Source organism: Streptomyces triculaminicus (assembly GCF_017349075.1).
Classification (GTDB): Bacteria; Actinomycetota; Actinomycetes; order Streptomycetales; family Streptomycetaceae; genus Streptomyces; species Streptomyces triculaminicus.
Map to the genome: position 1 here is coordinate 1,770,991 of NZ_JAFMOF010000002.1, position 57,671 is coordinate 1,828,661.

Annotated in this window: 40 protein-coding genes and 1 pseudogene (1 of these 41 running past the window's edge); 29 read left to right on the top strand and 12 right to left on the bottom strand. The window is 71.9% G+C overall.

From position 1 onward, the window contains the following. Positions 1-192, bottom strand: the 5' end (the start) of a protein-coding gene (locus tag J1792_RS18150) for a LysR family transcriptional regulator (protein ID WP_086567165.1). It extends 744 nt beyond the left edge of the window; the window shows 192 of its 936 coding nt (coding positions 1-192); the start codon lies at positions 190-192; its stop codon lies beyond the left edge, outside the window. A 135-nt stretch (positions 193-327) separates the two neighbouring features. Between J1792_RS18150 and J1792_RS18155 the strand changes: the two genes are divergently transcribed. Beyond that, complete coding sequence (locus J1792_RS18155) at positions 328-1,590, top strand: MFS transporter (RefSeq protein WP_086567163.1); 1,263 nt, start codon at positions 328-330, stop codon at positions 1,588-1,590. Between the two features lie 159 nt (positions 1,591-1,749). Here J1792_RS18155 and J1792_RS18160 read toward each other — a convergent pair whose 3' ends face one another. Further along, positions 1,750-2,370: a hypothetical protein gene (locus tag J1792_RS18160; protein WP_207247705.1), complete on the bottom strand. Its 621-nt coding sequence runs from the start codon at positions 2,368-2,370 to the stop codon at positions 1,750-1,752. 362 nt (positions 2,371-2,732) lie between these two features. Here J1792_RS18160 and J1792_RS18165 point away from each other — a divergent pair, with 362 nt between their 5' ends. Next, positions 2,733-3,962 carry a GNAT family N-acetyltransferase gene (locus J1792_RS18165; protein ID WP_207247706.1) on the top strand — a complete coding sequence of 410 codons (1,230 nt, stop codon included), beginning with the start codon at positions 2,733-2,735 and terminating at the stop codon, positions 3,960-3,962. A gap of 299 nt (positions 3,963-4,261) precedes the next feature. Here the strand turns inward: J1792_RS18165 and J1792_RS18170 are convergent, their stop codons facing one another. The 3 genes from J1792_RS18170 to J1792_RS18180 all read right to left on the bottom strand — a co-directional run bounded on the left by J1792_RS18170 (position 4,262) and on the right by J1792_RS18180 (position 8,426). Continuing rightward, positions 4,262-5,281 (bottom strand): tryptophan dimethylallyltransferase family protein, encoded by a 1,020-nt coding sequence (locus J1792_RS18170; protein ID WP_207247707.1) that lies wholly within the window; start codon positions 5,279-5,281, stop codon positions 4,262-4,264. 209 nt (positions 5,282-5,490) lie between these two features. After that, the gene (locus tag J1792_RS18175) at positions 5,491-6,930 is read right to left on the bottom strand and encodes a pyridoxal phosphate-dependent decarboxylase family protein (protein ID WP_086567203.1); all 1,440 of its coding nucleotides are present in this window, start codon (positions 6,928-6,930) and stop codon (positions 5,491-5,493) included. Between the two features lie 221 nt (positions 6,931-7,151). Then, the gene (locus tag J1792_RS18180; protein ID WP_207247708.1) at positions 7,152-8,426 is read right to left on the bottom strand and encodes an MFS transporter; all 1,275 of its coding nucleotides are present in this window, start codon (positions 8,424-8,426) and stop codon (positions 7,152-7,154) included. Between the two features lie 167 nt (positions 8,427-8,593). Between J1792_RS18180 and J1792_RS18185 the strand changes: the two genes are divergently transcribed. The 8 genes and pseudogenes from J1792_RS18185 to J1792_RS34255 all read left to right on the top strand — a co-directional run. Beyond that, a complete protein-coding gene (locus tag J1792_RS18185; RefSeq protein ID WP_086567157.1) occupies positions 8,594-9,628 on the top strand; it encodes an ABC transporter substrate-binding protein in 1,035 nt (344 codons plus the stop codon). Further along, positions 9,618-10,724, top strand: coding sequence for a FecCD family ABC transporter permease (locus J1792_RS18190; RefSeq protein ID WP_242645964.1), 1,107 nt, complete (start codon positions 9,618-9,620; stop codon positions 10,722-10,724). Before J1792_RS18185 ends, J1792_RS18190 begins: the two co-directional genes overlap by 11 nt. Continuing rightward, positions 10,721-11,530 carry an ABC transporter ATP-binding protein gene (locus J1792_RS18195; protein WP_207247709.1) on the top strand — a complete coding sequence of 270 codons (810 nt, stop codon included), beginning with the start codon at positions 10,721-10,723 and terminating at the stop codon, positions 11,528-11,530. The genes J1792_RS18190 and J1792_RS18195 overlap by 4 nt, the downstream gene beginning before the upstream one ends. 83 nt (positions 11,531-11,613) lie before the next feature. Next, on the top strand, positions 11,614-12,399 hold the full coding sequence (locus J1792_RS18200; protein ID WP_242646278.1) for a Rossmann-like domain-containing protein: 786 nt from the start codon (positions 11,614-11,616) through the stop codon (positions 12,397-12,399). After that, complete coding sequence (locus J1792_RS18205) at positions 12,396-13,445, top strand: GHMP family kinase ATP-binding protein (protein WP_086567151.1); 1,050 nt, start codon at positions 12,396-12,398, stop codon at positions 13,443-13,445. Before J1792_RS18200 ends, J1792_RS18205 begins: the two co-directional genes overlap by 4 nt. Beyond that, positions 13,366-14,391, top strand: a complete 1,026-nt coding sequence (locus tag J1792_RS18210) for a pyridoxal-phosphate dependent enzyme (protein ID WP_086567150.1) — start codon at positions 13,366-13,368, stop codon at positions 14,389-14,391. The genes J1792_RS18205 and J1792_RS18210 overlap by 80 nt, the downstream gene beginning before the upstream one ends. An 82-nt stretch (positions 14,392-14,473) precedes the next feature. Further along, entirely contained in the window at positions 14,474-15,694 is a 1,221-nt protein-coding gene (locus J1792_RS18215; RefSeq protein WP_086567148.1) for a lipase family protein, read from the top strand. A gap of 823 nt (positions 15,695-16,517) precedes the next feature. After that, positions 16,518-16,955, top strand: a pseudogene (locus tag J1792_RS34255) (peptidoglycan-binding domain-containing protein); the annotation flags it as partial. Here the strand turns inward: J1792_RS34255 and J1792_RS18220 are convergent. Then, complete coding sequence (locus J1792_RS18220; protein ID WP_505391853.1) at positions 16,883-18,553, bottom strand: isocitrate lyase/phosphoenolpyruvate mutase family protein; 1,671 nt, start codon at positions 18,551-18,553, stop codon at positions 16,883-16,885. The pseudogene J1792_RS34255 and the gene J1792_RS18220 overlap by 73 nt on opposite strands. Positions 18,554-18,573: 20 nt before the next feature. On the opposite strand from J1792_RS18220, the gene J1792_RS18225 reads away from it, so the two are divergent. The 4 genes from J1792_RS18225 (at position 18,574) to J1792_RS18240 (ending at position 28,444) form a co-directional block, all read left to right on the top strand. Further along, positions 18,574-19,266: an ArsR/SmtB family transcription factor gene (locus tag J1792_RS18225; protein ID WP_207247710.1), complete on the top strand. Its 693-nt coding sequence runs from the start codon at positions 18,574-18,576 to the stop codon at positions 19,264-19,266. 76 nt (positions 19,267-19,342) lie between these two features. Continuing rightward, the gene (locus tag J1792_RS18230; protein WP_086567142.1) at positions 19,343-19,774 is read left to right on the top strand and encodes a PPOX class F420-dependent oxidoreductase; all 432 of its coding nucleotides are present in this window, start codon (positions 19,343-19,345) and stop codon (positions 19,772-19,774) included. 105 nt (positions 19,775-19,879) lie between these two features. Continuing rightward, positions 19,880-27,922 carry a type I polyketide synthase gene (locus J1792_RS18235; protein ID WP_207247712.1) on the top strand — a complete coding sequence of 2,681 codons (8,043 nt, stop codon included), beginning with the start codon at positions 19,880-19,882 and terminating at the stop codon, positions 27,920-27,922. Positions 27,923-28,123: 201 nt separating this feature from the next. Then, positions 28,124-28,444 carry a hypothetical protein gene (locus tag J1792_RS18240; RefSeq protein ID WP_307843023.1) on the top strand — a complete coding sequence of 107 codons (321 nt, stop codon included), beginning with the start codon at positions 28,124-28,126 and terminating at the stop codon, positions 28,442-28,444. Between the two features lie 155 nt (positions 28,445-28,599). Here the strand turns inward: J1792_RS18240 and J1792_RS18245 are convergent, their stop codons facing one another. The 3 genes from J1792_RS18245 to J1792_RS18255 form a co-directional block, all read right to left on the bottom strand. Next, positions 28,600-29,487 carry a hypothetical protein gene (locus J1792_RS18245; protein WP_207247716.1) on the bottom strand — a complete coding sequence of 296 codons (888 nt, stop codon included), beginning with the start codon at positions 29,485-29,487 and terminating at the stop codon, positions 28,600-28,602. A gap of 302 nt (positions 29,488-29,789) precedes the next feature. Further along, positions 29,790-30,299, bottom strand: a complete 510-nt coding sequence (locus J1792_RS18250) for a hypothetical protein (RefSeq protein WP_229900229.1) — start codon at positions 30,297-30,299, stop codon at positions 29,790-29,792. A 70-nt stretch (positions 30,300-30,369) separates the two neighbouring features. Next, on the bottom strand, positions 30,370-31,845 hold the full coding sequence (locus J1792_RS18255) for an NF041680 family putative transposase (protein ID WP_307843040.1): 1,476 nt from the start codon (positions 31,843-31,845) through the stop codon (positions 30,370-30,372). Between the two features lie 145 nt (positions 31,846-31,990). Between J1792_RS18255 and J1792_RS18260 the strand changes: the two genes are divergently transcribed. From J1792_RS18260 to J1792_RS18325, 15 genes are all read left to right on the top strand, one after another. After that, on the top strand, positions 31,991-32,209 hold the full coding sequence (locus tag J1792_RS18260; RefSeq protein ID WP_086567136.1) for a superinfection immunity protein: 219 nt from the start codon (positions 31,991-31,993) through the stop codon (positions 32,207-32,209). Positions 32,210-32,295: 86 nt separating this feature from the next. After that, on the top strand, positions 32,296-33,078 hold the full coding sequence (locus tag J1792_RS18265; RefSeq protein ID WP_086567134.1) for a GntR family transcriptional regulator: 783 nt from the start codon (positions 32,296-32,298) through the stop codon (positions 33,076-33,078). A 135-nt stretch (positions 33,079-33,213) separates the two neighbouring features. After that, complete coding sequence (locus J1792_RS18270; protein ID WP_207247718.1) at positions 33,214-34,335, top strand: TIGR03364 family FAD-dependent oxidoreductase; 1,122 nt, start codon at positions 33,214-33,216, stop codon at positions 34,333-34,335. 7 nt (positions 34,336-34,342) lie between these two features. Then, positions 34,343-35,044 (top strand): phosphonatase-like hydrolase, encoded by a 702-nt coding sequence (locus tag J1792_RS18275; RefSeq protein WP_207247719.1) that lies wholly within the window; start codon positions 34,343-34,345, stop codon positions 35,042-35,044. Then, a complete protein-coding gene (locus J1792_RS18280) occupies positions 35,041-36,150 on the top strand; it encodes an ABC transporter ATP-binding protein (protein WP_207247721.1) in 1,110 nt (369 codons plus the stop codon). The genes J1792_RS18275 and J1792_RS18280 overlap by 4 nt, the downstream gene beginning before the upstream one ends. Next, complete coding sequence (locus J1792_RS18285) at positions 36,143-37,036, top strand: 2-aminoethylphosphonate ABC transporter permease subunit (protein WP_207247723.1); 894 nt, start codon at positions 36,143-36,145, stop codon at positions 37,034-37,036. Before J1792_RS18280 ends, J1792_RS18285 begins: the two co-directional genes overlap by 8 nt. Next, on the top strand, positions 37,023-37,814 hold the full coding sequence (locus J1792_RS18290; RefSeq protein WP_207247724.1) for an ABC transporter permease: 792 nt from the start codon (positions 37,023-37,025) through the stop codon (positions 37,812-37,814). The genes J1792_RS18285 and J1792_RS18290 overlap by 14 nt, the downstream gene beginning before the upstream one ends. A gap of 38 nt (positions 37,815-37,852) precedes the next feature. After that, a complete protein-coding gene (locus J1792_RS18295; protein ID WP_207247725.1) occupies positions 37,853-38,902 on the top strand; it encodes a 2-aminoethylphosphonate ABC transporter substrate-binding protein in 1,050 nt (349 codons plus the stop codon). Positions 38,903-39,196: 294 nt separating this feature from the next. Next, positions 39,197-46,069 (top strand): type I polyketide synthase, encoded by a 6,873-nt coding sequence (locus J1792_RS18300; RefSeq protein WP_207247726.1) that lies wholly within the window; start codon positions 39,197-39,199, stop codon positions 46,067-46,069. Between the two features lie 2 nt (positions 46,070-46,071). Then, entirely contained in the window at positions 46,072-49,557 is a 3,486-nt protein-coding gene (locus tag J1792_RS35090; protein WP_307843024.1) for a beta-ketoacyl synthase N-terminal-like domain-containing protein, read from the top strand. Continuing rightward, positions 49,488-50,540, top strand: a complete 1,053-nt coding sequence (locus J1792_RS35415; protein ID WP_307843025.1) for a 4'-phosphopantetheinyl transferase superfamily protein — start codon at positions 49,488-49,490, stop codon at positions 50,538-50,540. Before J1792_RS35090 ends, J1792_RS35415 begins: the two co-directional genes overlap by 70 nt. Beyond that, the gene (locus tag J1792_RS18310; RefSeq protein WP_086573558.1) at positions 50,537-50,857 is read left to right on the top strand and encodes an acyl carrier protein; all 321 of its coding nucleotides are present in this window, start codon (positions 50,537-50,539) and stop codon (positions 50,855-50,857) included. Before J1792_RS35415 ends, J1792_RS18310 begins: the two co-directional genes overlap by 4 nt. Then, a complete protein-coding gene (locus tag J1792_RS18315) occupies positions 50,854-51,648 on the top strand; it encodes an alpha/beta fold hydrolase (RefSeq protein WP_242705174.1) in 795 nt (264 codons plus the stop codon). Before J1792_RS18310 ends, J1792_RS18315 begins: the two co-directional genes overlap by 4 nt. Further along, the gene (locus J1792_RS18320) at positions 51,645-52,853 is read left to right on the top strand and encodes a glycosyltransferase (protein WP_207247727.1); all 1,209 of its coding nucleotides are present in this window, start codon (positions 51,645-51,647) and stop codon (positions 52,851-52,853) included. The genes J1792_RS18315 and J1792_RS18320 overlap by 4 nt, the downstream gene beginning before the upstream one ends. Further along, a complete protein-coding gene (locus tag J1792_RS18325; protein WP_086573561.1) occupies positions 52,850-53,914 on the top strand; it encodes a class I SAM-dependent methyltransferase in 1,065 nt (354 codons plus the stop codon). Before J1792_RS18320 ends, J1792_RS18325 begins: the two co-directional genes overlap by 4 nt. 169 nt (positions 53,915-54,083) lie before the next feature. Here J1792_RS18325 and J1792_RS18330 read toward each other — a convergent pair whose 3' ends face one another. The 3 genes from J1792_RS18330 to J1792_RS18340 form a co-directional block, all read right to left on the bottom strand. Next, positions 54,084-54,350: a hypothetical protein gene (locus tag J1792_RS18330; protein ID WP_207247728.1), complete on the bottom strand. Its 267-nt coding sequence runs from the start codon at positions 54,348-54,350 to the stop codon at positions 54,084-54,086. Positions 54,351-54,415: 65 nt separating this feature from the next. Further along, positions 54,416-55,774, bottom strand: coding sequence for a hypothetical protein (locus tag J1792_RS18335; protein WP_207247730.1), 1,359 nt, complete (start codon positions 55,772-55,774; stop codon positions 54,416-54,418). 100 nt (positions 55,775-55,874) lie between these two features. After that, positions 55,875-56,891, bottom strand: a complete 1,017-nt coding sequence (locus tag J1792_RS18340; RefSeq protein ID WP_307843026.1) for a glycosyltransferase family 4 protein — start codon at positions 56,889-56,891, stop codon at positions 55,875-55,877. Positions 56,892-57,671 lie beyond the last annotated feature (780 nt).

The following is a 57,671-nucleotide window of genomic DNA, read 5'->3' on the forward strand; positions in this document are numbered from 1 at the left end:
GAACGCCTGTCCGTCGATGGTGAGCTCGGCGCCGCGCGGCGTGCGGGTGAACAGCCGCACGCCGAGGTTGCGCTCGAGCGCGGCGATGCGCTTGGAGACAGCCTGCTGGGTGACCGCCAGCTCGGCGGCTGCCTCCTGGAACTGCCCCGCGTCGGCGGCGGCGACGAAGGTCCGGACGGTTTCGAGGTCCATGCCGGCACCCTATGGGTACAACCATTGGTTGTGGCTGATGGGCCCTGTAGTTGTTTGATCACCGGGTATGGCGCTCGCTTTGATGGTTCCGATCGCGGATCGGTTGTGTGGGTGAGTGGCGAGGGGGCGTCGGGCATGAGAAGCGGGCACCGGCTGGGGCGGCGGTTCGGGTGGCTCTGGGGAGCGTACGGGACCAGCACGCTCGGCACGTGGCTCGCCTTCGGCGCGTTCCCGCTGATCGCCATCCAGGTGCTGCACGCCGGACCGGCCGAGGTCGCCGCGCTCTCCTCCGTGGGGGCCGCGGTGGGCGCGGCCGTGGCGGTGCCGCTCGGCCCGTGGGTGGAGTTCCGCCGCAAGCGGCCGGTGCTGATCGCGATGGACCTGGTGCGGTTCGCGGCGCTGCTGACGATCCCCGCCGCGTTCGCGCTCGGCGTGCTCACCTTCCTTCAGCTCCTGCTGGTCTCGGTCGTCGTCGCGGCGGCCGACATCACCTTCCGCGCCGCCTCCGGCGCGTACCTCAAGACGCTGCTGCCGGCCGAGGACCTGCTCGTCGCCAACGCCCGATTCGAGTCCACGGCCTGGACGACCACGATCATCGGACCGCCGCTGGGCGGCGCGGCGATCGGGCTCCTCGGTCCGGTGGCGACGGTGGTGGCCGACGCGGCCAGCTACCTGCTCTCGGCCCTGGGCATCCGCGCGACGGGCGGGCACGAGCCGCGGCCCGAGCGCCGGGAGGCCGCGCGCATGAGGGCCGGGGACCTGCTCGACGGCTGGCGGTACATCCTCGCCGACGCGACGCTGCGTCCGCTGTTCTTCAACACCGCCCTGTTCAACGGCCTGGTGATGGCCGCCCAGCCGCTGCTGGCCGTCCTGATGCTCGGCCGGCTCGGGTTCGCACCGTGGCAGTACGGCCTCGCCTTCGCCGCGCCCGCGATCGGCGGGCTGCTCGGTTCGCGGCTGGCCCGACCGCTCGTCACCCGGTTCGGACAATGCCAGGTCCTGATCGTGACCGGGACGCTGCGCGCCTTCTGGCCCGTCGGCCTGGCCTTCATCGGACCGGGCGCCGGAGGGCTGGTGCTGGTGATGGGCGTCGAGCTCGGGCTCATCTTCTGCTGCGGGGTCTTCAACCCCGTCCACGCCACCTACCGCCTCGAACGCACCGCGACCGACCGGGTCGCCCGCACGCTGTCCGCCTGGGCGGTGACGACCAAGGCCACGACCGCGCTCCTGACAGCCGTCTGGGGCGTGCTGGGCAGCTTGCTCGGCCCGCGTACGGCCATCGGCCTGGCCGGCGTGCTCCTGCTGGTGACCCCGCTGCTGCTTCCCCGCCGTGCGGGAGCGCCTCTCTCCGAGCCGGAGGAGGAGCCCGAGCCGGAGTCGGCACCGAGCCGCGCGTGACGGACCTCCACCGCCGGCACCGCGATCGGGCTGCACCGCCCCTTCTGCGGAGCGGTGCACCCTTCTGCGTACAGCTCGCGGATGAGAACCAGGTCGAGCTGTACTTCACCCCGACCTATGCATCCTGGGCCAAACCGACACGGGGGCACCGCCGGTTGCTCACCAGTGCGGGATGACGAAGTTGAATCCGGCGGCGTTGTGCTCGTTGCCCGCGGGGCAGCGGCCCTTGGACGGGTAGCCCCAGAAGAAGAGGCCGTAGCAGTTGGTGCAGAAACGCCAGTACGCCTGGGCGTTCGGGGTCTCGACGACCTCGTGCGGCAGCACGAAGTTGAAGCCCGCGGCGTGGTGCGACCCGCCGACCGGGCACCAGCCGCCGCTGGGGTAGCCGAAGAAGAACATGCCGTAGCAGCGGTCGCAGAAGCGCCAGTTGGCCTGGGCGTTGGGCGTCTCGCCCACGTTGTACGGGATGTCGAAGTCGTAGCCGGCCATGTAGTGCGCCCCGCCGGCCGGGCAGACGCCGTTCTGCGGGTATCCGTAATAGAACATGCCGAAGCACTTGTTGCAGAAACGCCAGTTGCGCTGGCCCTGCTGCCGCGTCGGTCCCTGGCCGGAGACGGGCGCGGCGTACGCCGACGTCACGCCGCCGGTGACCGCACCGGCCGCGGCGACCACCACAAGGCCGGCGGTGGTGCCGAGTGCTCTGGAGAGGAAGAGACGGCGCCCCGGGCGCTCACCGTCGGACTGCCGCGAGGATTCGTCGGAACGTTCGGGAAGGCCCATACCCACCACTTTCCGCGCCGGTGACTGCCGAGTCGCGCATGAAGCGGCCATGACACTAGGGGTGGGCGGGCGGCCTGGGTAGGCGGCTTTCAGCCACCGCGGGTGTCGACGGGTGCCGGCCTATGCCAGGTGCCAGGCTGCGGCAGGGCCCTTCACCCCCGAGCTGACCGCAGACCGCCTGCGCCCGCCCACCGCATGAGGCCCACCGCCGCAACCGCTCCAGCCCCTGCGTCAGCAACCAGGCGACTTCCGACGACTTCACCTGACGCCGTAATTGGTTTGACCTGGTCACGGGGTCAACGCTGCACTGTGGCGGGGCCCCACGAGTCGTGGTGCCGGTATCCCGGGGAGGCAGCGCAGCAATGGAGATCCGTCCTACGACCGACAAGGATCTCGACGTCTTCGTCGACACACTTCATGCCGCGTTCGGGCTCTTCCCGGAAACCCCGGCCGAGGGCGGCGGCGGGCTCTGGTGGTCGGCGCTCGAAACGGACCGCAACCTGCTCGCCATGACCGCGGACGGGCGGCCCGTCGGCACCGCCGGCGCGTACTCCTTCGAGCTCACCCTGCCCGGCGAGATCATCGTCCCGGCCTCCGGGGTGACCGCCGTCGGCGTCCTGCCCTCGCACCGACGCCAGGGCGTGCTCAGCGCGATGATGCGGCATCAGCTCGCCGAGCTGCGAGCCCGAGGAGAGTTCCTCTCCGTGCTGCTGGCCTCCGAGGCCTTGATCTACGGCAGGTTCGGCTATGGACCGGCTACCTACACGCAGCGGCTGACGGTGCCGCGCCACCAGGCCGCCTTCGCCCTTCCCCGGGCTCGCGGAACGGCCGACGCCCCGGCGACCGGATCGGACACGGGCTCCATCGAGCTGCTGCGGCGTGCCGAGTGCGGCGCGATCCTGGAAGAGGTCTACGACCGGTACCGCCGCGCACAGCCCGGCGCGCTGTCCCGCCCGCACCGCTGGTGGGCCTTGGGCGCGGGGCGGCCCCCGGTCTCCCCGGCGCCGCGTTACGTCGCCGTCCACCGGGACGCCGACGGCGTCCCGGACGGGTACGCCAGCTACTCGCTCGAGTCCGGCACCCTGACGGTCGACGAGACCATCGCCACCGACGACGCCGTCTCCGCAGCCCTGGACCGGTTCGTCCTCGGACACGACCTGGTCACTCAGGTCGTCTTCAAGCACCTCCCGCCCGGGCACCCGCTGCGCTGGCAGCTTGCGGACTTCCGTGCCGGCCAGGTGAGCGACGACGACTGGCTCTGGGTGCGGCTGCTGGACGTCCCCCGTGCGCTGACCGCGCGCGGCTGGTTCACCGACGGCGAGCTCGTCCTCGACGTCGACGACCCGTTCCTCGGCGAGCACGGCCGCTACCTGCTGACCGTCCGGGACGGCAAGGCCGACTGCGTCCCCACCGACCGGGAGCCTGACCTGTCCCTGGACGTGCGCGACCTGGGCTCGGTCTACCTTGGCGGCACCGCCCCGAGCACCCTCGTACGTGCCGGCCACATCCGGGCCCACCACCCGGGCGCGGCCGCCCTCGCCGACGCCCTGTTCCGCGCCGACCGCCCCCCGCACTGTCTGCACTGGTTCTGACCGTTTCGCCGCCCACCCCGCATGCCTCGACCGCGAGAGTTGCTGAACGGCCTTGAGCTGGGGGAGCGCCCCGCGCTCGAGGCACGGCCCGGCTGGACGACCATCAAGAACGCGACCGCCACCTGCCGGCCGCATGGTGGCCGCCGCCCTCAACGATGGCGCCGCCGAAGGCGGGAGATGGCACCACAACCCCGGAGCCGCCGCCGGTGCCTCCCGGCCCACTGACGGAGGCGGGGCAGGCACCGCGGTAAGAGGTGATGGCGGGACGAACTCTCAGCGGAGCGCCGGAAACTGGATCGCTAGTTCGGCGAAGCCGTTGCGCCGTGCTGTTGGAACGCGTAGTCCTCGGGGCAAGGGCCCGGGTAGACCGAGAAGCGTAGATATGTTGTGACGTCGCCGCGGCGGCGCCCCGTTCGGTAGCTGACGAGCTCCTGGAGCCCAGTGAACGAGTCCAGTGATTTGGGTGCCAGGGAGTCGACAAGAGTTCGGTAGGGGCCGACGGGTACGCCCTCGTCGAGCAGGACCGCCTCAACCCGGCGGACCACCTCCAGTTCGTCTTCACAGAGGTCCGGCATCCGCAGGTATGTGGTCGCCTCGTCCGCCCGGTCCGCGCCACCCCGGAACGCGAGACACGTCCACGCCGCGTCACCCGCGTCTTTCCTGTGCGGACCGGCGAGTGCGCGGAACACCTTCGCTGCTTGCAGCGGATCGTGGGCCCGTGCCGTCGAGGCGAAAGCATTGACCGTGTCCAGATCCACGACGCGATTGCGCCAATACACCTTGGCTCGTGCCTTGGGCTCGTGGGACAGGTCCAGGGCGAAGAACTCGAGCTCCCTGTCGCTTGGGACCAGTCCTTGCGATTGTGCCGCATTCTCCCACGCGGAATCCATGAGCAGCCGCTCCATGGCTTGCCCGATCACGGCCTCGCGCCTTCGGTGGTCCCACCGGTAGAGGCCGAAGTACGCCTTGAGGGTGAGCCCCTCACCAGGGCGCCAGGCCATCGCGTGCCAAAGGGGTGCGGGCTCGTGGTCGGCGTCACCGAGGAAAATGTCCTCGACACTCAGGTATCGGTCGAGGCTGACGCCGGGCTGGCCTGCAAGTTTCCGCGACACTTCCATGGCTGATTCGCTGGGCCGGGGTGAGCAGAACCCGGCGTCGAAGAGGATCCGGAGCTCCGGCTGGGCTCCTGACCAGTTGATCGAAAATTCGGCCGGGAAACCGTCTGCAGCAACGTACGAGGGCATTCGGCATTCGCGTCCGATGGGCGTGTCGAACCAGTCGGCCAGGACATCGCGGAGGATTTCTTCCGTCTGTCTCAAGCCTTCATGGGGAAGGCGAAGTGCGCTTGCTGCGCTTTCCCATTGACGGCATATGAACTCACCGAAGGACTGATCACCCGCATCGAATACTGCATACCGTGTTGCCATGGATCGTTCAACTTTCCGTGTGTGTCGTGGCACTCCGGGGAAGCCCGCCCCGGGTGATTCGCCGGTATTTCGCGCGCTGTTGTTCTCGATAACGCTCGAGCTCACAACTCGGCGGTCCCGGCGGTGATCACGTCGAGTACTTCGTCCACGTGTTCCCTGTGCGTGCGATGCGCGAGCACACAGATGCGGATCAGCTGCCGGCCCGCGATGGTGGTGCTGTGCACCATCGCACGGCCGTCGGAGTTGATCCTGTCGAGGAGCTGTCGCGTGGCGGCGTCGGCATCACGCCGTGCCGTCGCCCCGGGATGCCTCGGCCGGACTGCGAAAGCGACGGCGGTCAACTCGGGGTGCCAGGGGACATCGAGACGCGGAACGGCGCTCAGTTTGCTGTGGATGTGGCCCGCGAGGTCGAGCTTTTCGTCGAGCGCGTCGCGAAAGGCGGACAGCCCGTGGAGGTGCAGCGGGAGCCACACCCTCACCCCTCGGTTCTCTCTGCTCAGCTCGATTCCCCGTTGCGCATAGTCCGGAAGGGCGTCGGACGTGCCGACGTCCTGCAGGGCGGGGGCGGAACCTTCGTGCGCGGCATGCAGACGTGCCGGTTCCCGGACCACGAGGGCGCCGGTGCCGAACGGCAGGAACAAGGCCTTGTGGGGATCCAGGGTCACGGAGTCCGCCCGCTCGATGCCTGCCGTGCGCTCGCGGCCGCGTGCGGTGAGCCGGAAGAAGCCTCCGTAGGCCGCGTCCACGTGAAACCAGAGGTCCTCGCGATCAGCCAGGGCGCCTGCGTCCGTCAGCGGATCGATGGCTCCGGTGTCCGTGGTCCCCGCTGTTGCGACCAGCAGGAAGGGCCGCAATCCCGCGCTGCGATCGGCACGTATCCGTTCCGCGGCCAAGCCGAGATCCATCTTCAGGTTTTCGGCGACCGGTATCATGCGAACGTTCTGCTGCCGGATCCCGGCGATACGAGCAGCCTTCGCAACGGAGTAGTGCGCCTGTTCGCTGACGTAGATGGTGCCCCGCCCGATGTCCTCTCCCAGCCGGTCATGACGAGCCGTCACCACGGCGGAGAGGTTGGCCATGGATCCGCCGGTGGTGAGGATTCCCGAGCTGCCGGGCGGAAGCCCGCACACGTCCTGCGCCATCCAGCGCAGGACACCTTCCTCCAGGGCGGTCAGGGCGGGTGCCGCAGCGGCAAGGGTGCCGTAGCGGTTGAGGGCCCTGGTGAAGAACTCGGCGAGTGCCGATGAGTAGAGTCCGCCTCCGGGTAACGCGGCCATCAACCGCGGCCCGGCGGATTCGATGGCGCTCTCGGCAGCCGTCCCGAGCTGGTCCATGAGTGACGCGAAGGGGGTGCCGTTCTCCGGCGGCCCCGACAGGAAGGACTCCGCCAGCTTCTCCTCGACCTCGGGAACCGTCCTGTCGTGCGTCGGTCGGGAGTCCAGTGTCGTGAGGAAGGTGGCGACCTGTTGCGTCACCAGGTTCGCCATGTCCACCATCGTGGCTTGGTCGGGTTCCAGCGGCGAGGCGCGATGGATCTTCATGACTAATAGGATCGCCCACATCTCACGCGGTGTGACGGTGACTCCGCCCACCTTCATGGGGCAGCGCTTCCAGCCTGGGCACATGGAGGGCGGGTACCGCGGTGGCTGACCTGCTCATTCACTTCATGACCGACCCTGCGAGGCCCCGGCCGGTGGGGGAGGGCCGGCCGGGGTCGCACTGTCTGGCCGGAGGGCGGGGCGCGCCGTGACCGTCCGGCAGGTCAGTCCGTCGTCGCCGGGGCCGTGCGTGCGAAGTGGCGGGCGGTGGGCACCAGGGCCGCCGCGGCCGGTACGAGGAAGCAGGCGGCGGCGCATACGGCGAGTACGGGTGTGAACCCGAAGGCGTCGATGGCCGGGGCGATCAGGGCGAGGCCGACCGGCGCGAGGCCGTAGGAGACGAGGAAGTCCAGCGAGGAGACGCGCGCCAGCTTGTCCGGGGCGACCTCGCGCTGGGTGGCCGTGAACCAGGGCACGTTGAACAACTCGATGCCGATCCCGGCGACGGCGTACGCGGCGACGACCACGAGCGGGTGCACGGGAAGCATCAGGCTCAGCGGGGCGACGCCGTACGCGGCCAGCCCGGCGAAGGCGGCCCAGCCTTGCGAACGCGGCCGGCAGCGGGCGATGACCAGCGCCCCGCCGAGAGCTCCCACCGTGTACGCGGTCATGGCGGCGGCCAGGACCCACTCGGTGTCGTAACGATCCCGGCTGATCAGGGGCAGTGCGACGCTGGTCGCGGAGTAGCCGAGGGCGATGACGGCGACGAGGGCGGCGAGTCCGGCGAGGAACCAGGGATGGCGGCGTGCCTCGCGTATCCCTTCGAGGAACTCGGCGCGGAAGCCGGCGCGCGGGGCGGGCTCGGCGCCGGCCTGGTTTGCCACGGTGGTGCCCGTAGTGCCCTTGCCCGGGACGAGCGCGGCGACCAGCCAGAGCAGGCCGATGCCGAGCAGGAGCGTCCCGATGTCGAGGAAGGCCGCGAGCAGCGCGGTCAGGGCGGGGCCGGTGAGCGTGGAGCTGCGTACGGCCATGGTCATGGCGGCGTTGGCCTGCTGACGGTGCTCGGGGGCGACGGTCTCGGCGGTGAGCGCCTGGAAGGCCGGTCGGCAGGCGCCCTGTCCGGCGCCCGCGAGGGCGGCGGCGGCCGTCATCAGCACGAGGGAGCGGCCGAGACCGGCGGCGAGGAGGGGCGCGGCGACCGCCGCCGCGAGGGCCGACCAGAGGACGACCGTGCGGCGGGAGTGCCGGTCGGCCAGTACGCCGCCGATGGCGACGGCCACGAGGAAGCCGGCGGTGCGCGCGGCGAGGACCAGGCCGAGGCCGGCGGCGCCGAGGTCGTGGTGCAGTACCGCGAGCCCGAGGACGAAGGGCAGGGCCCAGGTCGCGAGGCCGGAGGCGGTGGTGCCGGTCCACAGGCGCAGGAACGCGGTGCTGCGAAGGACTGAACGCGGGGGAGGGGCAGCGGACTTGGTCGCTGTCGGCGTGTGGGTGGTCGTCACGGTGTGGGTGCTCCTTGAGGGTATGGGGTGAGGTTCGGTGGCCGCACCCGATTTCCTTAATGAAAATGAATACCATTACAGTACCCTCGAGTGCGGCACTCCTGCCCCGGTGCACCACAGCACTCACGCTTTCCCCATCCCTCGCCCCCTCTCGGACCGGAGAAGCCATGCGTCACCCCGCCCGCCTCGGCATCGCCCTGACCATCGCTCTCGCAACCGTGGGCTGTTCCGCGGCAGTCGGCGACAGAACCGAGGAGGACGACAGCCCCGCCGCCCGGGCCTCCGCCAAGGCGGCCTCCGTTACCAGCTGCGGCCGCCGGCTGTCCTTCGCCGAGCCTCCCCACCGGGCCGTCGCCCTGGACCAGACCTCGACCGAGACCCTCCTCGCCCTCGGACTCGAGGACCGGATGGCGGGAACGGCCAACCTCAAGACGAAGATCCCCGCGCAGTACGCGGCCGCGTACGCCAAGGTCCCGGTCATCGCCCCGAAGATCGCCACCGGCGAGCAACTCCGCTCCGCCACACCCGACTTCGTCGTCGCCGGTTCTTCGGACCTCTACACGAAGGACCGCGCCGGCACCCGCGAGGAGCTGGCCGCCCTCAAGGTCCCCACGTTCGTCAGTGCGGTGGACTGCCCGCAGCAGAACCAGGCCGTCACGTCCCCCTTCGAGCAGCTCTTCTCCGACTACGAGAACCTCGGCAAAGTCTTCGGTGCCGAGCAGCGGGCCGGCAAGCTCGTCGCCGACCAGCGCGCCGCGGTCGCCAAAGCAGGGGAGAACGCCTCCAAGGTTCCCCAGGGCGACGACCGGCCGACCGTCGTCTACCTCTATTCCGTCTTCAACGGCATGCCGTACGTGGCGGGCAAGTCCGGCCTGCCCAGCGAGATGAGCCGGATCGTCGGCGCGAAGAACGCCTTCGACGACATCGACGAGGACTGGCCGGAGGTCTCCTGGGAGGAAGTCGCCAAGCGCGACCCCGACTTCATCGTGATCGGCGACCTGTCCGAGCGCGGCCGGCCCGGCGACAGCGCCGCCGAGAAGCGCGCCACGATGACCGAGCACCCGGTGATATCCAAGCTCCCGGCGGTCCACGACAACAAGATCCTCGAGGTGCCGGGCATCGAACTGGACCCGTCCGTGCGCTCCGTGCACGCTCTGGAACTGCTGGCCAAGGGGATGAAGGACCTCGGGTATGTCCGCTGACCCCCTCGCCCCGAAACCAACTGCGGATCTCCTGCTGTCACCCGGATCACCCGGATCACCCGCACCGGCCGGTCGGCCCGGCCGGTCCACGGCCGCCCACACACTCCTCTTCCTCCTCGCCGCACTCGCCCTGGCGGGCTCCATGGCGGCAGCCGTACGCATCGGCACCGCCGACGTGGGCTGGACCGGCCTCGCCCGCGTCCTCGGCACGCGACTCGGCCTGGGCGTCGAGCCGTTGCCCCCACTGCTGGACTCCCTCATCTGGGACCTTCGGCTGCCGCGTGTGCTGATGGCCGCCCTGGTCGGCGCCTCCCTCGCCGTATGCGGCACGGTCCTCCAGGCGGTCACCCGCAACGCGCTCGCCGACCCCTACCTGCTCGGCGTCTCCTCGGGCGCCTCGACGGGAGCCGTCGCCGTGGTCGTCCTCGGAGTGGGCGCGAGCGCCCTCGGGGTCACCGGCGGCGCGCTGGCCGGCGCGCTGTCCTCCTTCGGGCTGCTCCTGCTGCTGTTGCGACGCACCGGCCTGGACTCGGCCCGTATCGTGCTCACCGGTGTGGTCGTCGGCCAGCTCTTCACCGCCTCGACCTCGCTCGTTTTGATGGCCTCGGCGGACGCGGACACCACGCGGGCCGTCACCCACTGGCTGCTGGGCTCGATGGCGCCGGCCCGCTGGGACACCGTCGTGGTGTGCGCGGTCGTCACCCCGCTGGGGCTGGTGACCGCGTGGCTCTGCTCGAACGCCCTCGACGGGCTCGCGTTCGGCACCGACACCGCCGCGTCCCTCGGGATCGGCGTACGGAACACACGGATGCTGCTGCTCGTGGTCACGGCCGCGCTGACCGCGGTGGCGGTGGCCACCGTCGGCGCCATCGGCTTCGTCGGGCTGATCGTCCCCCACGGGGTGCGGTTCCTCGTCGGGCCGCTGCACCGGGTGCTGCTGCCGTACGCGGCGCTGGCGGGGGCGGTGTTCCTGGTGTGGACGGACGCACTGGCGCGGGTCGCCTTCGCGCCCCGCGAGGTGCCCGTGGGCGTGATCACCGCACTGCTCGGCGTGCCGCTCTTCCTTCTCATCCTGCGCAAGAGGGGTGAGCTGTGAGGATCACCGCCGAGGGCTTGAGCTGGTCGGTGGCGGGCACACAGGTCGTACGCGACGTCAGCGCGGACATCGCCCCCGGCGAGACGGTCGGACTGCTCGGCCCCAACGGCTCGGGCAAGTCCTCGCTCCTGCGCTGCCTGGCCGGCCTGCGGGCCCCCGACGCGGGCACGGTCCGCTATGACGGCGAGCCCGTACAGGACTGGAGTGCGCGCCGGATCGCCCGCCATGTCGCCTTCGTCGAACAGGACTCGGCCGCGGACAGCGACCTGCGGGTCGCCGACGTCGTGGGCCTGGGCCGTACCCCCTTCCGGGACCGCTGGCGCGGGCCGGACGCCACCGACCGGGCCGTGGTCGCCGCCGCGCTGGAACGCGTCGGACTCACCGCGCTCGCCGGCCGCTCCTGGAAGGCACTGTCGGGCGGCGAGCGGCAGCGCGCCCACATCGCCCGCGCGCTGGCCCAGCAGCCGTACGCGCTCCTGCTCGACGAGCCCACCAACCACCTCGACGTCAAACACCAACTGGAACTCATGCGGCTGCTGACCGGTACGGACCAGACCGTCCTGGTCGCGCTGCACGACCTGTCGCTCGCCGCCCGTTACTGCGACCGCCTGCTGCTCCTGCACCACGGCCGCCTGATCGCCTGCGGCACCCCCGCCGCCGTCCTGACCACCGAGCGGCTCGCCGAGGTCTTCGAGGTCGACGCCGACCTCACCACCGACACCCTCGGACACCCCGTGGTCACCTACCGCGGCCGCTCGGCGGCGCCCCTGCCCCGGCACCCCGACCCTCCCTTTGAATCTCTCTGAATCCCTGTGAAAAGGAATCCCATGCGCCAGACTCCCCCGCCACCACCCCCGCCCCGACCGTCGACGCACTCGTCGAGGCCGTCCTGGCGGGCGAACACGGCCCCCTTCCCTCCGAACTCGTCGCCACCAGCGTGTTCTGGATCCACCACGGCACCCGCCTCGCCGGCGGCGACACCACCTACCTCAACCAGTACGTCCTGGTCCGCCTCGGCGACTCCTTCGGCGGCTGCGCCTTCGAAGCCGGCGAGATCGACCCGGTGATCTGCCGTGACTCCTCCGGCGCCCCGCTCGACCTCCTGCTGCGCGAGGCCCCACGCCCGCTGCGGATCGCCGCCCTCGACGCCTACCTCTCCGCGGCCCGCCCGCACCGCGTGGCCGCCGAGGAGGGCGACGCCGAGCCCGTCACCCTCCCCACCGGTACCCCGGAGGTCCGCGCCAGGGCCCGCGACGCGGCCATCGCCGGCCTGCTGGACATCGAGGAGGGCGCCAAGGTCGGCCTCATCGGCGTCGTCAATCCGCTGGTCGCGGCGATACGCGAGCGAGGCGGCGAACCACTGCCCTGCGACTTCAACCTCAAGACCACCCAGTGGGGCGACCCCGTCACCGACGACATGCACGAGGTCCTTGAGCGCGCCGAGGCCGTCGTCGCCACCGGAATGACCCTCAGCAACGGCTCGTTCGACACCATCCTCGAGCGCTGCCGTTCCCGGGGCATCCCGCTGGTCGTCTACGCGCAGACCGGCAGCGCCGTCGCCCGCGCCTTCCTCGGCGCCGGGGTGACCGCCCTGTCCGCGGAACCGTTCCCCTTCTCCCAGTTCAGCGCCGAGGAGACGGTCCTGTACCGCTACCGGACGGTGAGCGGCGCATGACACCCGCCGCCCGCACCACCACCGCCGTATGCGGTGCCGATGCCCTCCCCACCGGCACCGGATACGCCCCCTGCCACCACGGCGAGATCCTCCAGGGCGTCTTCCTCGACGGCGACGGACGCCGGTGCGCGGGCCTGGTCACCCTCCCCATGGCCGGGCCCGGCAGCAGCGCCGAGTTCGTCCGCCGGCCCGGCACGGCGCCCCAGGCGCTCACCGTCACAACCGCCGACCGTACGAAAGCCGCACGGGCCGCGGCCCTCGCGGTGGCCGAATGCGCGCAGCGGACCGGTCAGCCGCTCTGCGGCGGGGAGTTGCGGCTCACCGGTGACATACCCGTAGGCCTGGGCATGGGCAGCTCCACCAGCGATGTCATCGCCACCGTCCGCGCGGTCGCCGACTCCTACGGCCTGCGGCTGGCCCCCGGCACGGTCGCCCGGATCGCCGTGCGCGCGGAGTCGGCCTGCGATCCGCTGATGCTGGACGACCGCCCGGTGCTGTTCGCCCAACGGGAGGGCCGCGTCCTGGAGGTCCTCGGCCCGGCCCTGCCCCCGCTGGCCGTCGTGGGCTGCACCCTCGGCGGCGGCGCACCCGTGGACACCCTGTCCCTGCCCGTACACGAACCCGGCGACAGTGACGTACGGGCCTGGGAGCGCATGCGCACGCGGCTGCGACGCGCGGTGGCGACCGGCGACGTGCAGCTGCTCGGCCAGGTCGCCACCGCCAGCGCGCGGCGCGCACAACAGGTGCTCGGCCACCCGGAGTTCGACGCGCTGACCTGCATCGCCCGCCGTGTCGGGGCGGCGGGTGTCCAGATCGCGCACAGCGGCGCCGTGGCGGGCGTGCTGTTCGACCCGGCCGCACCGGGCCTGCGGCACCGCGTCCGCAGCTGCCTGCGCGCCCTGGACGCCCACGGCATCCCCGCCACCCGGACCTTCACGACCTTCACCACCACCAAGGAGCTCTTGAATGGACCAGCACATCGCGGAGTCGATCGGCCGGCCGGACCTGATACGCCTCGACGACCGGCTCGTCTGCCTGCGCTTTGAGACGATGAAGGTGGTCTCCGCCCTCGCCGCGGTACGCCATCTTCTGGACACCGGGGCGGTGCGGCGCGGGGGCACCCTGCTGGACAGCTCCAGCGGCATCTACGCGTACGCCCTCGCCCTGGCCTGCCACCGGCATGGCATGCGATGCCACATCGTCGGCTCGACGACGGTGGACCACACGCTGCGCACCCAGCTCACCGTACTCGGGGCGACGCTGGAGCAGATGGAACCGTGCAGCGACCTCAAACTCGACCAGAAACGGCGCGTCGAGCGGATCCACGAGATCCTCGCCGAACACCCCGAGTACCACTGGATGCGGCAGTACCACGACGACATCCACTACCTCGGCTACCACGCGATCGCCGACCGGATCCGGGAGGCGACCGGCGCGGAAGGGCCCCTCACCGTCGTCGGCGGGGTCGGGTCGGGCGCCTCCACCGGAGCCCTCGCCCGCTACCTGCGCTCCGAGAGCCTTGGTGGCTCGGCCGGCGTCGAACTCGTCGGCGTCCAGCCCTACGGCAGCCTCACCTTCGGCGCCGAGCACGTCTCCGACCCCGAGATCATCATCGCCGGGATCGGCAGCTCCATCCCCTTCGGGAACGTCTCCCACGAGCTGTACGACACCCTGCACTGGATCTCCTTCGACGCGGCGCTGGCCGGCAGCGTCGACCTGCTGCGCCGGCACGCGGTCTTCGCGGGCCTGTCGACCGGCGCCGGGTACCTCGCCGCCCGCCACGAACGCGAGCGTTCCCCCGAGCGGACGGTCCTCTTCATCGCCGCCGACACCGGCCACCGTTACGTCGACACGGTCTACGCCCGGCACCGCGAAGCCGCGCCGATCGCGGATCTCGCCCCGCGGGAGGTGTCCGACCAGAGCCGGCTGGCCCTGCCATGGTCCCGCATGCGCTGGAACCGCGCTCCGGCCCCGGACTTTGCCATCACCTAGGGGCCCCGATGGGGTTCTCCCCCTTGCGGCCCGGGGGGTCGCTCCATGTCCCAGCGGAGCGGCCGACCGGCATGATCCGTCCATGACTTCACGGCGAACGAAAACCCGGATTCTGGCTGGTGCGGCGGTCCTCGGCAGTGTGTCCGCCCTGGCCACTCCGGCGTCGGCGGCGGCCGGCTCCCACAGTGGGCGGGCACAAGGCGGGGCAGTCGTCTCCGTCGAGCAAGCGGCCGACCTCACAGCGGAAGAAGTGTCCGGGGAGCTCCGGGGAAAGATCGACTCGTCCCAGGTCCGCTACGGCGTGACCGCCTATCGGGTCACCTACCGCACCACTGACAGCGCGGGCTCCCCCACGACCGCGAGCCAGCTCGTCGCCCTGCCCAAGAACAAGGCGCGCCACCTGTCCACCGTCTCCTGGCTGCACGGCACCACCGTCTACCGCAAGGACGTCGCCTCGGAGAATCCGAAGTCCAACGACCGGCTCGCCGCACTGCTGTTCGCCTCGACCGGGCGCGCCGTTTCGGCGCCCGACTACGTGGGCCTCGGCTCGGGCGAAGGCTTCCACCCCTACGGTGACCCTCGTGCCACCGTCGCGGCCTCGGTGGACGGCCTGCGCGCGGCCCGGACCGTCGCCCACCGGAACGGCCGGGAGCTGAAGCGGAAGGTTCAGGTCAGCGGGTTCTCGCAGGGCGGCCCCGCGACCATGCTGGTAGGCCGGGCGCTTCAGCAGGAGAGCGCCGACCCCTACTTCCGGCTGGGGGTACTCGCCCCGGTCAGCGGCCCCTACAACCTCTCGGCCTTCGAGGCCGCCGCAGCCGACGACAAGATCGCCAAATCCGGCATCTACCTCGCCTACTTCGTCACCGCCTGGAACAAGATGTACGGCCTCTACGCATCACCCGGCGACGTCTTCCGCTCCCCTTATGACCGCAAGGTGGAGGGCCTCTTCGACGGCCATCACACCGCCGGGCAGATCGTCAGCGAACTCCCGGCGGCCTCCAAGGACCTGTTCACCGAGGACTTCCTGAACAAGATCCGCAAGCCCGAGGGTGTCCTGAAGGACAAGCTGCGCCCGATGGACAACACCTGCGACTGGCGGCCGAACGTACCGGTGGAGATCTTCCACGGCCGGGGCGACAAGGACGTCGACTTCAGTCACGCGGCCTACTGCGCCAGCCAGCTGACGAGGAACGGTGCAGCACGCCGGCTGACCGACGTCGGCGACTACGACCACAACGGATCGGTGCGGCAAGCCCTGCCCCGGATCGTCAGGTTCTTCGACGAGTCGGCGAAGACCGACTGAAGCGCGCCACCGGCAACGGCTGGTCGAGCGGAGGGCGCACCCGACCGTGCCGTTCGTCGCCCGTCGGACATGTCCTGGACCCACCGGACACGCCCTGGGAGCGTGTCTTCGTAACTGGATCACGGTTAGCGGCCCTGCTGGGGCTTCCGAGGGGTTCTGTTGGAAGCCAAGGCTGACTCCGCCGCCGCAGTCCACGTCGGTGTACTCCGGACCGTACGGGGTCGCGGCCCAGCCGAAAACGGCCCCGCCCCGTGGTTCGTTTGTCGTAGCTGAGAACCACGAACCCGGCTCGTGCCATGGCCTGGACCTCGGCCTGGTATTTTGCCCGCTTCTCGGTACCAGAACCGTGCACCAGCACGACCCCGGGCCGCCAATCCTGCCGCCTCGGCAGGTGCCGTGACCGTACCCTGCAGCGTCAAGTCCCTACTACGGAACTCCACGCTCTCCTCGGCGTCCTGCCCGGCAGGGTTGGTAGGGCTAGCACCATCCCCCGTGAATGACGAAAGCCGACGGATGGGCCGCCCACCTCAAGGGTACCCACGCCTCAATACCCGGCCTCGCAAGCGGCCGGGTGACGGCATGAGCGGGGGCCCGCGCCCGAGTTCACCTGCCATGCCGTCCGTGTGGCCGGCGACCATTGACAGCCGGGGCCTGGGACCGTCCCGCCGAACCCCCACGGCAGGCGATGTCCCAGCAGGTCAGGGCGTCGGACGTCCCACGAGTACGTCATTTCCTCGGCAACCGTGGCGACCCCATTCCCCTTCCCGCAATCTCGTTGGCGAGCCGGCCGTCGCGGTCGGCTCCGACAATCGGAGGGGAAGAAATGCGAGCCTTGACCAGGACGCTCGTCAGTGTTGCCACCGCCGCCGGAATAGCCGCCGGCACCCTGGCGACCGCGGGCACCAGCTTCGCGGCGAACGCAACGGCCATAGAGCCGACGGCGAGCACAGAGGCCGTCGCCCCGTGGGCTGACAACCTCAGTCTGAGTACCGGGCAGGCCAAGAAGGTCCAGCAATGGCTGAAGGAAAACTGGGGCTACAACGGACCGATCAATGGGCAGCTCGACCGCACCGGTTGGAGCGCGATACAGCGCTTCCTCAAGAAGCACTGGGGCTACAAGGGCCCGATCGACGGAAACATCCGAGGGGGCACGGTGGTGGCGCTGCAGCGCTGGCTGAAGAACTGGGGCTATACCGACGCCGTCGACGGAATAATCGGGGAGAAGCTCAAGGCAGCGTTCAGGCGGTTCGCCGACTCGCTCTCACAAGAGTGGAGCGTCTCGTCGGGCACTGCCAGCGCCTGCACCTCCGCGTAGGAGAGGGCCGTGAGGGCTTCCGGCCGGCCGTCGCGGATGGCGGTCGCGGTGCTCACGGCCGCCGCCAGGGCGCTGCGGTAGAGCAGCGAGCCGAGGCTGACCCTGCGTACGCCCAGCGCGGTCAGCTCGGTGAGGGAGGGGCCGGTCGGCGAGTAGAGGATGTTCAGCGGGACGACGAGCATGGCTGTCAGAGCGGCGATCCGGTCCGGATCGGACAGACCCGGTACGAACACCCCGTCCGCACCGGCCTGCTCGTACACCGCCAGGCGCACCGCCGTCTCCTCCTCTCGATGTCCGAGCCAGTAGGTGTCGGTGCGGGCGTTCACGAACAGCTCGGGTACGGCGGCCTTGACGGCGGCAATTTTCGCGGCGTGCAGCTCCAGCGGGGCGAGAGAGCCGTCCGGGCGACCGTCTTCGACATTGATCCCCGCCGCGCCCGCGTCGTACAGCTTTCGAGCCAGCACTGCCACTTCCAACGGGTCGTCGCTGAAGCCCCCTTCGACGTCGACGGTGAACAGGAAGGAGCCCCGTCCGAGCCGTCGGGCCAGCGCCACAGTCGCTTCGGCGGTCGCTGCCACCCCGTCCGGCAGGCCGGCGGCCGCGGCCACGCCGAGGCTCGTGGTGCCGATGGCTTGGAATCCCTGCTCCGCGAGGGCGGCCGCGGAGGCGTAGTCCCAGGCGTTGGGCAGCAGCAGCGGGGCGGCCTGGTGGTGAAGGCCGGCGAAGGCGGTCAGCGGGCGCTGGAGCAGGCCGTCGGCCAGGGCCAGGGCGTGAGCCCGGCCGGGGCATACGCGCGGCGGTGCGCCGAAGGAGAGGGGTACGGGGTGCGCGCGGTGGGCGGCGGCCACGTCCAGGAGCACCACGTCGCCCTCGGCGATCTCACGACCGGCGATGCGGGTGGCACGGGCGGCGACCCGGCGCATGGCCCGCACCGGTGACGCCTCCCGGAGCACGCGGGCCAGCGGTACGTCGCCCTCGGCCGCAGCCTCCACCAGCGCCGCCGTCGCCGCGCAGGCCTGCACCAGCAGCCCGATGCGGTTGGCGGCGGCCTCCAGACGGGCTTCGTTCGCCCCCTCGGGCGCCGCCAGGTGAGCCGTCAGCCAGGCCACCGCCTCGTCCGCGGCCGGGTCCGTGGCCCCGAAGTAGGCACCGGCCACCACGGTCACCGCCTCGGCGACCGCCCCGGGCTCCGGCATCTCCAGGGCCTCGGCGAGGGTACGTACCACCCGCAGGCGTACGTCCCCCGCGGGCGCCTCCACCGCTGCCCGCCGCAGCGCGGCGGGGTCCAGCCGGTCCAGTTCGGCCTCCACCAAGGCACGTCGCCGTCGATGCCGCTCCCCGGAGCTGAACCGGACCACGGTGGCACGCAACCACGCGACACTCGCCCCGGCGGTACCGCCGTCCGCGGCCGGCAACTCGGGCACGAGAGCCGGATCCGCGAGCGCGGCCCGCACGTCCTCATGGCGGTCGAATTCATGCGTCGTGATCACGTGCGTCATGACCCTGACCCTAGGGCCGCAACAGTTCGGCGCTCCCCGAACCATGCCTACGGCATCATCGCCTCATGCCTCAACCACCTCAGCTCGCCGAGACCGCCGCCCTGTTCGCCGACCGTACGCGGGCCGCCTTCTGCCTTGCCCTGCTCGACGGACGCGCCTGGACTGCGGGCGAGCTCGCCCGGCACGCGGGGGTGCGGCCCTCCACCGCCAGCGAGCAGCTCTCCCGCCTCATCGAGGGCGGACTGCTGACCGAGGAACGCCAGGGCCGGCACCGCTACGTCCGGCTGGCCGGCCCCGAGGCAGCCGGCCTGATCGAAGCGCTCGCCTCATACGCCACCCACGCCTCGAACACCCAACCACCGCAGAACCTGCGGGAATCGGTGCGCCTGAGCGCCGAGGCCCGGGCCCGTACGTGCTACGACCATCTGGCAGGGCGATTGGGCGTGGCCTTGTCCGACGCGATGATCGCCCGAGGCCTGGTCGCCGCCGAGGACGGTCTCGCCGTCACCCCGGACGGCCGGACATGGCTGGCCGACACCCTGGGCTTCACGCGACCGCCAGGCACCCGGCGGCCCCTGGTACGCAGCTGCCTGGACTGGACGGAGCGCCGCCCCCATCTCGCCGGAGCACTGGGGGCCGCCCTGTGTGCCACGGCGCTGGAACGACAGTGGGTGCGGCGAGTGGGTTCCGGACGCGCGGTGAAGGTGACACCGGAAGGGACCGAGGCGTTCCAGGAACTGCTGGGGGCGACGGTTTAGGCAGTGACTGCCGCGTCCTGGCAGCACGGCCGGTTCGAACGCGTCCGATGCCTCGCGCCTGGGCAGTAGTCGGCCTGTGGTCGCACTGCCGAACGACATCCGTCCGAGGATCGAAACGCCGCACATCTGGTACGTGGGAACGGTCAACCAGGACGGCTCGCCGCACGTGAGTCCCATGTGGGTGGGGCTCGACGGGGACCTGGTGCTGTTCAACACCGCTGTGGGCCGGGTCAAGGAACGCAACCTGCGCCGTGACCCGCGCGTGTGCCTGTCCCATGCGGACCCGGCCGACCCCTACGACCGCGTTCAGATCCGTGGCCGTGCCGTCCGGTTCGTGGAGGGCCCGGCGGCGGACCGGAACATGGACGAGCTGGCGGGCATCTACCTGGGCACCGAACGGTTCGAGTGGCGCGTTCCCGGTGAACAGCGGGTCATCGTGCTGATCGAGCCCACGCGTGTCCGTCGCGTGGTCGGAGTCGAGCCGTTCCCGCCCAGGGGGCGTCTGTAGCCTGTTGTCATGGCGCCGGGGGCGCCGTGACGGCAACGCTCCGCTTTTGACGAGGAGTTCGCCGAGCAGAGCTGTCTCGCTCGTCCGGGGCCGAATGGGGTGGGGATGACGGAGATCCGTCGCGAATTGATCCGCGCGTTGCCGGAGGTACTGAAGACGCACGCGGCACGGTCGGGAGGCAAGACCGCCTTCCAGGACGCACGGCGAAGCGTCACGTACCAGGAGCTGGAGGAGCGGACCCGTCGTCTGGCCGGCCACCTCGAGCGGCTTGGCGTACGCAGGGGCGACCGGGTGGCGCTCGTGCTGGGCAACCGGGTGGAGACGGTGGAGAGTCTCCTCGCGGTGCTGCGGGCCGGAGCGGTGGGTGTTCCGCTCGATCCCGGGGCCGCGGACGCCGAGCTCGCGTACTTCCTCGACGACAGCGGGGCGGTCGCGGTGGTCACCGAGGACACGCTGCTGCCACGGGTCTCGCGGCTGGCGGCCGTACGGCCACGGTTACGGTCGCGGGTCCTGGTGGCGGGCACAGCCACAGGCGCGGATGCCATGCCGGACGGAGCGGCCGCGGGCACGCACGTCTTCGAACGGCTGGCCCGGGCGGATCCGGGATGCGCGCCCCGGGACGACCCCGGCCTGGACGAGGCGGCCTGGATCCTCTACACCTCGGGCACCACCGGGCGGAGCAAGGGCGTGGTCTCCAGCCAGCGCACCGCGCTGTGGTCCGTGGCGGCGGCCTACGTCCCGTTGTGGGGCCTGGAGACACAGGACCGGCTGCTGTGGCCGCTGCCGATGTTCCACGCCTACGCCCACTCGTTGTGCCTGCTGGGTGTGGTGGCCGTGGGCGCGAGCGCGTATCTCCTCGACCGGGGTGCCGACGTCGCGCAAGCACTCACCGAACAGCGGTTCACCATCGTCGCCGGCGTGCCCGCCACCTACCGCCTGCTCACGAGCGCGGTCCGCGAAGCCTCCCGGCCGCCGGCCGGCATACGTCTGTGCGTCACCGCGGGCGCGCCATGTCCCCCGGAGCTGCGGGCGGACGTCGAGGAGCTGCTCGGCGCACCGCTGCTCGACGGCTACGGCAGCACCGAGACCTGCGGGAAGATCGCGGTCGACCGGCTCGACGGCTCCGGTGGCGCCGGCCCCAGCGGTCTGCCGGTGTCCGGCGTCGAGGTGCGGCTGACCGATCCGTCCAGCGGCGACGACGTCGCCGACGGGGACGAGGGGGAGATCTGGGTCCGCGGCCCGAACCTGATGCTCGGGTATCACGATCGCCCGGACGACACCGCCCAGGCGTTCAAGGACGGCTGGTACCGCACAGGGGATCTCGGCCGCCGCGTCCGACACGGCGGTCTGCGCGTCACCGGCCGCGTCAAGGAACTGATCATCCGTGGCGGCGAGAACATCAACCCGGTCGAGGTCGAGCACGTACTGCTCGCCTGCCCCGGCGTCGTGGACGCGGCCGTCGCCGGCAGACCGCATGACGTGCTCGGTGAGGTGCCGGTCGCGTTCGTGGTCGCTGACCCGCAGCTCGGCGTCGACCTCGACCGGGTGCGCGACGCGTGCCGGGAGCGGCTGTCGGGCTTCAAGGTGCCGGACGAGGTGTACGAGACCGACTCTGTGCCCCGCACCCCCTCCGGCAAGACCGACCGTCCCGCGCTGGCCCGGCACCTGGCCGAACGCCTCGGCTCGACGCGCGAGGCCACCGCGTCCGCCCAGCGCCGGCGCCTGGCGGCACTGGCCCCGTCCGGGCGGTACGACGCCGTGCTGCGTCTCGTCCTCGCCGCGACGGCACACGCGAGCGGCGTGCCGGAGCGGGACCTGGAACCGGGCCGGCCCTTCACCGACTTCGGGGTCACGTCGCTCGGGGGCGTACTGCTGCGCGACCGGCTGGGCACGGCCACCGGCCTGGAGCTGCCCGCCACCTTGGTGTTCGACCAGCCGACGCCCGCCGCCGTGGCGGAATTCCTGCAGACCGCGCTGCTCGGTGACTCGGCCCCCGACGGCCGCCCGGGCAGTGGCAGGGCGCGTACGCCCGCGGCGGAGCCGGTGGCCATCGTCGCGATGGCCTGCCGGTATCCGGGCGGCGTGGCCTCACCCGAGGACCTGTGGCAGCTCGTCGCGAACGGGATCGACGCGACGTCGGACCTCCCCGACGACCGCGGCTGGGACCTGCCCGGCCTCTTCGACCCCGACCCCGACCGGCTCGGCACGTCCGTCACCCGCCGCGGCGGGTTTCTGCACGAGGCGGCCGACTTCGACGCGGCCTTCTTCGGGATGTCTCCGCGGGAGGCACTGGCCACCGACCCGCAGCAGCGGATCCTGTTGGAGACCACCTGGGAGCTCCTGGAGCGGGCCGGTATCGACCCGACGGCCCTGCGCGGCAGTGACACCGGCGTCTTCGTCGGCGTGATGCACGACGACTACGCCGGCCGTCTGCTGAACCGAGGCCCGCACGAGCTGGAGGCGCACCTCGCGCTGGGCTCGGCGGGCAGCGTGGCCTCGGGCCGTATCGCCTACGCCCTGGACCTGCGCGGGCCCGCCGTGACCGTGGACACCGCCTGCTCGTCGTCGCTGGTGGCGATGCACTCGGCGGCGCAGGCACTGCGGTCCGGCGAGTGTTCGCTGGCGGTGGCCGGGGGCGTCACGGTGATGGCCACCGCGGCGTCGTTCGTCGCGTTCAGCAGGTTGCGGGGCCTGGCGCCGGACGGCCGGTGCAAACCGTTCTCGGCCGCGGCCGACGGCACCGGCTGGGCGGAGGGCGTAGGTGTGGTCCTGCTGGAGCGGCTGTCCGACGCCCGGCGCCACGGCCATCCGGTGCTGGCCGTGCTCCGAGGCTCGGCCGTCGCTTCCGACGGCGCGTCCAACGGCCTGACCGCGCCGAGCGGCCCGGCCCAGCAGGACGTCATCCGGCAGGCCCTCGCCACCGCCGGGCTGTCCCCGGCCGACATCGACACGGTCGAGACGCACGGCACCGGCACCGCGCTCGGCGATCCCATCGAGGCCCAGGCGCTGCAGACCGCGTACGGGCGGGAGCGGCCCGGCGACCGGCCGCTGTGGCTCGGGGCGCTCAAGTCCAACATCGGGCACACCCAGGCCGCGGCCGGCGTCGGCGGTGTCATCAAGACGGTCCTGGCCATGCGCCACGGACGGCTGCCGCGCAACCTGCACTGCGAGGAGCCGTCACCGCGCGTGGACTGGTCGTCGGGCGCCGTACGCCTCCTGACGCGGGAGGAGGAGTGGCGTCCGGCCCGACCCGGAGGCCCGCGCCGGGCAGCGGTGTCCGCGTTCGGTATCGGCGGGACCAACGCCCACGTCATTCTGGAGGAGGCCCTTGAGGAGCCCGCTGGGGAATCGGTTCTGGAAACTGCCGCCCCCGGGCACTGGAAAGCGGTGCCACCACTGCTGCTGTCGGGTGCGGATTCTCAGGCTCTGCGCGCGCAGGCCGGGCAGGTGGCGTCCCTGCTGCGAGAGCAACCTCAGCTGTCCTCGCTGGATGTCGCGTTCTCCCTGGTTACGACCCGGGCGGCGCTCACACATCGGGCGGCTGTGACCGGAGGGGACCGCGAGGCGCTGCTGAACGCTCTGGACGCGTTGGCGGCCACCGGTCACGGCCCCGGAAGCACCGAGGTGAGGCCCGGCGCGCCTGCCGGGCGGCTGGCAATGCTGTTCTCCGGCCAGGGCGGGCAACGGCCCGGCATGGGACGAGAACTGCACAGTACGTTCCCCGGCTTCGCGGCCGCCTTCGACGCCCTGTGCGAACGCTTCGACGGCACCGGCGGTTTCGAGCGGCCGCTGCGCACCGTGCTGTGGGCGGACGAGAACACCGACGCCGCCGCCCTGCTGGACAGGACCGACTTCGCGCAGGCGGGACTGTTCGTCTACGAAGTGGCGCTGTTCCGGCTGCTGGAGTCCTGGGGAGTACGGCCGGACGCCGTGGCCGGGCACTCCGTGGGAGAGCTGGCAGCGGCCCACGTCGCGGGCGCCCTGTCGGAGGTGGAAGCCGTGGAGCTGGTCGCGGCCCGGGGCCGGCTGATGCGGCAACTGCCCGGTCACGGCGCCATGGTGGCCCTGGAGGCCACCGAGGCCGAGGCGGCGGAAGAGCTGGCAGACCTGGCGGATCTGGCGCACCACGTGGCGATCGCGGCGGTGAACGGTCCCCGGTCGGTCGTCGTCTCCGGGGAGGAGGAAGCCGTACGCGTCGTCGCCGCCCGGTTCGCCGGTCGCGGACGCCGCACCACGCGGCTGCGGACCGGCCATGCCTTCCACTCACCGCTGATGGAACCGATGCTCGCCGAGTTCGGCCGCATCGCCTCAGGCATGGCCTACGGGAAGCCGCGCATCCCGGTGATATCGACCGTGACCGGGCGCCCAGCCGACGGGGACGACCTGCGCTCGGCGGCGTACTGGGTGCGCCACGCCCGCGAAACCGTACGGTTCGGGGACGCCGTGCGACATCTCGTGAACGACGAGCGGGTGACCGCCTGCGTGGAGGTGGGCCCCGACGCGCAGCTCACGGCGGCTGCCCTGGGCGGCGCCGCGGGGGAGCGCGGGGGAGTGATGTGCACGGCCACCGCCAGGGCCGGGGCACCGGAGGTACAGGCGGTCCTGGCCGCGCTCGGCCGGCTGCACGTACACGGCCTGCCGGTGGACTGGCGCCGGATGTACGAGGGCAGCGGCGCCCGGCGGGTGGACCTGCCGACCTACCCCTTCCAACGGCAGCGCTACTGGCTGGAGGACACCGAAGCCCCCGCACCGGCCGGCAAGGACCACCCTCTGCTGACCGGCACGACGACCACCATGCCCGGCACGGAACGCCTGCTCTGCACCGGCCACCTCTCCACCGCCGCCCAGCCCTGGCTGGGCGACCACGTCATCGCGGGGCAGGTGCTCGTACCCGCCACCGCGTTCGCCGAGATGGTGATCCACGCGGGCGACGCATGCGGGCTGGAAGTCATCGAGGACTTCGCGCTGCTGGCCCCGCTGCCGCTGCCGCCCTCCGGTTCTGGCGACGGGGTCCAGGTGCAGGTGGTCCTCGGTGAACCGGACGCCTCCGGCCGCCGCACCGCGGACGTCCACTCCCGTCCGCGGGAGTCCGGCCCGCTGGGCACCTGGACGCACCACGCGACCGGGCGGCTCGGCCCGGCCACCGGGCAGGGAGTCCATGATTCCGGCGCCTCCGCGTGGCCGCCCCCGAGCGCCGTGCCCGTGGACCTCGCGGGCGCCTACGATCGCCTGGCCGACGCCGGTCACGCGTACGGTCCTGCCTTCCGGGGCGTCACGTCCGTCTGGCGGGGGCCGGACGAGGAGGTGTTCGCCGAGGTACGCCTGCCCGGGGCGCCGAGCGCCGACGCCGGCCGGTACGGCATTCACCCCGCCCTGCTGGACGCCGCGCTGCACGCGACACTGCTTGCCGCGCCGACCGCCGGTCCCGTCCGCGTGCCCTTCGCCTGGCGCGGCATGAGCGTGTACGCCGTCGGTGCCACGGCGCTGCGCGTACGCATACGCACCACCGGCCCGGACACGGTCGCCGTGGACCTCGCCGACCCCGCCGGCAGGCCGGTGGCCCGGGTGGATTCCCTGACCACCCGGCCCGTACCGGAATCCGTCGGTGCCGCGGCCGCGGAAGTGAGCGCTGCCGGGGGCCTGTACGGCCTGCGGTGGGTCGGCGTTCCGGCCGACGGCGACGTGCCGTACCTGTCCGTGGCGGAACCCGACGACCTCGGCCTGCGCTCCCTGCTCCCCGGGCCGCCGGCCGGAAGAGGGACCGACGCCCCCAGGGCGGTGGTGGTCTCCCTGTCCTGTCTCTCCTCGGGCGCCGACCCGGCCGCGGACACCCATACCCTGACCGCGCGTGCCCTGGCTGTGCTGCAGGCCCGACTGTCCGCCCCGGCCGCGCCCGGATCGCGGCTCGTCGTGGTGACCCGCGGCGCCACCTCCGCCGTGCCGGACCTGCCGGCCGCCGCGGTGTGGGGCCTGGTGCGTTCCGCACAGACGGAGTATCCCGGGCGTCTCACGCTCGTGGACACCGACGGCCGGCCCGACTCCCTGCGCCTGCTGCCGGCCGCCGTCGCCACCGGCGAACCCCAGCTCTCCCTCGTCGAAGGCGCCGTGCGCGTTCCCCGGCTGGCCGGCACCGACACGCCCCAGGGCAGTTCTCCGGTCGAGGGTACGGTCCTGGTGACGGGCGGTACCGGAGCCCTCGGCGGCCTGCTGGCCCGGCACCTGGTCACCCGGCACAAGGTCCGCCGCCTCGTCCTCGTCAGCCGTCACGGCCTCCGGTCGCCGGCCGCGCGACGGCTGCGAGCAGAGCTCCAGGAGTCCGGCGCCCGCGTGGACGTGATCGCCTGTGATGCCGCCGACCGCACGGCGCTGGCCTCCGTCGTGAAGACGTACGCGCACGAGCTGAGCGCCGTCGTTCATGCCGCTGGTGTCCTGGACGACGGCGTGCTGGAGGCCCTGACACCCGGGCGGCTGGCCGCAGTGCTGCGGCCGAAGGTGGACGCCGCCTGGAATCTGCATGAGCTGACGAAGCATCTGCCCCTGTCCCACTTCGTCCTGTTCTCCTCGGCGGCCGGAGTGCTGGGCACCGCGGGCCAGGCCGACTACGCCGCCGCGAACACCTTCCTGGACGCGCTCGCGCACCACCGCGCCTCCCTCGGCCTGCCGGCGATCTCGCTCGCCTGGGGGCCGTGGGCAGGCGGGGAGGGGATGGCGGCACGTACCGCCGCCCCCGACCGGGCCATGGACGGCCTGCTGCGCGCCGTCTCCCCCGAACAGGGTCTGGCGATGTTCGACGCCGCGCTGGGCAGCGGTGAACCGGTGTTGGCCCAGCTGCTGCTGGACCGTTCGCGGAAGGCGGGCACCGCCGGGCAGCCGGTGCCGCCGCCACTGCGGGGGCTGCTGCGCACGGCCCGCCCGGCAGCCGGGGCCGCGACCGGAGCCTGGCGGGAACGGCTCGCCGCGCTGCCCGTATCCGACCGGGCGCCGGCCTTGCTCGAGCTCGTCCGCGAGGAAGTCGCCACCGTGCTCGGCCATGCCGGCGCGGACGCCGTGGCGCCCGGCCGCCCCTTCACCGAGCTGGGCTTCGACTCCCTGACCGGGGTACTGCTGCGCAACCGTCTCAGTGCTCTCACTGGCGTGCCCTTGCCCGCCACTGTCGTGTTCGACCGGCCCAGCGCCGTGGAGTTGGCCGGCCTTCTCCACGAGGAGTTGGGTGGAGCCCTGCTCGAACGTGTCCCCGCCACCGGTCCCGCCCCCTCACGAGGAACGGCACGGACGCCCCAGACGCTCGCCTCCCTCTACCGGCGCGTGTGCGAGACAGGGGATGTCGTCTCGGCGATGCACTTGCTGGTGACCGCCTCGCTCGCCCTGCCCGCCTTCGACCACGCCGACAGCGCCCGGCACGCGCTCGCGCCCCTCAAGCTGGCCGAAGGCACCGCCGGTCCCGCGCTCGTGTGCTTCCCCGGCTTCTTCCCCGCTCTCGGCAGACCCGGGCACGCCACGCTGGCCTCCGCCTTCGGCGGCGAACGGGACGTGCTCGAGCTCCAGCACCCCGGCGTTGCAGAAGGGGATGCCGTCCCTCGGGACTGGCAGACCCTCGTGGACCTGCACGCCGACACCGTGCGCAAGCACGTCGGCGACCGCCCGTACGTCGTCCTCGGTTCCTCGATGGGCGGCTGCCCCGCGCACTCGGTGGCCGCACGTCTCGCGGCCACCGGTACACCACCGCTCGGCCTCGTCCTCATCGACACCTACCACGTCACCCCGGACCTCGAGAGCGAGCCGTGGCTGCTCGCCCTGCCCGCCCGTATCCCCTGGCAGATGGGCGAGCGGTTCGACACCGCCGTGGACGACACGTCCATGGCCGCCCTCGGCGCCTACACCCGTATCGCCCGTGGCTGGCAGCCGGAACCGACAGACGTCCCCACCCTGCTGCTCCGCGCCACCGAACCGCTGCCGCAGCCACCAGGCCACGGCATGCATGAGACGGGGGCCGGGGAGCGGCGAACGTCCTGGCCGCTGCCGCACACCTCAGTGGACGTCCCCGGCAACCACTGGAGCATGACCGAGGAGCACGCGCATACGACGGCGGAGACCATCCGGGCATGGCTCGGCACACGGCTCACGGCCACCGGCGATGTCCAGGAGTGATTGCGGCGCCCACGAGCGCGGGCAATGGCCAGAACATCACGTTCGGCCTCATATCCTCTAAAAGGACTGTTTCAAGCGGAACTTGGGCAGTTTGTCGCCAAGAGTGTGGGCGGGCAACAGTTTCCCAGGGGGGAATTCATGCCGGAAGATCAGTCGAATGAGGAAGTCCGTGGCGGGAGCCCGGACTCGGCAGTCGATCGGGTGGCCGACTTCTACGGCGCCTACATCGATGCCGTCGACGACGGAACCGATGACCTGGGTCAGGAGCTTCGCGCCCACTACCTCACGGAGGACCTCCGGCAACGGTTGGCCGCCTGGGAGGAGGCCAACCACGCCGACGGCGTCCTGCGCGCCCAGGACGTGCCCACCCACTGGGAAGTCCGCTACCACGACTCCGGTGCTGGGCACCTGTTCACCACGGTCACGCTCACCTGGGGTACCGGCCCGGACGCCGGGCACACTCGGCTGGCAGTGCAAAGCGACCTGAGCACCAAGCTCATCTCGGACATCGATGACGGGTGACTCGGGCCCTGACGCGGGCGCGAGACAGCTGAGGAAACAGGGCCGGCTGCACGTCAACCCCGACCCTGAATGGGTGCGCGAACAGCTCTCCCGCTCCGCGTGATCGGGAGCCTCCGTCTGCGCGGTACAGCGCAGACGGAGGTTGAAGGGCAAGCTCAGCCGAAGAAGACGGAGGAGATGTCGTTGTCGAAGCCGATGGTGGCGAGATCGGCGACGTCGCCGTTGACGACCTTGGACTTGCCCTTGCAGTTGGCCTCGGACCAGATCTTCAGACTGCCCTGAGCCTGCAGGGAGGAGGCGACGTTGTCGCGCGCGACGTTCTGGCAGCCCTTGCCCGCCAGGCCCTGGGAGGGGTCGCCGAAGTTGGCGTCGTCGAAGAGGACGACGCTGGTGGCGGGCTTGCCCTGGCCACTGTTCCCACCGCCGGTAGCAGCCCCGCCCGCCTTCTTGCCGTCGGGGGTCACACCGAACCACGTGCCCCCGACGCCCTGCCCCTTCGTGTCACCGGGCTTGGTGTCCTTGCCGAAGCGGTAGACAGGCCAGCCCCCGACGGTGACCTGGAGCGTGCCGTCGTCCCGCTTGACGGTGCCGACCTTCGACTTGTCGACCCCGTCGAGGAAGATCTTGCCGCCCCGTGCGACGACGACCGGCGGCCAGGTCGACGCGCACTCGCCGTTGCACGTGGACTTCGAGGGGCTCGCGGTGTCCTTGTCGAACCGGTAGAGGGTGAAGCCCGCGCCGTTGACCACCACCGGGTTCAGCGCACCGGCCTTCGACGCGGACAGCTGCACCCACTGCTGCGCCTCCGGCTTCACCGCCGGCTTTCCCGGCTCGTTCGCCCAGTCACCCGTCCTGGGCGGGGCGTTGTTCGCCTTCGCGGTGCCGCCGAGGAAGCCCAGGCTCTGTCCGGCGGCGATGGGGTTGGAGTCGGCGGACGCCGAGGAGGCGGGCGCGGAGCTGTCGTTGTCGCCGCCGCAGGCGGTGAGCAGCAGGAGGCCTGCAGTGGCTACAGCGACAGACGTGGCAGTGCGCGTGCGGATCATGATGATTCCCCCCAGGTCATGGCTCCGGTCCGCCCGAAGCCGTCACTGGTCCGTACGGACCGGGCCCTGGGACAGCCTCACCCGGTTACCGGGCCGATACGCCACCGTTACGAAGTGACAGCCGACCACCCCTACCGGGCTCTTTGGAGCGGCCCGGACGGGCAGGCCGAAGCCGAGAGCGCCCGGGGTCGCACGGCGGGAGCACCGGGATAGTCTGAGCTTGCGTTTTAACCTCTGTCTCGATCAGTTTTTTGGCTGGTCGAAGCAGACAAGAGAGCTCGCACGGAGCTGAGTGCCAGCTCTCAATCTTCATGCGACACACCGAGGTCGTGGCGCATAGCGGTCCTCATAGTTCGGAGCATCTCCCAGACCTCGTACTGGGCCTGGGCCGCGGTCTCCATCGTTTCGCCTGGTTCGGGGGCACCGCGTTCGAGGCGCTTGACCTGGCCGTAGACCTTGTTCAGGGCCTGGTTGACGAGACTCGCTCGCCTGAGTACTTCTTCGGGGGCGATCATCTGTGCTTCGGAGTATCGATCGCGGTGCGCGTTCTTCGCTTCCTCGAGTGCGTCGCTGTCGGCCTCCTCCACGCCGCGTTCCCTCATGACGTGCAGGTGGCGGTTGAGAGCGGTGGTGAACTGCCGAGCATCCCGGTTGAGTTCCACATAGCAGGTGCGTCGCAGCGAACGGGCCTCGCGAACCTCCTCATGGTCTCGAACGAGCTCTATCTCCAGGCGCTTCGCTCGTTCGGAGCCGCGCTGGGTGAGTAGCGCCCCTCCCAGGGTTCCTGCGACGCCTGCGACAGCGATGATCACTGAGCTGAGATCCACCGACGTACCCCGTGAAATTCTTCGGCCTCGTGCCCGCTGCACATGGCCCAGGCCGTCAAGTTTGCCGCTCCTCGGTGCGCCGGGGTTTGGTGCCCTTTTTGTGGTGGGCGGGGCGGCTGTATGCCTCGCCGGTGGCCAGGACTCTGCCCACGTCATGACGGGTGGCTGGGCGGCGGTTCTTCGAACCCGGCGGCCGGCCAGGCCCCGGACGAGACGGTTTCGGTGCACTGGCCGGGGAGCCGGTCTTCGTGCACAGGTTCCTGAACCCCCTGCGGACCCTGGCGGGCGTGAGCCTGTTCGGCGGAGCCGGTTTCTCCCACGGCCGCCGGAGATCGATGGCCAGTGGCCGCGCGAGCCGGAGCTGGGCATAGGCGGCGATCACCAGCCACGTCCACCGGTCGGCAGCCTCCGAGCTGCGGAGACGGGGCTTGGTCCACCCAAGTGTCTGCTTGAACAGGCGGAAAGTGTGCTCCAGGTCGAAGCGGCGGAGGAAGGACTGCCAGCAGCGGTCGACATCGGCCTCGGTGGCGGCGGTGCCCGACCACCACAGCCAGACCGGCTTGTTCACCCCGCCGCTGGGCAGCTTCTGCACGGTCAGGCGGATGACGGTGCCTTCGATGATGGGTAGCGGTCCGTCATAGTCGATCCAGGCCGCCCGGCGGGTGAGCCTCGGGTGCAGGCGGTCCCATGCCTGCGCGGTCGCCTTGCCGTAAAGGCGGGTGTCGGTGGTCGTCACGGCCTGCTCAATACCCCACGTGGAGGGGTCACCGAAGACGAACTCGCCTCCGTGCTTGGGTGGTCGGCCGCCCTTGGGGTCGTAGACCCGCGGCGGTGTCGGCTGGCGCATGACTCGGTCGGAGCGCAGTCTGCCGAGGATCTCGACGGGCAGATCGGTCAGCAGGTGGGCAATGCGGGGTGCGTCGTATCCGGCGTCCAGCACGACCAGGACTTCGGGGTCGCCCGGCTTCCACTGGCCGGCGGCAACGAGTCGGTCGACCAGCTCGCGGAGCTGGGCCGTGGTCACCGCGGCAACGTCCGCGCCGGGCTCCAGACGAACCGCGTCCAGCACCGCCGTCCACGACGTCCGGCCGGTCTCCAGCGCAGCCACGATCGAGTACGGCCAGCCCGGGACCATCTGATGCTTGCCCTCACCCCGACCGAAAGTGTGGCAGAAGGACCGGTCAGCGCAGGTGTTGGCGTCTGGCCGCAGCCACGGCGAGACATCCGCGGCCAGGACGATCCGACCATCCGCCGCCCTCGGCAACGGCATCCCGGCCAGGGCCCGACGCAGCCGGGCGATATCGATCCGTCCCTGGTTGAGGCCGTCGTAAAGAGCTCCGTGCCCGCGGCGGTGTTCCGGCGCGAGTGCCAGGTCGACGAGCGTCCGCACCGGCCCGTCCGTGCACAACAGCGCGTCGCATAACTCGAACAGGGCGTCGCCCCGTGCGGCCAGACACGCGTACAACTCCGCCCGGAAGCATGACACTTCCGCGAACGCATCCCGCAGGACGTCCTGATACCCCAAACTCACGACCACGGCCTTCGTGCTGGTTCCTCTGCCTCTGTGACGGAGCACAGGATCAGACGAAGGCCGCCTTCACGTCCGCTGAACTGCGAAAACACTGGTCAAGTTCGAGTCACGTTCGACGCTGGACCTTAAATGACAAGCTGAGCCGATGTTCAGTAACATAGGACCGTTCGAGGCAGTCGCCCTCGGCGTCGTCATCGTGGCCTTATACATCGTGCCGTCGGTCATCGCCTTCCGCCGCAGGCATCCCAACCGGCTGCTCATCCTGACGATCAACCTCGTTCTCGGCGGCACCCTCATCGGCTGGGCCGTCGCTCTCTACCTCGCGACCCGCTCCGCCCCGGCCGCCCGCAGCCGGCCCGTGTGACGAGCCGTGCGACGGCGCCTCGCCAGACGCCGTGCAGCAAGCCACCGGACCTGCATCGCACCGGTGGCAGATGCGAAGATCGCGCCGTGGACCCTACGCACACGCACGACGAATCCGCGCGGCCGCCCGGCGCCCCGGTGCGCGCCGGCATTCCCGAACACGGGCGGATCCCCAAGTACTACGCGGTCAAGGCCCAAGTCGCCGTCCTCCTCGACGAGCTGGGGGAGGGGGGACTGCTGCCCACCGAGCGCGAGCTGGCCGTGCGCTTCGAGGTGTCGCGGGAGACCGTGCGACAGGCCCTGCGGGAGCTGCTGCTGGAGGGTCGGCTGCGCCGGATGGGGCGCGGGACGGTGGTCGCGGGGCCCAAGCTGGAGCAGCCGCTGTCCCTGGCCAGCTACACCGAGGGCGTGCGTCGCCAGGGCCGGCGCCCGGGACGCAGCCTCATCGGGTTGGACCGGCTCGCCTGCCCTGCCGCACTCGCTCCCGACCTCGGCGTGGCGCCGGGGGATCCCGTGTGGCACTTGGAGCGGGTGCTGCTCGCCGACGACGAACGGGTGGGGCTGGAGAGTACGTACGTGGCGGTCGAGCGGGCACCGGGGCTGGACGCGGAGTTCGAGCCGGACTCGTCCTTCTACGCGTACCTGCGCGAGCGCCTCGGCATCGGTTTCGGGGACGCGGACGAACGGCTCGAGACCGTTCTGGCCACGCCCCGCGAGGCGCTGCTGATCGGTACGCCGCCCGCGCTGCCGATGCTGCTGATCCACCGGGTGTCGCGGGATACGGAGGGAAGGCCGCTGGAGCGCGTGCGCTCGCTCTACAGAGGGGACCGGTTCTCCTTCACCACCCACCTGCGCGGTACCGAAGGCTGAGCCGACGCCGCCCAACGGCCGCTCCGACTTCCATCACGAATCGATAACGGGTCTAGTCCAAGATTGGCGGCTCGTTTGCCGCCGGTTCGTCGTTCGGCCGCCTTCGGGTCACTCCGTTTGACGAGTGTTCGACTCATGCGAGTCATAGTCGTCGGAGCGGGCGTGCTGGGAACCATGCATGCCTGGCAAGCAGTTCAGCGCGGCCACGAGGTCGTGCACATCGAGCGTGAGCGCGAGGCCAGAGGCGCCTCCGTCCGCAACTTCGGCCTGATCTGGGTCAGCGGCCGGGCCGCGGGCGAGGAGCTGGAGACGGCCCTGCGGGCCCGGACCCTGTGGGAGGAGATCGCAGAAGCCGTACCGGGCCTCGGCTTCCGCGCCAACGGTTCCCTGACCACCGTCACCACCGAGGCCGAACTGGCCGTCGCCCGCGCCGCCCTGGCCGCGCCCGACGCGGACGTCCGCGGGTTCCGCCTCCTCACCCCCGCCGAGGTCCGGGCGGCCAACCCGGCCCTGCGCGGCGAGCTCCTCGGCGCCCTGGCCTGTGACCGCGACGCCGCCGTCGAGCCGCGCACGGCCCAGCGCGCGCTGAAGGACGCCCTACATCTCTCCGGTCGTTACACCTTCCTCGGCGGGCGAGAGGTCCGAGAGGTCGTCGGAGACCGCGCCGTCCGCGACGACCACGGCCGCGTCCACAGCGGCGACGCGGTCATCCTGTGCACCGGCGCCTGGCTGGGCGGACTCGTCCGCGAACTCGCCCCCGCCCTCCCCGTACGCCGGGTGCGGCTGCAGATGATGCAAACCGCGCCGCTGGGGGAGGAGCTCACCACCTCCGTCGCCGACGCCGACAGCTTCCGCTACTACCCCGCCTACAGCGGCACCGCCCTCGAGGCCATGGCCGCGGGCCAGGCACAGCCCCCGGTCGCGGCCGAGCACAAGATGCAGCTGCTGATGGTCCAACGCGCGGACGGCGGCCTGACGATCGGCGACACCCACGAGTACGCCGAACCGTTCGCCTTCGACGTCGACGAGGCCCCGTACGAGCACCTGACCGCCGTCGCCGAGTCGCTGCTCGGCCGGCCCCTGCCGCAGATCCGCCGACGCTGGGCCGGGGTGTACGCCCAGTGCGTGGACACCACCCGCGTCGTGCACCGCGAGCGGCTGCGCGACGGCGTGTGGCTGGTGACCGGCCCCGGCGGCCGCGGCATGACCTGCTCCCCGGCGATCGCCGAGACGACCGCGAACGAACTGGGCTGGTGATACACGCATGACCGAGAGGATCACCCTTGTCACCCTGGACATGGCCGGCACCACCGTCCTCGACGACGGTCTCGTCGAGCGGGCCTTCGGCGCCGCGGCCACGGCACTGGGCGTCGAGCCGGGCACGCCCCGCTACGACGAACAGCTCGCCTACGTGCGCGCCACGATGGGCGAATCCAAGATCTCCGTCTTCCGGCACCTGTTCGCCGGCGACGAGGAGCGGGCGCGACGCGCCAACACGGAATTCGAGTCCGCGTACGGCCGCCTGGTGACCGACGGCCACTGCGAGGCCGTGCCGGGTGCCCGTGAAGCGATCGAACGGCTGCGCGCCGACGGCCGTACCGTCGTCCTCACCACCGGCTTCGCGCGTGTCACCCAGGACGCCATTCTCCGTGCCCTCGGCTGGACGGACCTGGCCGACCTCGCCCTGTGCCCCGCCGACGCGGGCGGCCGCGGACGCCCGTACCCCGACATGGTGCTCACCGCCCTGCTGCGCACCCAGACCGCGGACTCCGTGCGGCAGGTCGCGGTGGCGGGCGACACCTCCTCCGACGTCCTCTCCGGCACCGCCGCCGGGGCGGCCGTCGTGGCCGGCGTCCTGACCGGAGCCCATGACGAGGCCACACTCCGCGCCTCCGGCGCCACCCACGTCCTCGCTTCCGTGGCAGATCTCCCGGAGCTGCTCTCCCGACTGGAGGACGGCCGTTGAACACAGGCATCCGCTTCGACGGCGTCTCGGTCGCCTACGGTGGAAACATCGTCCTCGACGCGCTCGACCTCACCGTCGAACCCGGCGAGGTCATGGCGCTCCTCGGCCCCTCGGGCTCCGGCAAGACCACCGCCCTGCGCGCGGTCGCCGGCTTCGTGCAGCCGGTCGCCGGCCGGGTGTTCATCGGGGACCGGGACGTCACCGACCTACCGCCCCACCGGCGCGGCGTCGGCATGGTGGTCCAGCAGTACGCGCTCTTCCCCCACATGAGGGTCGACGCCAACGTCGCCTTCGGCCTCAAGGCACGAGGGGTACATGGGGCGCACGGGGCACGCAAGGCGCCACGGGACGAGATCGCCGCGCGTGTCACCGAGGCGCTGGAGATGACCGGCATGTCCGCGTACGCCCGGCGCTACCCGCGCGAGCTCTCCGGCGGACAGCAGCAGCGCGTCGCCATCGCCCGCGCGCTGGCCGTCCGGCCCGGCGTGCTCCTCCTGGACGAACCGTTGTCCGCCCTGGACGCGCAGCTGCGCTCGGGAATGCTCGCCGAACTCGCCCGCCTGCACCGCGACCTGCCGGACGTCAGCATGCTGTACGTCACGCACGACCAGATCGAGGCGCTCACCCTCGCCGACCGGATCGCGCTGATGGACCGCGCCCGCCTCCAGGACTGCGGTACGCCGCAGGACCTCTACCGGCGGCCGCGCACCGAGTTCACCGCCTCCTTCGTCGGCAACGCCAACCTGCTGCCGGTGACGGTCACCGGCGACGGCGTACGGCTCGCCGGCGCCGTGCTGGACGTACCGGCGGCCGGTGCCGCCGCGCCGGGCGACCCGGCCACGCTGTGCGTACGCCCGCACGCCATCGGGCTCGGGGAGGGGCCGAACGCCCTGCGCGGGACGGTCACGGAGGTGCAGTGGCGCGGTGCCACGCACCGCCTGTGCGTCGACGTCGCCGGCCACCGGGTCACGGCCGACGTCCGCGAACTGCACGAAACGTCGTCGCTCGGCACCGAGGTCACGCTGCACTTCGCCGCGCGCGACGCGGTGGTGCTCCCGGCGACAGCAGCCCCCGTCGGGCCGGGCGGAGGTGCCGCTCATGGCTAGCGGCGTGCGCCTGCCGCTCGTACGGGTGGCCGTGCCCGCCCGGCCGCGCCGGATCCCCGCCTGGGTCCTGGCCCTCCCGCCTGTCGCCGCACTCGGCGTCGTCTTCCTCCATCCCCTCGCGCTCGTCCTGTGGCAGTCGGTGTCGCCGGACGGCGGCGGGCACTCGTTCTCCGCGTACGGCGAGGTCTTCGCCCAGGCCGCCTTCCGGGACGCCCTGCGCAACACCGTGCTGATCGCCGCGGGCTCCACCGCCGGTTCCCTGCTCCTGGGCTTCGCCCTCGCCCTCGTCATCGCGTTCGTACCGTTCCCGGGCGGCAAGGCGATCGGGCGGTTCATCGACGTCTTCCTGTCCTTCCCCTCCTTCCTCATCACCCTCGCGCTGCTGTTCGTCTACGGCACCGCGGGCATCGCCAACGGCCTGTGGACAGGCGCGACCGGGGCGGCAGCCGGTCCGTTCGACTTCCTGCACACCCCCTGGGGCGTGCTGCTCGCCGAGATCACCTACTTCACACCGTTCGTGATGCGGCCGCTGCTCGGCGCCTTCGCGCAGATCGATCCCGCACAGCTGGACGTCGCGGCCTCGCTCGGCGCCCGGGCCCCACGGATCGTCCGGCAGGTGATCCTGCCCGAAGCCCTGCCCTCGCTGGCGGCGGGCGGCTCGCTGGTCCTGGTCATGTGCCTCAACGAATTCGGCATCGTCCTGTTCACCGGCGCCAAGGAAGTGACGACCCTGCCCGTCCTCGTCTACGGCAAGGCGATCCTCGACGGCGACTACGCCGGCGCCTGCGTGGTGGCCGTCGTCAACATCGCCCTCTCCCTGGCGCTGTACGGGCTCTACCGGACGCTCACCCACCGCATCGACGGAGCCCACCGTGCTCGTACATAGCCGACGCGCCCGCCGGGCCGTCCACGCCGCCTTCCTCGCCCTCTTCCTGCCCGTCTTCGCCCTGCCGTTCCTCGTCGTCCTCGCCGCTTCCCTGGCCACCCGGTGGAGCGGAGTCCTCCCCGCCGGCGCGACCCTGGAGCACTACCGGGCCGCCACCGACGCGGACGCGCTCGACGCCCTGACCACCAGTCTGCTGACCGCGCTGGCCGCCTCGGCCGCCGCCCTCGTCACCGGGACCTGGGCGGCACTGGCGGCCAAGGGCTCACGCGCCCGTAGGGTGATCGACCTGCTGTTCATGCTGCCGGTCGCCGTGCCGTCCGTGGTGATCGGGCTCTCCCTCCTGGTGGCCTTCTCCAAGCCGCCGCTCCTGCTCAACGGCACCCCCACGATCGTCGTCCTGGCCCACGCGGTCCTCGTGACCTCCTTCGCCCACCAGGCCGTCTCGGCAGCCCTGGACCGCCTCGACCCCGCGTACGAACAGGCCGCCGCGAGCCTCGGCGCGAGCCCCCTGCGCGTGCTGCTGCGGGTCAGGCTGCCGCTGCTCCTGCCGTCGCTCTCGGCGGCCGCGGGGCTGTGCTTCGCCCTGTCCATGGGCGAACTGAGCGCCACGATCATGCTGTACCCGCCCGACTGGGCGCCCCTGCCCGTCAAGATCTTCGCCGCCACCGACCGCGGCGCGCTCTTCTCCGGTGCCGCGCTCGCCGTCGTCCTCATGGCCACCACATTCCTCGCGCTCCTCGCGGTCTCCCGGATCCGCACACGGGCCGTACACCGCTGATCACCCCCCCAACCCCCAGGAACCTCAGGGAGTCCGCCATGCCCCGTACCCGCTCGATGCTTCCCCTGGCCGCCCTGCTCGTCCTGCCGCTCACCGCGTGCGGCGGGACGGCCGACGCCGACGCGAAGGAGATCACCGTCTACAGCGCCGACGGCCTCAGGGCCGAGGACGGCTCCGGCTTCTACGACAAGGTCTTCAAGGACTTCGAGAAGGAGACCGGCATCAAGGTCCGCTACGTCGAAGGCGGCTCCGGCGAGGTCGTGCAGCGCCTGGCCCGGGAGAAGTCCAACACCAAGGCCGACGTCGTCGTCACCCTGCCGCCCTTCATCCAGCAGGCCGACGGCAAAGGCCTGCTGGCCGCCTACCGGCCCCAGGGCTCCGACAAGGTAGCCGACGGCGCCAAGGACCCCGCAGGCAAGTGGACGGCCGTCGCCAACAACTACTTCTGCTTCATCTACAACACCAAGGAGCTCCACGGCACCCCGCCCAGGACCTGGAAGGACCTCCTCGACGCCGGATACAAGGGCAAGCTGCAGTACTCCACGCCTGGCGTGGCGGGCGACGGTACGGCCGTCCTCATCAAGGTCATGCACGACCTCGGCGGCAAGGAACCCGCCATGGCCTACCTCAAGGACCTGCAGAAGAACAACGTCGGCCCCTCCAAGTCCACCGGCCAGCTCGCCCCCAAGGTCGACAAAGGTGAACTCCTGGTGGCCAACGGGGACGTGCAGATGAACTTCGCCAACACGAAGTCGATGCCGAACCAGGGCATTTTCTTCCCGGCGGGCGACAACGGAAAGCCCACCACGTTCGCCCTCCCGTACGCCGCCGGCCTCGTCAAGGCCGCCCCGCACGCGGCGAGCGCCAAGAAGTTCCTCGACTACCTCCTGACCGACCGCGTGCAGCGCGAGGTCTCGGCTGTGGGCGGCGGCTTCCCCTCCCGTACGGACGTCAAGGCGACGGACCTCAACGCCACCGCGCTCACCGGAATCATGCGCGGAGTGGAGATCTTCCAGCCCGACTGGGCCGACATCGACAAGAACCTTCCCTCCTATGTCGAGGCGTGGAAGACGGCCACCGGCAGCTGACCCGGGTGGTCGTCTTGGGGGTGTACCCGGCGCCGGGCAGCGAATGGCCGGTCTCAGGTTGAGTATTGAGGTCCAATGTCAAGCGGAATATGATGCGCGGGCGCCAAAAGGATTCCCGTGTATGCAACTGTGCGCTGTGTAACCGGACTTGTACCTCTGGTTGCGGGCGTGAAACGGTGATCCGGAACTTTGCTGCAGAGGCTCAAGTAACTGCGGAGGCGGGAGCGATAGTCCTTGCATCCGGCTCCTCCGGCATCGTCCAGTTTCCAGAGTCCCTGGTGGGGAGCCGTCTTCGTGGTGCAGACAACCGTCATCGGTGTCAGTCCTTTCGGGGAGTCTGACCCGCGACTCGTCGCGGCCGTCCGCAGAGCCGGTGGGCTCGGCGTCCTCGACCTCGGCGGCGGGGGCCGGCGCGCCCGCGAAGCCCTCTCCCTCGCCCGCCGTTGGACCGGCGGCACCTTCGGTGTACGTGTTGCGGAGGACTGCGCACTCCATCCGGACGAACTGCACGACCGGCACGCCCCGGGGCCGCACACCGTCCTGCTCGCCCCCGGCGTCACCCGGCCCGCGGACTGGGCCCGAGGCGTCACCGTCCTGGCCGAGGTCCGCTCCCGGGCCGAGGCCCGTGCCGCGGTACGGGCGGGGGCGGCCGGTATCGTCGCGCGCGGCAGTGAGTGCGGTGGCCCGGCCGGTGAACTGTCCACCTTCGTGCTGCTGCAACAGCTGCTCGCCGACCCCGAGGTGGGCGTCCCCGTCTGGGCGTGCGGCGGCGTCGGGCCGAACACCGCCGCGGCGGCCGTCCTCGCGGGCGCCACCGGGGTCGTACTCGACGTACAGCTCGCACTGCTGGAGGAAGCGGCCACTCCGCCCGCGCTCGCCCGCCTGCTGCGCACGGCGGACGGCACCGGCACGATCCTCGCCGGCGGACGGCGCCTGCTGGACCGCGACCGGCCGGGCCTGCCCGCCGAACTGCGCGACCGCCCCGTCCCGCTCGGACAGGACGCCTTCCTCGCCCGCCGTTTCGCCCAGGACCACCGCACGGTGGGCGCGGCGGTACGAGCGGTGCGCGAGGGCATCGACCGGGCGCTCCGCACCCCCGGAGGGCCCGAGGCGCTGCGCCCCGGATCCGCCATGAGCCGTTCGTTCGGCACCGAACTCCCCATCGCTCAGGGGCCGATGACACGGGTCAGCGACCAGGCGCGCTTCGCCGCGGCGGTCGCGGAGGGCGGCGGCCTCCCGTTCCTCGCGCTGGCCCTTTCCGGTCCCGAGCGGACCAGATCCCTTCTGGAGGAGACCAGGGCCGTGCTCGACGGGCGGCCCTGGGGCGTCGGCATCCTGGGCTTCGCGCCGGACGACGTGCGCCGCACCCAGCTCGAAGCCGTACGCGAACTCCGGCCCACCCATGCCGTCCTCGCCGGTGGCCGCCCCACGCAGGCCGCCGCGCTGGAAGCCCACGGCGTCCGCACCTTCCTGCAGGTCCCGACGCCCGGGCTGCTCGGGCAGTTCCTCGACGCGGGAGCCCGGCGCTTCGTCTTCGAGGGCGCCGAATGCGGCGGCCACGTCGGGCCCAGCAACTCCTTCCCGCTCTGGGAGGCCCAGCTGGCCGTCCTGGAACGGTTCCTGGACGACCGCGACCGGCGGGAGCGGGACGAGCCACCCGGGATCGAAGTGCTGTTCGCCGGCGGCATCCACGACGAGCGCTCGGCGGCCATGGTCGCGGCCCTGTCCACCGGGCTCACCCGACGCGGCGCCGCGATCGGCGTCCTGATGGGCACCGCGTACCTCTTCACCCACGAGGCGGTGGAGTGCGGCGCGCTCCAGCCCACCTTCCAGCACACAGTGCTCACCGCCGAGAGCACCGTCCTGCTGGACACCGCGCCGGGCCACGTCACCCGCTGCGTACCGAGCCCGTTCACCGCCACCTACCGCAGGCACCAGGACGACCTGCGCCGGCAAGGCATCCGCGGACGAGAAGCCTGGGAGCGGCTGGAACGGCTCAACCTGGGACGGCTGCGCATCGCCGCCAAGGGCGTCGAGCGCGTGGAAGACGAACTCCACCCGGTGGGAGAGGAACGGCAGCTCGACGAGGGCATGTTCATGGCCGGGGAGGTCGCGGTGCTGCGCGACGCCACCACCACCGTGGACGAACTGCACCACGCCGTCACGGCCGGGGCGGCCGCCTTCTACGAGCGGCGCGCCGCGGAACTGACCGGCGACGCGCCCTCCGGGGCCACGGCCCACGCGACCCCGGCCCCCGCGCCGCCGCTCGACGTCGCGATCATCGGCATGGCCGGCATGTTCCCCGGAGCCCCCGACCTGCCCGCCTTCTGGGCCCAGGTACTCGCCGGCACGGACGCGGTCACCGAAGTGCCCGAGGACCGCTGGGAGCCCGCCCTCCACTACGGCGCGGAAGCGCCCGCGCACGACACCTCGGCCTCCCGATGGGGCGGCTTCCTGCCGGGAATCCCCTTCGACCCGCTGCGCTACGGCATCCCGCCGTCCTCACTCGCCTCCGTCGACCCCGTACAGCTGCTCGCCCTGGAAGCGGCCCGGCGCGCCCTCGCCGACTCGGGCTACGAACAGCGTGACTTCCCGCGCGCACGCACCGCCGTGATCTTCGGGGCCGAGGCGGGCAGCGACATGGCCGGCGCGACCACGCTGCGCACCGTCCTGCCGTCCTATCTGGGCGGACGGCTCCCGGAGGACCTGGCGGAGCAGCTGCCCGCCCTCACCGAGGACTCCTTCCCCGGGATGCTCGCCAACGTCATCTCCGGCCGCATCGCCAACCGCCTGGACCTCGGCGGAGCCAACTACACCGTGGACGCCGCCTGCGCCTCCTCACTGGCCGCCCTCGACGTCGCCTGCAAGGAGCTGACCACGGGCGCGGCGGACCTCGCCCTGTGCGGCGGCGCCGACCTGCACAACGGCATCAACGACTACGTCCTCTTCTCCTCCGTGCACGCACTGTCCCCCACCGGCCGCTGCAAGACCTTCGACGCCGGGGCGGACGGCATCGCCCTGGGCGAGGGCGTCGCCTGCGTGGTGCTCAAACGACTGGCCGACGCCCAGCGCGACGGCGACCGTATCTACGCCGTCGTCAAGGGCGTCGGCTCCTCCAGCGACGGACGCTCCCGCGGCCTGACCGCGCCACGGCCGGAGGGCCAGCGCACGGCGCTGGAGCGGGCCTACGCCCAGGCCCGCATCTCACCGGCCCGGGTCGGCCTGGTCGAGGCGCACGGCACCGGTACGGTCGTCGGCGACCGTACCGAACTCGACGTGCTCACCGAGGTGTTCCAGGAGTCGGCGGCAGCGTCGGGCGGCTGCGTGATCGGTTCGGTGAAGTCGCAGATCGGCCACACCAAGTGCGCGGCCGGCCTCGCCGGCGTGATCAAGACGGCTCTGGCGCTGTACACCGGAGTGCGCCCGCCGACCCTGCACATCCGGCAGCCCAATCCGGCCTGGCGGCCGGAGAGCAGCCCATTCGTCTTCCACCAACGGGCCCTGCCCTGGGCCACGCCGTCCGGGGAACGCGTGGGCGGCGTGAGCGCCTTCGGCTTCGGCGGCACCAACTTCCACGTCGTGCTGGGCGGGTGCGACAACGAAGCCCCGCCACGCCAGGCCGCCGACGCCTGGCCCGCCGAGCTGTTCCTGTTCCGCGGCAAGGTGGCGATCGAGGAGCTGCTGCGACTGGCGGAGACGGACGCGGACCGCGCGGTCACCGGAACGGCCGCCACCGCGGACGGGAAGCACACGGACGGGAAGGACACGGCCCGCTGGCGGCCGTGGCGGCTCCGCGACCTGGCACGCACAGCGGCGCGCCGGGCCGCGGACCCGGCCGCCGGTCCGGTCACTGCGGCCGTCGTCGCCGCCGACCTCGCCGAACTGCCCGGCCTGCTACGGGCCGCGCTGGCGGGCAACGCGGCGCCGGGCGTTTTCACAGTCGAGGCCGAGGGGAACGACCACCCGGCCACCGCAGAGGGCGAGACCGGCAAGCTGGCCTTCCTCTTCCCGGGCCAGGGCAGCCAGCGGCCCGGCATGCTGGCGGACCTGTTCACCGCCTTCCCGGAGACGCACGAGCACCTGCGCCGGGCCCCGGTCGACGCGATGTTCCCGCCGGCCGCGTTCGACCCGGCCGGCCGGGACGCACAGCGTGCCCGGCTCGCCGACACCCGCCGGGCCCAGCCCGCCCTGGGTGCCGCCTGCCTGGCCGCCCACGATGTGCTGTCGACGCTCGGAGTCCGCCCCGACATGGTGGCCGGTCACTCCTACGGAGAACTCGTGGCGCTGTGCGTGGCCGACGCGTTCCCCGCCGCGGACCTGCCCGAGCTGAGCGAGCTGCGCGCCGAGACGATGCTCAGCGCGGCCGGGGACGAGCCGGGCGCCATGGCCGCCGTCACAGCGGGCGCGGCAGCCGTGGAGGCCGTACTGGCCAAGGCCGGTCTCGCCGGCCACGTGGTGGTCGCGGGCCACAACTCTCCGTCCCAGACGACGATCGCTGCGCCGAGCCAGGCGGTGCGCCAAGGCGTGGCGGCACTGCGGGACGCCGGCTTCGGCGCGCAGCCGCTCGACGTGGCGTGCGCGTTCCACAGCCCGATGATGGCCGGCGCGGCGGAGACCTTCGCCGAGGTGCTCTCCTCCCGCCCCTTACGTGCACCGGAGATCCCGGTGTGGTCCGGGCTGACAGCGACCCGCTACCCGGCGGACACCGCGGAGCTGCGGGCCCGCCTCGCCGGGCAGATCACGGCGCCGGTGCGCTTCGCCGAGCAGATCGAGGCGATGTACGAGGCCGGAGCGCGGATCTTCGTCGAAGCAGGCCCCGGCACCGTACTCACCGGCCTGGTGCGCGCCACCCTCGGCGACCGGCCGCACCTGGCCGTCCCCTTCGAGCCGCACCCCGAGGCGGGGCTGCGCGGTCACCTGGAGGCGCTGGCGCGGCTGGCGGTCTCAGGGGGCGTCCACGTCGACGCGGAAGCGCTGTTCGCGGGCCGGGACGCGGTGGTGGCCGAGCCCGGGCGGACGCCGGAGCGCCCCGGCTGGATCGTGGACGGGCACATGGTCCGCACCGCGGACGGCGGGCTGCTCCCCGGAGGAATGCAGCCGGCCCGGCGGATCGCACCGCTGACACCCGCCCTGGGCGAGACACCGGCCCTGGGCGGTGCCGGCGCGAACGGGACCGGAGGGGTGGACCGGGCGGTCCTGCTCCAGGACTTCCTGCGCGGCAGCCGTGAGCTGATCGCGGCACAGCGGGACGTCCTGCTGACGTACTTCGGCGGGACGGCGGCCATCCCGCCGCAGGCCCCCGCGCCGGTGATGGAATCGGCCGCCGTTCCGGCAGCGACAGCAGCGACAGCAGTGGCGGCTGAGGCGACGGCAACGGCCCTTCCCGCGGAAGCCGACGAGCCCGACCTGCTGCGCACGGTGCTGTCGGTCATCAGCGAACGGACCGGCTACCCCGTGGAGATGCTCGACCCCCAGCTCGACCTCGAGGCCGATCTGAGCGTGGACTCGATCAAGCGGACGGAGATCGCCGGTGAACTGGCGAAGCGCCTGGGAGGCGTCGGACTGCAGACCTGGGACGACGCGGACCTGGAGAGCCTGACGCGGGCACGGACCGCGGCGTCGATCGTGGAGTGGATGGATGCGCACACGGGAGGTCCGGCAGAGTCCCAGACCCCCACTTCGCGCCCGGAGCAGGAGCCGGACGACTCCGCGACCGCGGAGCCGACCGGAGTCGCGCCCCGGCGGTACGTCCCGCGGAGCGTGGCCCTGGACGACGCACCGCCACCGGACGGCTCCCCGGCCCTGCGGGACACGCGCGTCCTCGTGCTCGGCGGCAGCGACCGTACCGCCCGGGCCCTCGTCGCCCGGCTCCGGGAGCACGGAGCGCACGCCACCCACTCCGACGGCGTGTCCGGAGACCCGGCCGGGCCGCTGGATGGGGTGATCCTGCTGGCCGGGCCCGTACTGCCGGGCGCCTTCCCCCTCCTGAAGGACCTGCTCGGACGCGGACCGCGCCGCCTGCTGTGCGTACGGTGGGCCGAGGACGGCGATCGAGTCGACGGGCTGGGCGGTTTCCTCCGCACCGCAGCCCGCGAGTATCCGGACACAGCCGCCCGCCTGGTGTCTCTTCCCGGCGGGCAGGACACCGACGGCACGGCGGCCGCGATCGTCGCGGAACTCATCGCACCCGACCGGGAACCCGTCGTCGTCCGAACCGAAGACGGCCGTCGGTTCGGCATCGAGCCGCAGGAGACCCCGCTGGGCCCGCTGCTCACGGACGACGAGTCCACCGCGGAGCGGGCGGTCACGGCCCTCGGGCTCGGTCCGGAGTCCGTCCTGCTGTTCGCGGGCGGGGCGCGCGGGATCGCCGCGCGCGTCGCCGTCGCCTTCGCGGCGGCCGCCCGCTGCCGGGTCGAACTGCTCGGTCGCACCGCTCTGGTCGACGCCCCCGAGCCGCCCGGGATCGCGGGCGTCACCGGACGCGCCGCGCTGCGGGCCGCACTCGCCGAGCGCGGCGAGCTCCGCCACGCGGAGATCGACCGGCAAGCCGGCCTCATCCTGGCCCGCCGCGGGGTCGAGGCGACCCTCGCCGCGATCCGCGCGGCCGGCGGCGAGGGCGGATACCGTTCCGTCGACCTGCGGGACGCGGAGGCCGTCGAGCAGGCGGTCAAGGAGACCCACGCCCGCCACGGACGCATCGACGGCCTGGTGCACGCCGCCGGTGTCATCGAGGACAAACTCATCGCCGACAAGGACCCCGCGTCCTTCACCCGCGTCCACGAGACGAAGGCGGAGAGCGCCCGTACGCTCTTCGCCGCGCTGCGCCGGCTCCCCGCACCACCCCGCTTCGCGGTGCTGTTCGGCTCGGTCGCGGCCGTGTACGGCAACCGGGGCCAGGCGGACTACGCCGCCGCCAACGACGCCCTCGCCGCACAGGGCAGGGCATGGCACCGCTCCACGGGGACGCGGGCGGTGACCGTCCACTGGGGGCCGTGGGCCCCGGACGGCACACACGGCGGGATGGTCGGCCCGGAACTCGCACGGGAGTACGCCCGGCGCGGCATCGGCCTGATCGATCCGAGGGAGGGGACGCTCGCCCTGCTGCGCGAACTGACCTGGGGTGACGACGACACATGCGAGGTCGTCTACGCCGCTCCGGGGTGGTGACGGTGAACCACGGTCATTCCGGAAATCCCGCACAGGAACCGGTGGCCGTCACCGGCATGGCGGTCATGCTGCCCGGCGCGGACGACCTGGACCGCTACTGGCACAACCTCCTCACCGGCGTGGACGCCATCTCCGAGGTGCCGCCGGGGCGCTGGGACGAGGACGAGTACCGCTCCGGTGCCATCTACTGCCGGCGCGGCGGCTTCGTCGACGACCGGCTCACCGGCTTCGACCCCGTCGCCTTCGGCATCATGCCGGACTCCGTCCCGGCCACCGAGCCCGACCAGCTGATCGCCCTGCGTACGGCCGCCGCCGCGATCGCCGACGCGGGCGGCCTGGCCACGGTGGATCCCGCACGGGTCGGAGTGGTGCTGGGCCGAGGCGGCTACCTCACGCCCGGGCTGGCGCGACTCGACCAACGCGTCCGTACCGCCGGCCAACTGACCCGCACCCTGCGAGAACTGCTGCCCGAGCTCGGCGACGAGCGGCTGGCTCAGGTCCGTACCACCTTCGAGGAGGCCCTGGGGCCGGACAGCCCCGACGCCGTCATCGGCCTGGTCCCCAACTTCGCCGCCTCACGCATCGCCAACCGGCTGGACCTGCGCGGTCCCGCCTACACCATCGACGCGGCCTGCGCCTCCTCCCTGCTGGCGGTCGGCCAGGCCGTGGGGGAGCTGACCGCGGGACGCTGCGACGTGATGCTCGCCGGAGGCGTGCACCACTGCCACGACGTGACCCTGTGGTCGGTGTTCGCCCGGCTCGGGGCCCTCTCCCGGACACAGCGGATCCGCCCCTTCCACCGGGACGCGGACGGTGTGCTGATGGGCGAGGGCACCGCGGTGCTCGTCCTCAAACGGCTGGCCGACGCCGTGCGCGACGGGGACAGGGTGTACGCGGTGGTCCGGGGCACCGGAGTGGCCGGCGACGGGCGCGCCGCCGCCCTGGTGAACCCGGACCCGGACGGACAGACCCGGGCGGTCCGGCTCGCCTGGGAGGCGGCCGGCCTGGACCCCGCCGCCCCCGGCGCGATCGGCCTGCTGGAAGCGCACGGCACGGGAACCCCCAACGGTGACGCGGCCGAGATCACCACGCTGCGCCGGGTGTTCGGCACCGGGCGCGAACCGGACGCGGTGATCGGCTCGGTCAAGTCGATGATCGGCCACACCATGCCGGCGGCGGGCGCCGCGGGCCTGGTCAAGGCCGCGCTCGCCCTCCATCACCAGGTGCTGCTGCCCACCCTGCACTGCGACGACCCCCACCCCGAGCTGCTCGCCACCCGCTTCCGCCCGTCCCCGGTGGCCCGCCCCTGGGAGGCGGAGGTGCGCCGGGCCGGGGTGAACGCCTTCGGCTTCGGTGGCATCAACGCCCACGTGGTCCTCGAGGAGTTCCGCCCCACGGCGGGGAAGAGACGCTCCGCGCCCACGGCGCTCCGGGTCGACGAGCCCGAACCGGTCCTGCGGATCACGGCGGACACGACGGAGGAACTGCGCGCACTCCTCGAAACCGAGGACGCCCAACTGCGCGCCCAAAGCGACACCGGCGCCGGAGGCGCCCGGCTGGCCGTGGCCGGGCCCGGAGCCGACCGTCTCGCACTGGCCCGCAAAATCGTCGCCCGCGGCCTGGCCTGGGGAGGCCGCCGCGAGGTGTGGTTCGCGCCCCGGCCCCTGCTCGGACCGGCCGGCGGCCGTACCGCCTTCCTCTTCCCCGGCCTGGAGGCCGGTTTCATCTCCCAGGGCGAGGACATCGCCCGCCACTTCGGACTGCCCCGCCCCTCCTGGCAGCAGGCCCAGGTCGGCGCCGTCGCCGAGCACGCCGCCGCCGTCGTCGACGCCGGCCGGCTCCTGGCCACCGCGCTCCGCCGCTGCGGCATCGCCCCCGACGCCCTGGCCGGGCACAGCGTGGGGGAGTGGACCGCCATGGCCGTCGGCGGGATCTTCGCCGACAAGGAAGTGGACGCCCTCCTACGGGACCTCGACCCCATGGCCCTGGAGTTCCCGGACCTGGTCTTCGTCACCTTCGGAGCACCCGCCGCCCAAGTGGAGGCGGCCCTTGCCGGAATCGACGAGGTGGTGCTCTCCCACGACAACGCCCCCCACCAGTCCGTGGTCTGCGGCCCCGCGACCCACGTGGCGAAGGTGACCGAGCGACTGCGCCGGGACGGCGTAATCGGCCGGACCCTGCCCTTCGCGTCCGGCTTCCACACGCCCATGCTCGCGCCCAGCCTGGGGCCGATCCGCGAGGCGATGCGGCGCTTCACCCTGCACCGGCCCTCGGTGCCGGTGTGGTCGGGGACGACCTGCGCGCCGTTCCCGGACCGCGAGACGGAGGTCCGTGAGCTCGCCGTACGCCACCTGCTGGAGCCGGTCCGGTTCCGCGGACTCGTCGAAGCCCTGCACGCGGCCGGGTTCCGGGCCTTCGTCCAGGCCGGACAGGGCCAGCTGCCGTCCCTGGTCGGTGACATCCTCACCGACCGCGAGCACGTGGCGATCACGGCCGGAAGCGCAAGCGGCGACGCCTTGGGCCAAATGCGGCGCGCCGTGGCCGGGCTGTGGGCGTACGGCGCGGAGCCCGACTTCGCCGCCCTGACCCCCGGGGGAGGCCGCGTCACCGGTACCGCCACGCCACCGCCGGCCGCGGCGCCGGCCCGGCCGGGCGTACGACTCGGCCTGGACGCCGGGCCCGTCCGTCTCGAACCCGCCACCCGGGACCGGCTCCGTACGATGCTGCGCGGCGCCCTCGGCGGCCAGGGAACGCCCGGCACCGGTCAGCTCGAGGATGCCGCACGGCGCTATCCGGAGGCGGAACAACTACGTGCCCTGCTGACCGAGACGGCCGACACGGCCGCGGCCCTGTTCGCGGCGCACGACACTGCCCGCACGGTTCCGCCGGTCCCGGCCACCAGGGCTACCGCCCCGGCGATGCCCGGCCAGGCGGCGGACGCCCGGGTCACCACTGTTCGGGTGGCCCTCGACACCATGCCGTACCTCCTCGACCACTGCTTCTACCGCCAGCGGCCGGACTGGCCCGACCTCGGCGACCGCTGGCCCGTGGTTCCCGCGACGACCATGGTCCAGCACATGACCGACGCGGCGGCGGCCGCGCCCGGCACGGGTGTCACGGTCGCCGTCCGCGACGCCCGTTTCCTCGCGTGGCTGGTCGCCGAGCCCGCCGTCGACGTGACCACGACCGTCCGGAGCGTCCCCGGACGGCCGGGCCACCACACCGCCGTGGACTTCGGCCGGTACGCGCGTGGAGACCGAATCGGCCCCGCCACCGGCACCACCCGCCCACTGGCCCGCCCCGTCGGCGAAGAGCGCCCACCGTCTCGGCCCGGCATGCGAAGAGCGCTGGATGTTCCGGCCCGCTCTACCAGGGCGTCACCGCGGTTACCGGACTCGGCGCACGGCACGTCCGGGGCGTGCTCACCGCTCCGCCCGCGCCCGGAGCGCTCCTCGACAGCGCCGGGCATCTCATCGGCTACTGGCTGATGGCCACCCGCTCCGACGGCAACGTCGTCCTGCCGGTCGGGATCCGCGAGATCCGCTACCACGGGCCGGAACCCACCGCCGGCGAGCGCCTCGAATGCCACGTCCGCATCACCTCCCTCACCGAGACCCGGCTGGCAGCGGACATCCAGCTCAGCCACCGCGGAACCGTCTGGTGCGAGATCGACGGCTGGGAGAACCGCCGCTTCGACTCACCCCCCGCCACCGACGCCATCCGGCGCCACCCCGAACACAGCACCCTGGCCCGGGTACAGCCCGGCGGCTGGCACCTGGTCTTCGAGTACTGGCCCGACCCGGCCTCCCGCGAGCTGATGATGCGCAACGTGCTGGGCGGCGCCGAACGGGACGCCTACGCGGCCCGGCCGCCGCGGGGCAGACACCAATGGCTGCTCGGCCGGATCGCCGCCAAGGACGCCGTACGCCACCACCTCTGGCAGCACGACGCTGGCCCCGTCTTCCCCGCCGAGATCCGGGTGCGCAACGACGACAGCGGCCGCCCGCACCCCGAAGGAGTGCACGGCCGGGAACTGCCGCCCCTGGACCTGTCCCTCGCCCACTGCGCGGAAGCGGCCGTCGCCCTGGTACGTCCCGCCGGCGGCGCGCCCGTCGGCATCGACATCGAGGAGATCGCCGAGCGGCCGGAGACGACCCGCGACGCGGTCCTGGCCCCCGAGGAACACCCGCTCTACGACCGCCTCGGTGGCGGCGCGCGCACCCTCATCCGCTTCTGGGCGGCCAAGGAGGCCGCGGCCAAGGCCGAGGGCACCGGCCTGCGGGGAAGACCACGGGACTTCCGCGTCACCACCGCGGACGGCGACCGCCTGACGGTCCGTACGCCCTCCGGCCGCACCCACCCCGTATCCCTCGCCGAGGTCGGCAATCCGCCGGGCCTGCGACCCCGCCGCTACATCGTCGCCTGGACCGAGGACACCCACCGGCAGCATCACGAGGAGAAACCCTCATGACCACCACCCCCACATCCGACGCCACCACCCCCCTCCCGGGGGCGGGCGAGAACGCCGTGCTCGCCGAGGTCACCGAGGCACTGCACGCCGTACTCCCCGAGATCGGCCTCGAAGGCACGGCCATCACCATGGACACCCGCTTCGTCGAGGACCTCGACCTGGAGTCCATCGACCTCGTCACCCTCACCGGTGAACTCGGGCACCGGTACGGCGACCGGGTCGACTTCCCGGCCTTCTTCGCCTCCCTCGAACTCTCCGAGATCATCGGGCTCTCCGTCGGCCAGGTGGTCCGTCACATCGCCGGGTGCCAGGGGTGAGCGCGGCCCGCCGCCCGCGCCTGAACTCCGTACGCCTCGGACCGGTCGGCCAGGACACCGTCGTCCTGGTGCACGGCATGGTCACGGACAACCTGACCAGCTACTACTTCACCGTGGCCCCGGCCCTCGCGGCAGCCGGACACGACGTGGTGATGTACGACCAGCGCGGCCACGGCCGCAGCGAACGCCCCGCCACCGGCTACCGCCTCGAGGACTTCACCGACGACCTCGCCGCCCTCCTCGACCGTACGGACACCACCGGGCCGGTTCACCTGGTCGGGAACTCCTTCGGCGGCACCGTCGCCTTCGACTACGCCCTGCGCCACCCCGACCGGGTCGCCAGCCTCCTGGTCGTGGAGTCCGAACCGCCCACCGCCGCCTGGGCGGCCAAGGTCAGCACCCTGCTGGCGGATTCGGCGAACACGCTCCGGGACGAACAGGCCCTGCCCCGGATCGAGCGGACCAACGGCCGGCACGAGGCCCGGCTCGCCCGCCAGGCCTGCCCGCTGCTGCACGGAACGACGATCGCCGAGGACATCGCGGCCAGCCGCATACCCGCCGAGGAACGCTGGCGGGCCCTCGACCTGCCCGTGCTCGCGGTGTACGGGGACACCTCCGACCTCGCCGGCACGGCACCATGGCTGGAATCCCTGCTCCCCGACTGCCGTACCCACCACGTGGCGGGCCACGGCCACTACGTACTCGTGAACGCCCCACGCACCATCGGCGCGCTCATGCTCGACTGGGTCCGGGCGGGCCATCGGCAGCGGGCGGAGGCCATACGGGCATGAGCCGGTTCCTCTTCGTGGTGCCGCCGTTCGTCGGGCACATCAACCCCGCCGCCGCGGTGGCCGCCGAACTCACCCGGCGCGGGCACCGGGTCGCCTGGGCCGGTCTCCCCGGCCTCGTCGAGGAGCTGGCCGGTCCCGACGCCGACATCCACCCCTGCGAGGTGCCCCGCGACCTCCGCCGGCCGCCTGAGCTGCGCGGGGCCGCGGCGCTGCGCTACCTGTGGCAGGACTTCCTCGCTCCGCTCGCCATGGCGATGGCGCCCGGGGTGGAACGGGCTGCCGCCGCCTTCCGCCCGGATGTGATCGTCGCCGACCAGCAGGCGCTCTCCGGGGCTCTGACGGCCGAACGGCTCGGCATCCCCTACGCCACCTCCGCCACCACCTCCGCCGAGTTCTCCGGCGCCCTCGCCGGAATGCCGAAGGTGGACGAATGGATCCATGGGCTGCTGGCCGGGCTGCGAGCCGAGCTCGGCGACCCGGCACGCACCCACGACCCCCGCTTCTCGCCCGACCTCGTCCTCGCCTTCACCACCACCGCCCTGACAGGGGAGAGCGCCGCGCCCCCGCAGACCCGCTTCGTAGGACCCGCCCTCGCCCGGCGGCCCGACACCACGCCCTTCCCCTGGGAGTGGCTGGACCCCGCACGGCACACCGTCCTGGTGTCCCTCGGCACCGCCAACACCGACCTCGGCGGCCGCTTCCTCACCGAGTGCGCGGCGGCCGTACGGGAGCGGTCACCGCACCTCCAGGCCGTCATCGCCGACCTGGGCGGGGTGCTGGAGGGCACCTGGGACGACACCGTGCTGGCCGTGCGGCGCATGCCACAACTCGCCCTGCTGCGCCGGGCATCGGCGGTCGTCTGCCACGCCGGCCACAACACCGTCGCCGAGTCCCTGCTGCACGGGGTGCCCCTGGTCGTCGCCCCCATACGGGACGACCAGCCCGTGATCGCCGCACAGCTCACCACGGCCGGTGCCGGGATCCGTGTCCGGTTCGGCCGCGGTGACCGTCACGCGATCGGCGCCGCACTGGACGCCGTGCTCACCGCCCCCGAGTACCGCGCGGCCGCCCGCCGCGTCCAGGAATCCTTCCGCGCCGCGGGAGGCGCCGCCGCGGCCGCCACTCACCTCGAAGAAGTCGCCACGCCCATCGAAGAAAACGAAGAAGTCGCCCCCACAGGACAAGGAGAACCGGGAAGATCATGAACCGGACCCAGGAGGTAGACCGGCTCCGCGTCGACTACCAGCGCGAACTCGCCCTCGGCACGGACCGCTTCCACGCACCGAAACGCACCACGTGCCCCTGGTGCGGCTCCTCCCGCCTGCGAACCCGGCTGCGCACCGTCGACCTGCTCCAGCACAAGCCCGGCACCTTCGTGATCGACCAGTGCCGCGACTGCTCCCATTCCTTCCAGAACCCCCAGCTCACGCCCGAGGGACTGGACTTCTACTACCGGGACTTCTACGACGGCCTGGGAGCCGACCTGGCGGAATGGGTCTTCGACGGCAAGGGCAACCGCAAGCGTTACCTCGCCAGCGCCCGTGCCCTCCTCCCGTTCGGCGCCCCCCGCCGCTGGCTGGACGTCGGCACCGGGCACGGGCACTTCCCCCAGACCGCCAGGACGGTTCATCCGGCCACCGTCTTCGACGGCCTCGACCTCAGCGGAGGAGTCGACGAGGCCAAGCGCCAAGGCCGGATCGACGAGGCCCACCGCGGCCTCCTCACCGAACTCGCCCCCAAGCTCGAGGGCACGTACGACACGATGAGCATGTTCCACTACCTCGAGCACACCACCGACCCACGCGCGGAACTGACCGCCGCCCGCACGGTCCTCACCCCCGGCGGACACCTGATCATCGAGGTCCCGGACCCGGAGTGCGTCTCGAGCGCGATCCTGGGCCGCTATTGGATGCCGTACTTCCAGCCCCAGCACCTGCACCTCATCCCGCTCGCCAACCTCCGCCGCGAACTGGAATCACTCGGCTACACCGTCGTCGCCACCGAACGGCACGAGCCCCACATCCCGTTCGACCTCACCGGCGCCGCGGTCCTCGCCCTCGTCAACGCACTGCCCCTCGCCGACGAACCCTGGCACGCCGCCCCGCCCAGCGACCTCCAGCGGAAAGCCCGTACGGCCCTGTTCTGGTCGGCCGTCCCCCTGCTGGCCGGCGTGTACGGCGCGGAACAACTGCTCGCACCGCTCCTGCGCCGGACGCGGCTCTCCAACGCGTACCGGATCGTGGCACGCAACGGAACCGCGACCTGACCACCGAGTTCGCCGGACAGCACCGAGCCGGCCACGGAGGCATCGAGAATCCCGGCAGACGTGGCCGGGAAACACACCCGGGCCCTGTCGAACAGGGTCGACGGGGCCCGAGCCGGTTGGTCCGTTCAGCGCCCTGGATCTCGCGCCTGGCGGAGCCGGTTGACGCTTTTCAAACGACTTCGATGGTGGTGGACGGTGAGACGAGGTCGCCGATGGTGAACTGCACGCTGGTGGGGCCTGGTGGGGTGTCGGCGGTGGCACTCACACAGACCCACATGACCGACCATGAGCCGTCCTGGGGGATTTCCAGGTCGACGTCGGTGAAGGTGAGGGTCTGGTCGTCGCTGGAAATGCTTCCCACATACACGGTGGTGGTTCCGTCGCTGCGCAGGACGGTCAGCTGGTGATCGGGAAGCCCCGGTACGCCGAACCGCATGTGGAGTCCGTCCGGGAGGGTCGCGGTGACCGTTTGCGGTGGGATGGACGCCGATCGGTTGTTCCCTACCTCCACTCCCGGGTGGACGGGGGGCCTTGCCGGTGCGCGGTGACCGGGCTGCCGCCCGGCGACACCGTGAAGCCCGGCTTGACGATGATCGGTGTGGAGGCGGAGGTCTGGGCTCCCACGGTGAAGGTCAGTTTCGTGGGGCCGAGCGGGGCTTCATGGGCGGCGCTCACGCCGACCCACATCACGGTGGTGCCGGGCAGCCCGAGATCCACATCGGAGAAGGCGAGTGACGTGCCGTCCTGGGATGGGGTTCCCGTGTACTGGGTCGTTTGCCCGTCGGCGCTGAGGACGGTCAGCTGGTGATCGGGGAGTGTCTGCGTACCGAAGAGCAGTCCGGCGCCGGCGGGCAGAGTCACCGTGACCAGCGCCGGGGCGAAGGTCACGTCGCCTTCGACCTGCACTCCCGGGTACCCGACCGGACCACCTCGTGTCAGCTCCACGTCGGGCGGCCCACCGGGCGCCACCGTGAACTCCGTCCACTGCAGCACGACTTGACCGAGATTGTTCGCGTCGCCGACGGGAGACCGGTACAGGGGATCGTCCTTGCCGCCGGCTTGGGTGCCGGATCCGGGCAGAGTGCGTCCCTGGGTGACACCAGGACCGCTCACGAAGCTGCTGCCACCACCGCCGCTGGACCAGGCTGTGGCCTGGTTGGGGCCGCCGACGGCTACGCCGCCACCGCCGCCCGCGTAGCCTGCGCCCTCCGACATTGCCCCCATAGCCTGCGCCCCCGCCTCCGCCCATGCCTGGATCGGCATCCGGTCGCTGTCCAGGTGCCATGCGTTGCTGCCGTTCTGGCCGGTGTTGCCGCCACGTCCCCCGGAACGGGTGTCAGTGATCCCGCCGGCGCCCCCGGTGGAACCGGATGCTCCACGCGCCCGCTCACCTGTCAGACCGCCCTTTGAGCATGTCTGTCCGTCGGAACCGTTGGCGCCGCCGCCTGGGCCGCCAGGACCCGAATCGCCGCCCGCTCCACCGCCTCCGGCGATCAGGAGCGTCTCTCCCAGCCGCTGGCTGTACAAGCCGCTCATTCCGCCCCCTTGCTGATGACCGTAGCTCTGGCGACCTCCTAGGTCGACAACGACCCGCAGCGTCTCCCCCGGGACGACTGCGATGTTCCCGGTGGCGAATCCGCCCCCGCCCCCGTTGGTTCCATAGCCACCACCACCCCAGCAGCGAGCGTTGATCGTGGTGACGCCGGGGGGAACGGTGAAGTCCTGGACGCCATTGGTGTGGCCGAAGCGCCGGACGTGGGTGTAGGGGGCGATGGGCGTGCTTGCGCCCGTCACGGTTGCTGCACGGGGCTCGGGCCCACCAGCGAGTTCGGGAGCGACTGGCGTGGCTTCCTGGGTCATGGCGCGCCATCCCTACGTCGTAGGCCGGCCATTTCGGTAGTGGGTACTGTGACGTCGTGATCCCGGCTGCTGCACAGGACCGTCGTGGATACGCGTGAGGTCAGCCCCCCGGAGCCGCGACGTCATCCCCGGATCCCTGGCCCAACTCGCCGACGTCGACGAGCGTGCCGATCCGGCGCCCGTTGAAGGGTTTGTGTCTGCTCGTCTCGCGCAGCGACTCGATGGCTTCGCACCAGTTGTCGAGGTCGCGGGCGGCACTCAGTTCGTCGGAACGGGCTTTGGCCCGGCGGGAGGCGCGGGCCCAGTTCTCCCGGTCCCGCAGGGACATCAGGGCATGGATCCACGCGTTGATGTCGTCGCGGTAGGCGAAGATTCCGGCTTCGCCCATGGACTCGACGAGCCCGGGGGTGGGGTGGGCGATCACCGGGATGCCGGAGGCGAACGCCTCCACGGCCACCCGCCCCCAGGACTCGTACAGGCTCGGCATGAGCATCACGCGCGCCCGGGCGTAGACGTGCTCGCGCATCTGACTCCCGGGCACACCGTCGGCAACTTCGCAGTTGGGCAGCCGTGGTGGCGGCATGATCTGCTGCCCGTAGGCACCGCGGACGCCGAGGAAGTTCCATTCCGGGGGCCAGGCGGCGATCTGCCAGAAGAGGTCGCCTCCCTTGTCGGGGTTCAGGTTCACCAGGGTCGCGTGCTCGCCCGGGTCGGTGCGGTAGTCCTCCGCGATCACGGGTGGACGGACGACGATCGTGCGTCTGGGCAGGAACTCGCGGGGGTAGTGCGCGTAATGGATTTCACCGTCCCGCCGGATCCACTCGCTGTTGTAGACGACGAGATCGGCACCGGCCGCATTGTGAAAGCTGGTGACGAAGTTGTCGTGGCAGATCACGACGACGGGAATTCGGCGGGCGCGGGCGAGGCCCGACACGAGAGGGACGTTCTCGAAATGGGACAGCAGCACGTCCGTGTGCTGCGCGTGGGCAGCGAAGTCGGCGCCCTCCTGGTAGGGGACGACGCGCACTCCGTCGATCTCGTAGCTCTTCTCGATGCTTCCCGGATGGGAGAGCCAGACCGTGACCCGGTGGCCGCGCTCGGCCAGGGGACGCAGCATGGAGTGCAGCATCCATTCCGAGCCCGCGTTGTGGGCAGGGGGGTATCCGTACACCCGGGCCGTGACGGACAGGCTCGACGATCTGGCGAGCGTGACGGGACGGGGCTTGTGGGGGGCGTGGTGCCAACGTATCCACGTGTGGGAGGACTCCCTCCGGACGAGTACTGGGGCGAGGGCAGGACGAAAACGAAAGCGAAAGCGACAGTGGGGCGTTGCCGGCGCGGCCGCCTGGCGCCACGGGCCGTGAACACGACGGCGCCCATGCGAGGGCCAAGCCAGATGTACTGAGGGGGATCAGCGGGCATGGGTATCTGTTCACACGGCAGGCCCCTGATGGGCGTTGACCCGTGGGTAATTACGCTGTGCATGCATATGCTCACACGGTGCAGTCGCCTGTGAAAGAGGGTGCACTGCCCACCAACGTCTTTCCTGCCGTGCCGGCGGCCCACCGGACCCCGCATCAGCAGACGGCACGTGCCACATGCACGCATGCGAGCTCCGCGGCCTACTCCCGTGCGACCCACAGCACTGCTACGCCCCTCTCCAACCGCCGGCCCCACACTCCGAAGCGGCTCATAATGGCCGGTCCGACGGGTGAAACACGACAGTTTCCGGACGCCTGGATGGCGGCGGGCGCTCTGCGCCGCACGCGGGCGGTCAAGGAGCAGGCCGAGCCCACCGGAGATCCTCACTCCGCCCCAACCCGCCACGTGACGCCGCCGAGCCGCGAGTCTTCCCGCCCGGGCGCCGTCACCCGGCCGGCTGCAAAGCCACCGCGCC

Excerpts from the sequence above, each read along its gene's own strand:
- J1792_RS18155 (WP_086567163.1), top strand. The coding sequence starts at position 328 with ATGAGAAGCGGGCACCGGCTGGGGCGGCGGTTCGGGTGGCTCTGGGGA.
- J1792_RS18160 (WP_207247705.1), bottom strand. The coding sequence starts at position 2,370 with ATGGGCCTTCCCGAACGTTCCGACGAATCCTCGCGGCAGTCCGACGGT.
- J1792_RS18165 (WP_207247706.1), top strand. The coding sequence starts at position 2,733 with ATGGAGATCCGTCCTACGACCGACAAGGATCTCGACGTCTTCGTCGAC.
- J1792_RS18175 (WP_086567203.1), bottom strand. The coding sequence starts at position 6,930 with ATGAAGATCCATCGCGCCTCGCCGCTGGAACCCGACCAAGCCACGATG.
- J1792_RS18185 (WP_086567157.1), top strand. The coding sequence starts at position 8,594 with ATGCGTCACCCCGCCCGCCTCGGCATCGCCCTGACCATCGCTCTCGCA.
- J1792_RS18190 (WP_242645964.1), top strand. The coding sequence starts at position 9,618 with ATGTCCGCTGACCCCCTCGCCCCGAAACCAACTGCGGATCTCCTGCTG.
- J1792_RS18205 (WP_086567151.1), top strand. The coding sequence starts at position 12,396 with ATGACACCCGCCGCCCGCACCACCACCGCCGTATGCGGTGCCGATGCC.
- J1792_RS18210 (WP_086567150.1), top strand. The coding sequence starts at position 13,366 with ATGGACCAGCACATCGCGGAGTCGATCGGCCGGCCGGACCTGATACGC.
- J1792_RS18215 (WP_086567148.1), top strand. The coding sequence starts at position 14,474 with ATGACTTCACGGCGAACGAAAACCCGGATTCTGGCTGGTGCGGCGGTC.
- J1792_RS18220 (WP_505391853.1), bottom strand. The coding sequence starts at position 18,553 with ATGGTTCGGGGAGCGCCGAACTGTTGCGGCCCTAGGGTCAGGGTCATG.
- J1792_RS18225 (WP_207247710.1), top strand. The coding sequence starts at position 18,574 with ATGCCTCAACCACCTCAGCTCGCCGAGACCGCCGCCCTGTTCGCCGAC.
- J1792_RS18235 (WP_207247712.1), top strand. The coding sequence starts at position 19,880 with ATGACGGAGATCCGTCGCGAATTGATCCGCGCGTTGCCGGAGGTACTG.
- J1792_RS18245 (WP_207247716.1), bottom strand. The coding sequence starts at position 29,487 with ATGATCCGCACGCGCACTGCCACGTCTGTCGCTGTAGCCACTGCAGGC.
- J1792_RS18260 (WP_086567136.1), top strand. The coding sequence starts at position 31,991 with ATGTTCAGTAACATAGGACCGTTCGAGGCAGTCGCCCTCGGCGTCGTC.
- J1792_RS18270 (WP_207247718.1), top strand. The coding sequence starts at position 33,214 with ATGCGAGTCATAGTCGTCGGAGCGGGCGTGCTGGGAACCATGCATGCC.
- J1792_RS18275 (WP_207247719.1), top strand. The coding sequence starts at position 34,343 with ATGACCGAGAGGATCACCCTTGTCACCCTGGACATGGCCGGCACCACC.
- J1792_RS18285 (WP_207247723.1), top strand. The coding sequence starts at position 36,143 with ATGGCTAGCGGCGTGCGCCTGCCGCTCGTACGGGTGGCCGTGCCCGCC.
- J1792_RS18295 (WP_207247725.1), top strand. The coding sequence starts at position 37,853 with ATGCCCCGTACCCGCTCGATGCTTCCCCTGGCCGCCCTGCTCGTCCTG.
- J1792_RS18310 (WP_086573558.1), top strand. The coding sequence starts at position 50,537 with ATGACCACCACCCCCACATCCGACGCCACCACCCCCCTCCCGGGGGCG.
- J1792_RS18320 (WP_207247727.1), top strand. The coding sequence starts at position 51,645 with ATGAGCCGGTTCCTCTTCGTGGTGCCGCCGTTCGTCGGGCACATCAAC.
- J1792_RS18325 (WP_086573561.1), top strand. The coding sequence starts at position 52,850 with ATGAACCGGACCCAGGAGGTAGACCGGCTCCGCGTCGACTACCAGCGC.
- J1792_RS18330 (WP_207247728.1), bottom strand. The coding sequence starts at position 54,350 with ATGCGGTTCGGCGTACCGGGGCTTCCCGATCACCAGCTGACCGTCCTG.
- J1792_RS18335 (WP_207247730.1), bottom strand. The coding sequence starts at position 55,774 with ATGACCCAGGAAGCCACGCCAGTCGCTCCCGAACTCGCTGGTGGGCCC.
- J1792_RS18340 (WP_307843026.1), bottom strand. The coding sequence starts at position 56,891 with ATGCTGCGTCCCCTGGCCGAGCGCGGCCACCGGGTCACGGTCTGGCTC.